Source organism: Streptomyces sp. NPDC086023 (genome assembly GCF_044540325.1).
Taxonomy (GTDB): Bacteria; Actinomycetota; Actinomycetes; order Streptomycetales; family Streptomycetaceae; genus Streptomyces.
Genome location: NZ_JBITRX010000030.1, coordinates 1 through 55,228, shown reverse-complemented (window position 1 = coordinate 55,228; position 55,228 = coordinate 1). Strand labels below are relative to the sequence as shown.

The following is a 55,228-nucleotide window of genomic DNA, read 5'->3' as shown; positions in this document are numbered from 1 at the left end:
GGACCTGCGGGAGCGCACCCGGAAGATCACCAAGTCCGCCGACTCCCTGCGCTGGGCCGCCCGTGACCGGGCCCGCCGGTTCGCCGACGACGACCTGACGAGCCTGACCGGCGAGATCGCCATGGAATCCGACGCCCTCCGCGACTGGTCGCGGGCGCCGTCCGCGTCGCCCTGGGGCGACGACCCGGCCGGTGCCGGGGGTGTGGGGTATCCGGGTGCGGCGGGGACGGGTGCGGGTTCTGGTGCGGCCGGTGCGGGTGCCGGCGGTGGTGGTGCCGGTGCCGGTGCCGGTGCGGGTGGTGGGTCGGAGGGGGCTTCGGCTCCGAAGCCGCTGGACGCTCCGCCTGCGGCGACGCCGTACCCCTGGCAGAAGCAGGCCCGGCCGGAGACCACGGCCTGAGCCGGAGCGCTGTGGGGGCGGCGGAGTGACAGGGGCGTGGGAGACCACCCCTTAGGGGTGCGGGTGCCGTCGGCCAGGGGGTGTGGGCGCCGTCGGTGAGTGCGGCGGCGGCCGTGAGGGTCGCCACGGTGCGGTCCCCTACGGGCCCCGGCTGCCGGGAGGGCACGCGGCCCGGTAACCTCCCGCTCATGTCCCGCCATGTCGCGATCGTCACGGATTCCACGGCCTACCTGCCCCCACCGGCGATGCGGCGCCACAACATCACCGCCGTGCCCCTGACGGTGGTCCTCGGCGACCAGGCCCTGGAGGAGGGCACGGAGATCTCCGCCCGCTCCCTTGCCCTGGCCCTCCAGAAGCGCCGCTCGGTGACGACCTCCCGGCCGAGCCCGGAGGAGTTCGTCCGGACTTATCAGGAGGCCGCCGACGCCGGGGCCACCGCCATCGTCTCGCTCCACCTCTCCGCCGAGTTCTCCGGTACGTACGACGCCGCCGTGCTCGCCGCCAGGACCGCGCCCGTGCCCGTCCGGGTCGTCGACACCGGCATGGTCGCGATGGCACTCGGCTTCTGCGCCCTGGCCGCCGCCGAGGCCACCGAGGCGGGCGGGTCCGTCGACGACGCCGTGGCCGCCGCCGAGAAGCGGGCCGCCGGCATGTCGGCGTTCTTCTACGTCGACACCCTCGACTACCTGCGCCGCGGCGGCCGCATCGGCGCCGCCCAGGCCCTGCTCGGGTCCGCGCTCGCGGTCAAGCCGCTCCTCCAGCTCGACGGCGGCCGCATCGAGATGCTGGAGAAGGTCCGCACCGCGTCCAGGGCCATCGCACGTCTCGAAGAGCTGGCCGTGGAGCGCGCCGGGACCGGCAGGGTGGACGTCGCGGTACACCACCTCGCCGCGCCGGAGCGGGCCGAGAAGCTCGCCGCGCACCTGCGCGATCGCGTTCCCGCCCTCGGGGAGCTGCACGTCAGCGAGGTCGGGGCGGTCATCGGGGCGCACACCGGCCCGGGGCTGCTCGCGGCGGTGATCGCGCCCCGCTGAGGGGGCGCGGTGCCGGCTGCCGGCGTCTCACCCTTGTGGGTGGCGGAGTTGTCCACAAGTGCTGGGATATCCACGGAAGTGCGGGCGTCCGGCCTGCAACTTCCTTTTCTGGCTAACGTCTTGTGGCATGACTCTTCGAACGTCCGTAGCCACCACCGTCTCCCGTTCCACCAGCGGCCCCGGGCGCGCCCGGGGCTCCGACGGCCGCTCCCGGCGGCGCCGGGCCGCTGCCGCCTTCGATGCCGAGGCCGCCCGGCGCCGCGCCGAGGCGCTGTTCGGCGTGCAGGTCGTCCCGGGAGGTGAGGCGGGTTCGTTGCCAGGGGCCTCACCGCCGCCCGAGCCGGAGCAGCCGGAAGGGGCGTGGCCCGAGAGGGGGCGGCCTGTGCCGGGGCAGCCGGAGCCGGTGCCGGAGCAGGGGGCGGGGGTGGTTGAGCCCGTGCCGGCCGGGTCGGTGGCGGTCGGGGCGCGACCGCTGCCGTTGTACGAGCGGGTGCGGGAGCGACTCCCCGTGTGGGTGCAGTTGCGGTGTGGGCTGGAGCCGAGGGCGCTCGCCGCCGTCGCCGTGGTGCTGGTCGGAGCCGTGGGGTTCGCCGCCACGCAGTTGTGGACCGGGCGGCCCGATGCCGTGGCGGCCCCCGAGATCACGGCGGTCGCCCCGCCCGCGCCCCGGCCGGAGCCCTCCCGGGTCGTGGTCGACGTGTCGGGGAAGGTCCGGGTGCCGGGGGTGCGGCGACTGCCCGCCGGAGCGCGGGTCGAGGACGCCCTGGCCGCCGCCGGGGGAGTGCGGCCCGGCGCGGACACCTCCGGGCTCAACCGGGCGCGGGTGCTGGTGGACGGCGAGCAGGTGCTGGTCGGCGTGACCGGGCCACCCCCGGCCCCGGGTGCCGTGGCCCTCCCCGGAGCGGCCGGGCCCGCCGCCCCGGTCAGCCTCAGCACCGCCACCGTGGAGCAGCTCGACGGGCTGCCGGGTGTCGGGCCCGTGCTGGCCCAGCACATCGTCGACTTCCGTACCGCGCGGGGCGGCTTCCGCTCGGTGGAGGACCTCCGCCAGGTGAACGGCATCGGGGATCCTACATGTAGACGCTAACCTATGGACATGAGGCCAACAAGGGCAGTGCTGCTTGTTCGAATCAGCTACCGGAAGCCTGATGAGGACGCTGAGGAGTCCGGGGCTGAGGCGGGCGGGAAGCGCCGCCGCTCCGAGTTCTCGAAGGGCATCGGCCGCCAGGAGGACGACGGCCGCGCGCTCGCCGAGCGGCTCGGCTGGCAGATCGCCGAGGTCATCCCCGAGGACGACACGTCCGCCTTCAAGCGCCGCAAAATCAAGCTGCCCGACGGGACCACGGCGCTCCGTACGGTGCGGCCGGGCTTCCGGCGCGCCTTGGAGATGCTGGCCTCCGGTGAAGCGGACGGCCTGATCGCAGACGACCTTGATCGTGTCGCTCGCGACCCGCGCGACCTCGAAGATCTCATTGACGTCGTTGAGTCCCGCCGGCCGCGGATCCCCGTCGAGTCCGTGACCGGGTCCCTACGCCTCGACAACGACGCCAACATCACCATGGCGCGCGTCATGGTCGCCGTGGCCAACAAGTCCAGCCGAGACACCGCCCGACGCGTCACCCGCAAGCACGAGGAGCTGGCCGCCGAGGGAAAGCCGGGCGGCGGCGGGTTCCGCGGCTACGGCTACACCGCCGACGGACATGAGCCGATCGAGGCGGAGGCCGCGATCCTCCGGGAGATCGCCGCTCGTGTCCTCGGCGAGTGGGACGGCTGGACCGACGAGCAGCGCGCGAAAATCGTGCCCGAGGTGGGGGAGAGCCTGAACTCCATCGCCACCGACCTGACCCGCCGGCAGGTGCCCACGGTGACCGGCAAGCCCTGGGGCGACCGATCGGTCCGTTCCGTCGTCACCAAGCCGTCCGTGGCTGGCCTACGCGGCTACAAGGGCGAGGTGGTCGGCAAGGCCGTGTGGGAGCCCATTCTCTCCGTGGAGACGTGGGAACGCGTCTGCGCCCGCCTGGCTGGCCGCGCAAGGAGCGTCGACCTGACATTGCAGCGGTGGCTGACCGGAGTGCTCCGGTGCTCGCTCTGCCACTTCATGCTCATGGGCTGGCAGGGGACCGGCGGCCTGCGGTACTGGTGCGCCACGCCCGAGGGTGGGTGCGGGAAGATCGCGGTGAAGGCTTCGTTTGCCGAGGACGAAGTCGAGCGCCAGATTCTGGAGCTGCTGAGCAAGCCGGCGATCCTGGAGCAACTTCGGCATGTCGCGGACACGGAAACCACGGCCGACGCGCGGACCGAACTGGCCGAGGACGAGGCTCAGCTGAAGCAGATGGCGGGCATGTGGGCCCGCCGCGAGATGACGTTCGCCGAGTACACCGAGGCTCGTCGGATCGTGGAGGCCCGCGTCAAGGAGTCCCGTGCCCTCATCCACTCCCGGGCCCCGCGGGTCCTCCGGGTGCTTCTGGAGGGCGACGTGCGGGTCGGGTGGAAGCGCCTGACCCCAGCCGAGCGGCGAGACGTTGCGCTCGCGCTTGTGCCCGGCTATGACGTGCTGCCGCATGACCGGAGCAGGGGCAACAAGTTCAACCCAGAGCGGCTGGTGCCGCTCGGCTAGCTGTCCTTGCCGAACCGCTCCCGCGTCTGCTCCGCGTTGGCCTGGAGGAGCCGCGGGCCTGGTTCGGCGCCTTCACGGCCCGCGGCGCCAGGGCCGAGCCACCCGTCCTTGCGGGCCTTCATGACCCAGCCGGACACCGTGGCGTCCGGGCGGCCGAGTGCGGCTGCCAGACGCTTTACTGCGCCTCGGGGCTTCCCGGGGGCCGACTCCGCGATGTACCCCTCCGCCACCGCCTGCATGAGTGCGTCGGGAAGTGCCGCTCGCCCGGGCGTGGACTTCGCAGGGGCGCTGCTGGCGATGATTTCGTCAGCCGTACGGGTAGGCGCCTGGCCGCTGAAGACCGTGCCCGTGATCGGCCCCACGGTTGGCGTGCCCTTCAGCTCGTCCATCGCCAGGATGTACCGCACATCGTCGAGGATGGCTCCGACAGGGACGTCCCGCAGCATGCGGGATGTGATGCTTGCGCCTGCCGGCCCATGAGGCCACACCTCCATGCGCGTGATGACGAGCCCTTGAGGGCCGCGGGACACCTCACCTCGGGCCCGCCAGTCTGCTCCGCCTCGATGGAACTTCTGGACTACGCCTCGCGCTGCTTCCTCAGTGGTGGGGTCCTCGCACGCGGTCATCAGGTCCAGCCCGGAGTCCGGCGGGGCGTCGGTCTGTTGGTGGTTGGTCACCTCCCGAATGTCGCACTTGACGCAACAGCAGGTCAACGGACCACGAGCAAAAAGACTGGATTAGGCTCACCGTGAGATTGAACCCATAGGGTAGGCCCACCTTCTGGACAAACAGATGGGGTAGGCCTACCGTTGGCGACATGACCGATACAGCGGATCGGATCCGCCTTCGGCTGCGAATTCGGCGCTGCCTGCCGCCTCCGCCCGAGCGGCGCGAACTGCGGCAGGCCACCGGACTGACGCAGCAGGAACTGGCCGACGCAGTGGGAGTGACCCGCGCTGCTGTCTCCCACTGGGAGCACGGTGTCCGGACACCTCGCGGCCAGTTGCTCGACCGGTACGTCGACGCGCTCGTCGCAATGAAAGAGGCCGCGTAGATGGCGCGCACTCTCGCAGACCTCTATGCCGAACGGCCGCTCACCGAGCAGCAGGCCCGCCGGATCGTCGCTCTGCTCGGCCTGACCGGCCGGCAGGACCCCGGAAACGACGACGGCGCCGAGGGTGCAACCTCCGCGCCGCCTGTTGAGAGCCGCTACCAGCACGCCAGCTGAAAACGCGAACGGCCGGGGTGCAACCCGGCCGACGCAGAAACGGAGTCTCGCAATGCAGGTTACCTCCGCACTCCCCATGGTCGCGAGTGCTGAACTGGACATCTTCGACGCCGACCAGCGCCGCCGAATCCCCGCCTGCGAGGCCATCGCCCGCATGGCTGCGGCCCCCGTCTCGGCGAGGGAGCACACGTTCACCGCTGACGCTGTGGACCGCGCCGGCGGACCGGCCGCCGACACCCCGGCGCTCACCCCGCGGGCCGCCCGTGTCCTCGCGGGCATCGAGGACGCCAAGCATGGCCAGCCCGACAACGTCTGCACGTTCTGGGACACCGTCGCCCGCCAGATCCGCAAGGCCGGAGACTCCGCCGCCGTCCTCGACCGTGTCAGCGCACTCCTCTCCGGTGCCGAGGAGGAACCTGCCGCAGAGCCCTGCGCCCGCTTCGGCTGGTGCGCCGAGACCGGTGCCCACACGGAGCACCGTTCCGCGTACGTCGAGGCCGCGGAACAGCTCGGCCTGGAGGGCCCGAGCAGCTGTTCCCCGCTGTACGCGGCGATCCTTGCGTACGAGGAGCTGAACGGCGGGGCGCCGATGATCGGGTTCCTGGACCTCGACCTCACCCCCGCCGAGGCCCGCGGCAAGGTCGCCCAGCTGCGCGCCCACCTCGACGCGGTTGAGGCCCTGATCGACACCGCTGAGGCCGGCGAGTGACCACCCGCACCACGCAGGGAAGCTCCGTCACCGCCATGGCGACGGGGCCGTCCCGCGTGCTCGATGAGGCCCTCGCCCTTGCCTCGCTCGGCTGGTACGTGTTCCCGCTCACCCCCCGCGGCGGCACTCCGGCGATCAAGGAGTGGGAGCAGCGCGCGACCGCTGACCTGGATCGCATCACCCGGGCCTGGACGGGCCGCTATCGCGGGTACAACCTCGGCGTGGCCTGCGGCCCGTCCCGGCTCGTGGTCCTCGACCTGGACCGCGACAAGGGCCAGGCGCCGCCCGAGGAGTGGGAGGCGCCCGGGATCGTGGACGGCCTGGACGTCTTCGCCGAGCTGCACGCCCGGCACGGCGAGCGCCTCCCCGCCGGCACCACGCCCACCGTCCTCTCACCTTCGGGCGGCTTGCACCTGTACTACGCGGCGCCCGACGGCCTTGACGTCCGCCTCTCCGCCGGGCGGGTCGGCTGGAAGGTGGACGTCCGCGCACACGGCGGCTACATCACCGCCCCGCCCACCGTCACCAGCAAGGGCCCTTACCAGTGGATCACGGACCCGGGAGAGGCCAAGCCCCAGCACATGCCGCTGTGGCTGATCCGCCGGGCCGCCCCGCCAAAGCCGCCCGCGCCGGCCCTCCCGGCCGTCGTCACGGACTCCACGGGGTACGCAGCCTCCGCCCTCCGCGGGGAGCTGCAAGCCGTCCTTGACGCCGCAGAGGGCACCCGCAACGACACCTTGAACCAGGCCGCGTTCAACCTCGGCACTCTTGTCGGCGCCGGCCGCCTCGACTCCCGCGTCGCTGTCGAGGCGTTGGTGGCCGCGGGTGAGTCGATCGGGCTGGCGCCGCGCGAGGTGCAGAAGACCATCACGTCCGGCGTGAGCGCCGGTCTCAGGAACCCGCGGAGAACAGCTCAGTGACCACCGTTGACGACATCCTCGCCGCCCTCCCGGTCGCTGCCGCGACCCCGGAGGACGGCCAGGAGCGGCCGGGGCACCTCACGGCCGAGTTCTACGCGGCCCGCCCCGTGTTCCAGCACATCCAGCAGGCGGCGCACTCGCAGGGGCGGCCGGCGGACGTCTTGTTCTACAGCACGCTCGCCCGGCTCTCCGGAATGATCTCGCCGTACATCAAGGCCGTGACGGGGATCTCCGGGAAGGCATCCCTGAACGTCTTCGCGGCAGCGGTCGGCCCGTCCGGCTCCGGGAAGTCCACCGGGCAGTCAGGGGCCCGCGAACTGATCCTCCCTGAGGACCCTGAGTTCCGTGACGGCCTGCCCGTGGGCACGGGCGAGGGCATCGCCGAGATGTTCATGGGCACCGTGGACGAGCCCACGGGCGAGATCCACCAGCGGGGCCCGCTGAAGGGCGATCCGGTCACGCGGAAGGTCCGGAAGCAGGTCCGGCACAACGGGTACATCTACATCGATGAGGGTCAGACCATGGCGACCCTGGCCATGCGTCAGGGCTCGACGCTCGCCGAGACCCTCCGCCGCGCGGCCGTCGGCGAGGCCCTCGGGCAGACGAACGCCTCGGAGGAGCGCACGCGGTACGTGGCGCCCGGCTCGTACAGCCTGGGCCTGTTCGTCGGGTTCCAGCCCAGCACTGCCGTGCCGCTGCTGGACGACGCCAGCACCGGCACCCCGCAGCGATTCTTCTGGTGCTGGTCGCTGGACCCGAGCATCCCGGACGACCCCCCGGAGTGGCCCGGGCCGATCACCAAGCACCCGGGGCAGATCCGGACCGCCGAGGACATCGACGTCGTCTTTCCTCCGCGCATCCGCCGGATGCTGTGGGAGGAGCGGACCGCGCGTAACCGCGGCGACGTGGAGGTGGCCGAACTCGACGGGCACGCGGGCCTGATGAAGGTGAAGGCTGCCGCTCTCTTCGCCCTCATGGACGGCTGCCGGTACGAGGTCACCGAAGAGGACTGGGCCCTCGCCGAGACCGTCTGGGCCACCTCGTGCGCCGTCCGCGACTCCCTCGTGGCCCGCGCCCGCCGCGAGGCCGAAGCGCAGCGGCAGGCGACCGAGGACGCCAAGGTCGGCGTCGAGGTCCGAGCGCACCTGGCGAAGAACGAAGCCGACCGGGCGTTGGAGCGCATTGCGCGCCTGGTCGTACGGCACGCCTCGCGCCCAGGTGGCATCACAGGGAGCGAGCTGCACCGGCGGCTCGCAAGCCGGGACCGGAAGGCCCTGCCGGAGGCCGTCGACCTTGCTATCGCCCGGGACTGGGTGTTCGAGGAAGACGACCGAATCTGCGTAAGGACGGGCTGATGGATGTGGACGCGCGCCGTCGATGTGGACATGTGGACGCGCGTCCACACCCCCCTGTCGAGCAAAAGCATGTCACCCCTAGACAGCTACATACACATACAAAAAGGGCGTGAAGTCTCTTTCGCGTTACGCGCGACAGGGGGGTGTGGACGGATGTCCACATGTCCACATCCACATGTCCTCACCCTCACCTCAGGAGCCCTCATGCAGCCCCACCACACGACCCTCATCGCAGGACCCACCGACCTCATCGCCCTCATCGCCGCCAACTACCGCTGCGGCCACTGCCACAGCGAAGCCGAGGCCTGGACCGACCAACACGGAAACCCCCACCTCAACATCCACCACGACAACGGATGCCCCGTCCTGGCCGGCACCCTCCCCGCCGCCCCCGACATGCTCCGCGCCGCCCACCCCACCCCCAACGCCCGCTGACGCGCGCACCCGGTTCCCCGCACCTCGCGCACAACGCGCCCGTACATGTACGAGAGGACACCACCGTGCCGACCACCCCCGACAAGCCCGGTCCCTACCCCGGCCGCGCTGAACTCGACCTCGCGAACGCCCGCTTCCGCCGCTCGGTCACCCGACTCCTGAAAGAGGCCGTACGCCACGACCCCGACCTCATGCCGGCCCTCTCCGGGATCGTGTCTGAGGCCGCCGAGCACCTCTCCCGCTTGGCGGGCGACGCTGAGGCCGCCGAGTCCAGCAGCACCCGGAACCGGCGCGAGCTGGCCGCCGCCGAGGCGAAGCAGCGCAAGCAGTTGCAGGCTGCCGCCCGCCGCGGCAACCCCCGCGCGGCCGCCCTGCTGGCCCGCCTCGACGAGCGGCAGAGGCGCCGCGAGCAGCAGCAGGGCCGGCACGGTGACGGCGCAGCCTGAACCCTTCCGCTCTCTCGTTCGCCCGGACGGATCGGTCCTGGTGCCCGCAGCTGTGGCCGGTGAAGTTCTGCGTGCCCTGGTGCGGGACCTGACTGCGCGCGTGCGGGCCGACGGGGGCGAAGTCTCCCCGACGGTCCGCCGCCTGCTGTACGCGCTCCATGCGGCCGACGAGCAGCACCAGCGGGCCGGTTCCGTCCCCGGAACCCCTCCCGGAGCGCCTGCCACGGTGGAGGTGACCGCGCAGCAGGCGGCCGCGCTCTTGGAGTGCAGCCCCGAGTACGCGCGGCGCCTGGCCCGATCGGGTCGGCTGCGGGCCCGCCGCGCCGGCCCGGTCTGGCTCGTGGATGCCACGTCACTGGACGCCTACCGGAGAGGACAGCGATGGACCCCAGCACGAACGGACGCCCCAGCCTCGGGGAGGCCGTCGGCGCGCGCCTGAAGGCCGATCGGGACGGCGCCGCGCAGTCGGCAGGCGGACGCTTCCTTGCCCGCCTCGACGCGGACGCCGCCCTGTACGGCACCCCGGCATACGACGCATTCCCGCCCGCGTACCGCGACCGCCTCGCAGCCCGAGCCCTTGAAACCGCCCGCACCGCACAGCAGGAGCCAACGTCATGACCGACACTGACACCCCCACCCCGGCCAAGGCGCTGGCCGCCCTGGAGCAGGCCCGTACCGAGACCGGCGAGGCCCGAGCCCTGGCAGAGGCCTTGGCCGAGCGAGTCCGCAGCGGCGACGCTGAGGTCACCCCGCACGAACTCGCCGAGGCGCAGCAGCTGGCCGAGTTCGCAGCCCTGCGGATCACCGCGGCTGAGCGCAAGCACCGAGCCGCGCTCGCCGTGGACCGCGACGCCCGAGGCCATGCAGTGGCCGCCGACGCCCGGGCCCTGGCCGACCGGGACGACGCGCAGGGCGTGGCCGCCGCAGTGCGAGACGTCGCGGAAGCAGTGGCACGGCTGGTGCACCTCGCGGACACCCGGCAGGACCGCGTACGCGCCGTTGGCTCGGCCGTGGAGGCCCTGGCCGTCGAGCTGGCCGCCGAACACCCCGACCGCCGAGCCCTCGGCCGTCACATGCGCGACCGCTACAAGGTCACCGGCGACCCCACCACCGTGACTGTGCACGAGCCGTACGCCCGCATCCGCGCCGTGCATACGGCCGACCTGATCGCCGCTGCCGTCGCCCTCGGCCTGCCGGACCTCTCGCTTCTGCCGGCCGTCCACGAATCCCTTCAGGGAGCCGAGGCGGCCGCCACTCGCGCGATGGACGCAGTGCCCGCCGTCGCGGCCGACTGGCGCCTTACCCCCTCCGACTGGCAGGCCCTCGACCCGGCCGCGCGACACCGCGCCGAACGCCTCGGCCTGGCCCCGGAAGCCGCGTAGTGCACCGCGAGGCGGGGGAGCCCCACCCGGCCGTCATCGCGGCAGGCGGCGTGTTCCTGCCCGCCGAGGTATGCCACCCCCTGTGGCTCGCGCTGCGGGCCCAGCTCAACCGGCACCGTGCCGACGGAGGCGCGGTCCGCGCGGACGTCGCGGCCGCCCTGGACGCTCTCCGCGCGGCTGGCCTCAACCACCTCGTGTCCACCAGTGGACACGACGAGCGGACATCGGCGGACATCCCGGCACCCTTAGAACGTGGCCTGATCACCACCGAGGAGCTTGCCGGCCGCCTCGGGGTGACCGGACGCCACGCCCGGCGCCTGGCCGCGGCCGAAGGAATCACCTCCGCCGGCCGCGGCCTGTGGCACCCCGACGATGTCGAACACCTCGCACGCCGTAGAGAGGCTGCCTGATGACCGTTCCCGAGAACCCGTTCGCGACGCACCCCAACGACGACCCGGACCACCTCGCAGCACGGCAGTCCCGGGCCGCATTCGCCACCCGCGCCGACGAGATCCGCGCCAACCCCCAGTGGTCCGACTCGTACAAGGCCGAGCAGCTGGCCACCGCGTACGGCGAGCACGCCGCCGAGATCGCCGCCGCCTACGAGCGGGTCAACGAGCGCCGTCGGGCTCGGCTCGCCTACCTGGACAGCCTCGTACCGTCCGGCCCTGGCATCCCCGACGACGCCAGCGCCGCCGACCGCGCCGTCCTGATGGCCGCGTTCCGCGGAGCCTTGGAACAGGCTCGTACGGCGTCGCGTGAGCAGCGTCCGCAGCTCCTCGCCGAGGCCGCCCGGTACGGCGACGACTCCATGCAGCGCGCGCTGCTTCAGCACGCTTCCGAGGCCGGGGACGCGCACCTCGTCGACGGCTGGGTAGCCGAGAAGCACGGCTTGCGCGGGTACAGCGACGAGCGCCGCAGCCTGCGGAACGCCCTGGACGGTGGGCGGGGGAGCGGATGGGACTACAAGGACTTCCACACCCCGCAGCTGCCGCCCGAACTGCGTGGCCGCCCCGTCGCCTGACGCGTGCGCAAGGCGTACGCCGCCCGTGCCTAGTCTCCCTGCCGCGGAGATCGGACACGGGCGGCAGGGTCAGAACGGCTCGTCGCCGTTCCCTTCGATCGTGATCTGAAAGACGTTGGGCGGAGACCCCAGCCAGTCGCTGATGTCGGGCCGGACAAAGGCCCCTTCATTCGTGCCCAGACGCACGCGGCCCACCGTGAGAGTGGACAGCTCTGCTGGCCGCTGGCTGATCGGCACGGAGAGCGTGCCACCCCAGCTTGTTCGGAGACCGTTGGGAGCCTTGCGCAGGTGCGCGGTCACCTCGTACTCGCGCCCATCAACCGTGATCAGGATTGCGGGCCCTCGGTAGCTGCTCATGGCCGGGAAGGGTAACCCTCGTGAAGGGCCGGCGGGAGGTGCCATCCGCAGGCGCGCAATCTCCGGCAATCGCCCCCCACGCTATGGCCGAGACAACGATCCTGGAGTACCACCCAGCCAGGACGGAGCCCACCATGACCCTGCGGTTCATCGGCACGACCTCCGAGTACGGCAACTGCCCAACCCTCTACGAGGTCGTGGAGACCGGCGACATCGTCGTCCAGGGCGACCAGCTCACCGACCCCGAGCACCTCGCGCAGCTGCGAGACGTAGGCGAGCACGAGACGTTCGTCGTCATCCCACGCGAGCTGCTGACGCGGTTCGCGCCGAAGGAGTAACCCGTGCTCGTCCCCTTCGAGGAGATCACCCACCTGTTCGCCGAGTTCGAGCACACCGCGTTCCGGCTGGAGACGCGCCGCGGATATGCCTCCGACCGGGCCGGCGCCCGCTTCCAGGCCTTCCTTCGCGGCACCGACCCGGCCCCGGAGCCGGACAACCCCTGGCACGTCAACGTCCGGCAGAAGGCAGAGCAAGGCGCCCGGTTCTCCCGTGTGCGCATCATCGACCAGCCGCCCACGGACGGGCAGCGCTTCCTCATGGCTGCGGCCGCCGCGACACCCGGCGAGGACATCCGCGTCCTGGCCCGCGCCGAGGCCGAGCGGTTGGAGCTGCCGGCCTACGACTTCTGGCTCTTCGACTCCAGGACCCTCGTCCGCTTCGACATCGACCAGACCGACACCACCACCGGCGTGGAGGTCCGCACCGACCCTGCCGAGGTGCTCGCCGCTTGCCGGGCCCGAGACCGCGCCTGGCCCGCCGCCACACCTTCAGCCGAGGTGTGGGCGCAGGTACGTTCGTCCGTGTGACCACGGACTTCCAGAACGCCCGGGTGGCCCTCGGCGCGCGCCTGCGGGAGCTGCGCGCCGAGGCCGGCCTGAACGGGAAGGACTTCGCAGCCCGGATCGGCTGGCAGCGCTCGAAGGTGTCCCGGCTGGAGAACGGCAGGCAGACCGCCACTGAGGCAGACACCGACGCGTGGGCCGCTGCCGCTGGCGTGCCTGAGCAGGCCTCCGACCTCCGAAGCCGCCTGCGCGGCCTGGAGTCGCAGCAGCGTTCCTGGCGCCGCCAGCTGGCAGCTGGGCACCGGCCGGTCCAGGACCGGTACGTCGTGGAGTACCAGCAGACCGCGACGATGCGCGGCTACGAAGCCACCGTCATCCCGGGCCTCTTCCAGACCCCCGACTACGCCCGGCACCTGATCGACGCGAACACGACCCTCATGCAGTCCCCGCGGGACACCGAGGCGGCCGTGGCCGCCCGAATGCGCCGCCAAGAGGTTCTGTATCAGCCGGGCAAGCTGTTCCGGGTCCTGCTGTGGGAAGCCGCGCTGCACGTCCTCGTGTGCCCGCGCGAGGTCATGGCCGGCCAGCTGGACCGCCTGGTCGGGCTGATCGGAATGAGCACGGTGGAACTCGGCGTAGTGCCCCTCGGGGCTCCGCTCCCTCTCACCCCGAAGCACGGCTTCTGGATCTTCGATGAGGAACGCGTCATTGTGGAGACCGTCAACACCGAGCTGTCCTACGACTCTGCCGACGACCTCGCGCTGTACGCGCGCGTCTGGGACGGGCTGCACTCGGCGGCCGTGCACGGGCCGCAGGCACACCGGCTCATCGCCCGCGCCAGGCACGCGATTGCACACGCATGAGCAACCTGCCCCAACCCGCCTGACGGCCCGCGCAATCGCGCGCAATCGGCCGTACTGGCCTCGGTCTGGCTTCCTACGGTGCTCGGCATGGCGAGAGACTCGGGCGCCGTACCCAGCGCCCCGACGCTCGTCTTCACGATGGCTGACGACCGTTAGGGAGCACCGAGGATGGCCGCCGATGCGCTGACCTTCAACCACGTTGACCACCCGCTCCTCAACTCCCGCGTGCTCGACACTCGGTCGCTCCGCGAGGGCGTCCTCGCGGCCGTTCTGGTCGAGGACAACAGGCGGGTGGCGTACATCCGCGGCGACGACTGCCGCGAGTTCGACGCCCCGATCGAGTCCGTGCGGGCCGCGCAGTGAGCGGGTGGCGGAGCCTGGCCCAGATGCAGGCCGAGGCCGCGAACCTTCACGTGACGGGGCTCGGCCTGGAGGTCCGCCCGTCGCTGGCCCACCCGGGGGGCGTCTGCCGCGCCACCAAGGTGCCGTGCCCGCTCTGCCGCCGGCCGGGGAGGCTTGAGCGCCGACTCGGCTCCGACATGGTGTACTGCGCGCCCTGTCAGGGCGGGTTCGGGATCCGGCACGACCCGGTGCGCTGCTGGCAGCAGGTCCGGTAGAGCCGTGCGCATCTGCTGCTACTGCCAGCGCGCGATCCGCGGCGAGGCCCGTGTGAGGACGCCTGACTCGGCGTCCGGCGCGCGCCCGGACGTGTACGCCCACCACAAAGGCGACCCGAAGTGCCGGCCGATCACCGACCAGGACCCGGCCGACGTCCACTGATCTCCGGTCCTCCCGTGACGCCGACCGGGAGGGCCGGGCGACACCCCGCTCCGGCCGCGCATCTGCCAGGACCACGACCGGAGCGGGCCACACCACCACCCCCAACTACTGGAGGAACGATGGCAACCCCCACTATCCCGGAAACGTCCGCCCGACACCTGCTCTCCGACGAGGGCTTCGGCCGAGTCGTCCACCTCGTGATGCGCGACAACGACGGCGTTGATGAACCGCTGGCCGTGCGGATCGTGGACGAGGCGCTCAAGTTCGTCGCGGCCGCCGCGACGACCACGGGCCGGCACCTGCGCCCCTCCAAGACCGTGGACATGGGCTGGCACGCGCTCATCCTCCACACCGCGATGTACCGCTCGCTGTGCGCGTCGCTCGGCCGGTTCGTGGACCACCGGCCCGAGGGGCCCGAGACGCTCCGCCGCGACGCTGACACGCTCGACCTCACCATGTCCGCCATCCGCGACGCCGGATACGAGCCGGACGCCTACCTGTGGGGGCCGCTGGCCGACGCGGAGATCCACGCGGGCGACTGCATGCACAGCGAGTGCACCGAGGGCGGGTCGGGCTGCACTGCGCCGCCGGCCGCGTAGAACGCTGCCGAGGCCAACTCCGCTTCGCTACAGTCGATTGCATTCCGTGAGGGAGGACGTTGCGGTGAGCAATCCCGGAGAGAGCTGGACCGACCCGCGGCTGAGTGCCGTCGTAGCGAGCTGGGCCACGACCCGAGTTGAGCGGCGCCGCGGGAGGAGGCCCCGCCGGGTCTGTCCTCACGGGCTCGGAGTGACCTTCATGGTCGACCCGGTGAACCGGACGCCCATGAACGTCGCGTGCGGAGCGTGCAGCCCGTCTGACGCCTGAGGAGTGAAGCGGCAGCGGCCGGACTGCTCAGGCGGCCGTCGTGGGCGCGAAGTTGAGCGTGGGACGCCAACGGCTCCCGACCCGTGCCAAGCGCGTCGGGAGCCGTTGTGCAACTCGATGCAATGCCGGTCACGTGCCGGGTTGAGACTCCTGCTCTCGCACTGGGTGGTAGGTGCACATAACCCCTTCTGGGGAGTGCACCACTCGCGTCTCACCTGCGGATTCGTCTCCGAAAGGGGTGGCCGCTTCCGGTGGGGGAGTGGCGGACGAATCGGACACGGCCCATGCGGCCGCCAGCCACGCGACCGGGACCGCGTAGATCAAGTGCGGTGCCCGCTCCAGCACCCGCCCGGCGAACGCCAGGCCTCCCACGGGCACGGCCAGACGGACCACCAGGGCGCCCACGGTGGTCACTTCGAACCAGCGGGCGGGCGACTCCAGCAGCAGCCCGGTACCGCGCGCCAGGCGTCGACCGACGTCGCCGAGGCTCGTCACAGCAGGCCCGTCACGGCGTCCCCAGCGGTCGAGACGACCGGCGAGAGGACGTAGCCGGCGATCCCCGCGACGCCGGAAGCCAGGCCGAGGCTGATGCCGGAGAGGATCGCGCGCAGGATCATCCAGTTGAAGCCTCGCCGCTTCGTCCACACCGCGATCAGGACCACGGTGGCGATGATGACGACGGCGTGCCCGCCAGGGCTGAGCACGAGGTGCGAGCTACGGGTGACGTTGGGGGTGTCGCCGCCGACCCCGTAGGCGAGCGCGGCGTCACCGATGGCCGAGGAGCCCCACAGGCTCCAGTCGGCACCCGCGCCGAGCAGACCGCCGGCGGACAGGATGAGCAGCATCCCGTACAGCCACACCAGCAGGAACGGCAGGAGCTTGACCAGGTGCTTGGGCTTGCCGGCCTGCTTGGCGCCGGGCCACCAGCGTGTGATCTCCCAGCCGAGGAGGGACAGGCCGACGGTGACCCCGCCGAGCGACACGATCCCGTAGGTGGGGAAGTCCATGAAGAGTCCTCAGAGGAGGGCCGCGCCGAGCGCGGCGAGCAGCAGGATGAAGGCGCACGAGCCGAGGGCCGGCGTGGCGTACAGATCGCGGGCGCGGGGCGGGCCCGCGAGGATCAACCCCGCGAACCCGCCAACCGCCGCAGCGGCGAACAGAACGGCGGACATCAGGCGGTGGCGGACGGGTAGTAGTCCGCGAACCGTGCGGCGTGCGCCAGCAGCTCTTCGGCCGCGGCGCGCAGCTCGGCGCACCAGCGCTGTGCCGTCGCATCGTCAGCGATCGTGTACGCCGGTTGAGCCGCGGCAACCGCCTGAGCTGCGGCGCCAGCCTGGCGCACCGCCGCTTCGGACTGCGCCACCCGGGCCGCCCGTCGCTCCGCCGGTGTCTGCGGTGGCGCGTCCGGCCTGACGAGGTCCCGGCGGACGGTGTCCTTCGACACGCCGAGCTGCGCCGCGATCTGGCGCGTTGATGCGCCACCTTGCGCCAGGCGGCGCACCTTGGCGCACCGGTCAGCGATTTCGGCCGGGCTCGTCACTGGTCACCGCCGGCGAGCAGGACCGCCAGATCGGCGGCCAAAGTTTGCAGGCGGCTGGCCTGGACCGTGTAGGCGGTGGCCAGCTGCCGCAGGCCGTCCGGGTCGAGGATCCGGGCGAAGTCCTGCTGCTCGACGTACAGCGCCGTGGGGCGGCGCCGGGCCGGCCCGAAGGGGTCGGCGGACAGCATCGCTACCAGCAGAGGGGTCCCGCCGAAGGCGAACCGGTGCTCGGGGCCCGTGTGGGAGATGTCGGCCCGGTGCTCGGGGGTGGTGTGCGGTTCGACGCACCAGGCCGGGCATGTGAGGGTGACCGGGCCGTGGTCGAGGGTGGGCACCACGACGGTGCGGGGAGCGGTCATCCCTCACCGCCGGCGGCGAGGCGGAGGAGACGGGCGTACTGGCCGCGGCTGCTTCCGTCCGGGACGTCGGGCGCGTGGGCGAGTACGTCGGCCTCGGCGCGCTCGGCGCGAGAGGTCCGACCGTGTCGGCGCTCCGCGTACGTGAGGGCGAGCGCGGTGAGGACGTTGCTGCGCATCGGCTCGGTCGGTCGCTCGGCGCTCAGCCGCGCGGCGAGGGCTAGGAGGAGGACGCGGGTGTCCGCGTCGGGCAGACGTGTACGGTCAGCCATGGGTCGTACTCCCTTTATATGGAAGGGGTTCGGCCAAGGCCCCCGGTTGGTGTTGCGAGCACCGGTCCGGGGGCCGTCCTTTGCGATTTTGCTAGATGGGTAACTACGTCTCGGCGAGCGCCGCTTCGCCGATCTGCGGGCCCTGGTGCGGCCGTGAGCGGCGCGGTGGTGCTGCCGGACGCGGAGCTGCGGGGCGGGGCGGGGGAGCCGGAGCGGGAGGGCCCGTTGGACCTCCGGCTGGTCGGGCCCGCCCTCGGGGCCTGGGGCGCGGCGGCCCTCGCGCTCGGGATGCCGGGCGGGTGGACGGCGGCCGGTGTGGTGGCCGCGCTCGTGCTGGGCGGTGTGCTGCTGGCCCGGGGCGCCGGGGGCGGGGCGGTGCGGCGGCTCGGGGGGAGCGCGGTGGCCGGGGTGCTGCTGTGCGGGGCCGCCGGGGGCGCGGTCGCGGGGCTGCGGTCCGCCGAGGCACGGGCGGGTCCGGTGCCGGAGCTGGCCCGCGGACACGTCCGGGTGGTGGCGGAGCTGACGGTCACCTCCGATCCCCGGCGGACCGGGACCGGGCCGCCGTCCGTGCTGCTGGACGCGGAGCTGACCCGGGTGACCGGGCCCGACGGCACGGTGACCGGGACCGGTACGCGGGTGCTGGTCGTGGCCCGGCACGAGGGCTGGACGCGGTTGCTGCCGTCGACCCGGGTGCGGGCCGTGGTGCGGCTGGCGCCCGCGCGGGAGGCCGGGGACCGGGCCGTGGCGGTGGCGCGGGTGGGCACGGGTGCCGCTCCCGAGGTGACCGGGGGACCGAGTCGGCTCCAGCGCGCGGCCGGTGCGCTGCGGTCCGGGCTGCGCGAGGCCACGGACGGGCTGGCGCCGGATGCGCGGGCGCTGCTGCCCGGACTGGTCGTCGGGGACACCTCCCGGGTGCCGCCGGACCTGCACGAGGCGTTCCGGGCCACCGACCTGGTCCACCTGCTCGCCGTGTCCGGCTCCAACCTCACGGTGGTGCTGTTCCTGCTCATCGGGCCGCCGAACCGGGCGCTGCGGGCCGAGCGGGGCGGCCTGGCGCCCCGGCTGGGACTGTCCCTCCGCGGGACCGCGCTCTGCGGTGCGGGGCTGACCCTCGCCTTCGTCGTGGTGTGCCGGCCGGACCCGAGCGTGCTGCGGGCCGCGGCCTGCGGTGCGGTGACGCTGCTCGCGATCGGTACCGGGCGCCGCAGGTCCCTGGTCCCTGCGCTGGCCGCCGCGGTGCTGCTGCTGGTCCTCTGGGACCCGTGGCTGGCGCGCAGCCCGGGGTTCCTGCTGTCCGTGCTGGCCACCGGGGCGCTGCTGGTGCTTGCTCCGCGGTGGAGCGCCGCGCTGCGGCGGCGCGGGGTGCCCGGCAGGCTCGCGGAGGTGCTGGCGGCGGCCGCGGCGGCCCAGGCCGTGTGCGCCCCGGTGGTGGCGGTGCTGGCCGCCCGGGTGAGTCTGGTGGCGGTGCCGTGCAACCTGCTGGCCGAGCTCGCGGCGGGGCCGGCGACCGTGCTGGGGTTCGCGGCGCTGGCGGCGGCTCCCGTGGCCATGCCGGTCGCGGAGGCGCTGGCCTGGTGCGCCGGGGTGCCCGCCGGGTGGATCGCGGGGGTGGCCCGGACGGGTGCGTCGTTGCCGGGTGCGGAGGCCGGATGGCCGGGAGGGGTGGGCGGCGGGCTGCTGCTGGCCCTGGTGACGCCGGTGGCCGTGTGCGTCGCGGGCCGGGCGCGGTGGCGGTGGTGGGCCGGGGTGCCGGTCGCGCTGGTCCTCGTACTGGCGGTGCTGCGGCCGGTGCCGGTGACGCGGGTGCTGACCGGGTGGCCGCCGCCGGACTGGCGGTACGTGCAGTGCCCGGTCGGGCAGGGCGATGCCGGGGTCCTCGCGGCCGGCCCGGGTACGGCCGTGGTGGTGGACGCCGGGCCGGAGCCGGGGCCGGTGGACCGCTGTCTGCGCGAGCTGTCCGTCACCCGGGTCCCGCTGGTGCTGCTGACGCACTTCCACGCCGACCACGTGGGCGGGCTGGCCGGGGTGCTGCGGGGCCGGGCCGTCGGCGTCGTGCGGACCACGGCGTACGAGGAGCCGCGGGAGCAGGCCGCGTTCGTGCGGCGGACCGCCGCCGCTGCGGGGGTGCCGGTGGCCCGGGTGTGGGCGGGGGAGCGTGCGGGCGTGGGGGCGGTGCGGTGGGAGGTGTTGTGGCCGCCCGAGGGTGATCCGCCGTCGGGGAGCCCCAACGACGCGAGCGTGGTGCTGCTGGTGCGGGCCGGCGGGGTCAGCCTGCTGCTCCCGGGCGACCTCGAACCGGCCGCCCAGAGCGCGCTGCTGACCGCCCGTCCGGAGCTGGGGCCGGTGGACGTGCTCAAGGTCGCCCACCACGGCTCGGCGCACCAGGACCCCGCTCTGCTGGAGCGGCTGCGCCCGCGCCTGGCACTGGTCCCGGTGGGGGAGAACCGCTACGGCCACCCCGCCCCCGGCACGATGGCGGCCCTGCGGAGATCCGGGGCGGCGGTCCTGCGGACGGACGAGGACGGGGCGGTGGCGGTGCTCGGGACGGGGCCGCGGCTCCGGGCGGTGGTCTCCGGGAACCGATGGGGCGTCAGGAGGCGTCCGCTACGGATGCGTGACAGCGGGTCGGGGAACAGCAGCCCGTCACCGCGCCCTTACAAGGGGCGTCGGGTACGGGCGATGCCATACCGGGCGGCATCATTCTGTTTGCCCCACACCCGACAGCATGATCGAATGCCTCTTCGCCAGAAGGGCGTCAATCCATACAGCACGGGGGTGCTCCACACATGTTCGGTCGCCGACGGGGGCTTGAGACGGCCGGAAGTTCCAGTTCGACCCAGCTCGCGACGCTGGAGGTGCCGCCGTCCGCGGGGGTGCTCAGCGTCCGGGTGCTCGACCCGGGCCAACAGCCGGTACGGCAGGCCGCTTTCGAGGTCACCGACCCGATAGGACGCCGTGTCGTGACGGGCGAGAGCGATCCGTACGGCGGCTTCGTCGCCACCGTGCCGGAGGGCGAGTACCGGATCGCCGTCACCGCGGAGGGCTATGCGCCGTACCACGCGTCGACGCTGCTGGTGGCCGGCGGCCGGCCGGGGCCCGGCGACATCGTGCTGGAGCCGGTGGACCCGCCGCTCCTCCCGGAGCCCGGGCACTGGGAGCTCGACCCCGGCCACTCGGCGGTCTGCTTCACGGCGGGGCACCTCGGGCTGGCCAGGATCCGGGGCCGGTTCAACACGTTCGCGGGGGCGGTGCGCATCGCCGACCGCATGGAGAACTCCTCCATGCACGTGATCATCGACGCGGCGGGCATCGACACCGGGGTCCGCATGCGGGACGACCACCTGCGCTCGGCGGACTTCCTCGACGCGGCGCGCCATCCGACCATCGAGTTCTACAGCGAGCGGTTCATCCACCGGGGCGGCAGCCGCTGGGCGGTGGCGGGGGCGCTGACCCTGCACGGCGTGAGCCGTTCGGTGACCCTCGACACGGAGTACCTCGGCGTGGGCACGGGCATGGAGGGCGAGACCAGGGCCGCCTGCCGGGCGACGACCGAACTCCACCGCGAGGACTTCACGCTGACCTGGCAGTCGATGCTGGCCCGCGGGATAGCGGCGGTCGGCTCCAGCGTCGCCGTGGACCTCGACGTCCAGATCGTCCGCAAGAACTGACCCCGGCCGTGGGGGGGGGGGGGGGGGGGGGCCCCCCCCCCCCGCCCGGGCCCCCCCCCCCCCCCCCCCCCCCCCCCCCCCCCCCCCCCCCCCCGCGGGGCGGGGGGGGGGCCCGCCCCCCCCCCCCCCCACGGCTCAGGGGGCCTCCAGCCAGCCTTCGTACGCGGCGGCGAGCTCGTCCAGGGCCGCCGGGTCGAGGCGGGCGTCGGGGTCCTCCAGGACGACCAGCCACTGGGCGTCCTCGGCGTCGTCCTCACCGGCCAGGGCGTCGCGGACCAGCTGGGGTTCCTCACCGATGCCGAAGCGGTCGGCGACTTCCTCGGCCACCTCCTCCGCCGCGTCGCGGTCGGGCAGCACCAGTACATGTCGAGCGTTCACCGGACCATTCTCGGGCACGGCGTCCGGACGTCCGGCGGGGAGTCCCGCCGGGCGGGGACCGGGTGTCAGCGGGGCGTGGGATGCTGGACGGCGATGGCCACCAGGAAGAACTCCACCGACGATCCCCTCGCCCCGCTCACCCTCGCGGTGGGGCAGGAGGACCTGCTGCTCGACCGTGCCGTGCGGGAGGTGGTGGCGGCCGCCCGGGCCGCCGACCCCGACACCGACGTGCGCGACCTCACCCCGGACCAGCTCCAGCCGGGCACCCTGGCCGAGCTGACCAGTCCGTCCCTGTTCTCCGAGCGCAAGGTCGTGGTCGTGCGCAACGCGCAGGACCTGTCCGCCGACTCGGTCAAGGACGTCAAGGCGTACCTCGGCATGCCGGCGGAGGAGATCATCCTCGTGCTGCTGCACGCGGGCGGGGCCAAGGGCAAGGCCCTGCTGGACGCCGCCCGGAAGGCCGGTGCCCGCGAGGTGCAGTGCCCCAAGATGACGAAGCCGGCGGACCGGCTTGCCTTCGTACGGGGAGAGTTCCGGGGTCTGGGCCGCTCGGCCACGCCGGGGGCGACGGAGGCCCTGGTCGACGCCATCGGCAGCGACCTGCGGGAGCTGGCCAGTGCGGTCACCCAGCTGTGCGCGGACGTCGAGGGCACCGTCGACGAGGCCGTGGTCGGCCGCTACTACACCGGCCGGGCCGAGGCCTCCAGCTTCACGGTGGCCGACCGGGCGGTGGAGGGGCGCGCGGCGGAGGCCCTGGAGGCCCTGCGCTGGTCGCTGTCCACGGGCGTGGCCCCGGTGCTGATCACCAGCGCGCTGGCCCAGGGCGTACGGTCCATCGGCAAGCTCGCCTCCGCCCCGCGCGGCGCCCGCCCGGCCGACCTGGCCCGGGACCTGGGCATGCCGCCGTGGAAGATCGACCGGGTCCGGCAGCAGATGCGGGGCTGGTCGGCGGACGGCGTGGCGACCGCGCTGCGCGCGATCGCCGAGGCCGACGCCGGCGTGAAGGGCGGGGGCGACGACCCGGAGTACGCCCTGGAGAAGGCGGTGGTGGCCGTCGCCCGCGCCGCCCGCCCCGGCCGCTCCTGACCCCGGCCGGCCCGCCGCGACCGGCGCTACGGCGCGGCGGCCGACCGCCTCCGTGACGGGCCGGCCTTCTCCAGTCCCGTCGCGAGCCAGCGCCGCAGCCGCAGGCCCAGCGGCCGTTCGACGAAGCGGTGCACCGCCCAGGACGCGGCCAGCAGCGTGGTGATCAGCCCGGTGAGCAGCGCCAGGGGCGGCACCGTGCCGTGCAGCCGCTGGATGGCGAACCAGCCCAGGCGCTCGTGCAGCAGGTAGAGCGGATAGGTGAGCGCGCCGGCGGGCACCAGCCAGGCCCGGTTGAAGAAGTTCAGCCGGCCCAGCGCGGCCGCGAGCACCACGCCGTAGAAGGCCGTCACCAGGACCAGCGAGGCGGTCCAGGACACCTGGACCCGGCTCCACGCCTCGGCTCCCCGCACGAGGGTGAGCAACTGGTGCTGGGCCATCAGCCAGGACCCGCCGAGCATCAGCCAGAGCAGCGGCGACGTGCCGAAGCGGTACATGAGGAAGATCAGGACGCCGCCGATGAAGAAGGGGGCGTACTGCGGCTGGAACATCACCACGAGCAGCGGGATCCCGGAGACCGGGGCGAGGACCGAGCCCAGCATCCAGATCCCGCAGAAGGCCATCACCCGCCGGTACGTGAGCCCCCAGACCAGCAGTCCGCCGAAGAGCACGTAGAAGCGCAACTCGGCCCAGAGCGACCAGTACGACGGGTCGACGTGCGGGACCTTGAGCGGCTCGTGGAGCATCGTGAGGTTGGTCAGCACCCGCGAGGCGGTCATCCCGGTGTCCCCGGACAGCCGCATCGCCACGGCCGTCGCCAGCACGCAGAACCAGAACGCCGGGAAGAGCCGCACCACCCGCGAGACGGCGAAGTCCCGCACGCTCCGGCCCCAGCAGGACATGCAGATCACGAAACCGCTGATGAGGAAGAACAGCTCGACCCCGAGCCAGCCGTACTGCGCGAAGCGGTGCAGCAGCGGGAAGACGTCCTCGGTGCTCGCGGCCCACACCCCCGCCACGCCGTAACGGTCGTAGCCGGCCAGGTGGTACAGGACCACCGCCAGCGCGGCGAGGAGCCGCAGCCCGTCGAGCGCGTACAGCCGGGAGGGCCGTCGCGCCGGAATGATCTTCGCGCTGCCCGGCGGCGAGCCGGCCCGGCCTGCCGCCGGTTTGAGATCGGGAACGGTCGATGTCGTCACGTGTGCGGGATCCCCCCCCGTTTGGTTACTTGGCGGTAGTGATCCTATTCAGCCCGTTTGCGCAGCTGGGCAGGCCCGCCGTGGGGAGGGGCCCGGACGCGGCCGGTCCGCATACGGTGCCGAGGGGTGCGCTGCGGCCCCTCATCGGGACCGCTGAGACCGCGGCTCTCCGGTGGGGCTGCGGTGGTTCAGCAGGTTCCGCGCCGCAGCGACCGTCTCCGCGGATGCGTGCTGCTTCCTTCCTCGGCGGTCGTGGTCCCGCCCCGGGGCCGGACATGCCGAAGGCCCCGGGCCGTCCTGGGGAAGGACGGGCACCGGGGCCTTCGGTTCGAGATGAGTGCGCCGCACCCGCGTGGCGAACGCAGGCCGCGTGCGGCGCGGGGTTGCCGGTCAGGAGCGGATGAGAGGGCCCGCTTGGTCCCTTCCGGCGATCACATCAGAGTGCTCAGCCCTGGAGGGAGGCAACCTTGGTGGCCAGCGCCGACTTCTTGTTGGCGGCGGCGTTCTTGTGGATGACACCCTTCGAGACAGCCTTGTCCAGCTTCCGCGACGCGGCACGGGCGGCAGCGGTGGCCTTCTCGGCGTCGCCGGCGACGACGGCCTCGTTGGCCTTGCGGATGTAGGTGCGCAGCTCGGACTTGACGGACTTGTTGCGCAGGCGCGCCTTCTCGTTCGTCTTGTTCCGCTTGATCTGGGACTTGATGTTCGCCACGAAAGAGCCTTTTCAGGTTCAGAGTTTCTTCGGAAGCGTCCCGCCGCTGAGAGGGCAGACGAGACACAGCTGTCCACGGTATCAGCTGCCGTTCGGGCGGCCCAAACCGAGCGCACTCGCGCGGGCGTGGGACCATGGGTACCTGCGTATCGATCCGACTTCCACCCGAGAATCAGGACACTAGGTGCCCGCGACCCCCAGCAACGTGCCCGAGCCGAGCCGTACCGACCCGGCGCTGATCCGCAATTTCTGCATCATCGCGCACATCGACCACGGCAAGTCGACCCTCGCCGACCGGATGCTCCAGCTGACCGGTGTCGTCGACCAGCGGCAGATGCGCGCCCAGTACCTCGACCGCATGGACATCGAGCGTGAGCGCGGCATCACCATCAAGTCCCAGGCCGTCCGTCTGCCGTGGGCACCGACGGCGGGTGAGGGTGCGGGGAAGACGCACATCCTGAACATGATCGACACCCCGGGGCACGTGGACTTCACGTACGAGGTGTCCCGTTCCCTCGCGGCCTGCGAGGGCACGATCCTGCTCGTGGACGCGGCGCAGGGCATCGAGGCCCAGACCCTCGCCAACCTGTACCTGGCGATGGAGAACGACCTCGCGATCGTCCCGGTCCTCAACAAGATCGATCTGCCGGCCGCCCAGCCGGAGAAGTTCGCCGAGGAGCTGGCGAACCTGGTCGGCTGTGACCCCAGCGACGTCCTGCGGGTCTCCGCTAAGACCGGCGTCGGCGTGGACACCCTGCTCGACCGCGTCGTGCAGACCGTCCCGGCGCCCGTCGGCGTGGCCGACGCGCCCGCCCGCGCGATGATCTTCGACTCCGTCTACGACTCGTACCGCGGTGTCGTCACCTACGTCCGTGTCGTCGACGGCAAGCTCAACAAGCGCGAGCGCATCCGGATGATGTCCACCGGCGCCACGCACGAGCTGCTGGAGATCGGCACGAACTCGCCCGAGATGCTGGCCGCCGACGGCCTCGGCGTCGGCGAGGTGGGCTACCTGATCACCGGTGTGAAGGACGTCCGCCAGTCCAAGGTCGGTGACACGATCACCCAGATGACGGGCGGCGCCACCGAGGCCCTCGGCGGCTACAAGGACCCGAAGCCCATGGTCTTCTCGGGCCTGTACCCGCTGGACGGCTCGGACTACCCGGACCTCCGCGAGGCCCTCGACAAGCTCCAGCTCAACGACGCCGCCCTGGTGTACGAGCCGGAGACCTCCGCCGCGCTCGGCTTCGGCTTCCGCGTCGGCTTCCTCGGCCTGCTCCACCTCGACGTGATCCGCGAGCGCCTGGAGCGCGAGTTCGGCCTCGACCTGATCGCCACCGCGCCGAACGTGGTCTACCGGGTCGTCCTGGAGGACGGCAAGGAGGTCACGGTCACCAACCCGAGCGAGTTCCCCGAGGGCAAGATCTCCGAGGTCTACGAGCCGGTCGTGCGCGCCACGATCCTCGCGCCCACCGAGTTCATCGGCTCGATCATGGAGCTGTGCCAGACCCGCCGCGGCACCCTCCTCGGCATGGACTACCTCTCCGAGGACCGCGTCGAGATCCGCTACACCCTCCCGCTCGCCGAGATCGTCTTCGACTTCTTCGACCAGCTGAAGTCCAAGACCCGCGGGTACGCCTCCCTCGACTACGAGCCCACCGGCGAGCAGGCCTCCAGCCTGGTCAAGGTCGACATCCTGCTGCACGGCGACAAGGTCGACGCCTTCTCCGCGATCACCCACAAGGACGCGGCCTACGCGTACGGCGTGCGCCTGGTCGCCAAGCTGCGCGAGCTCATCCCGCGGCAGGCGTTCGAGGTGCCCGTCCAGGCCGCCATCGGCTCCCGGGTCATCGCCCGCGAGACGATCCGCGCCATCCGCAAGGACGTCCTCGCCAAGTGCTACGGCGGTGACATCTCCCGCAAGCGGAAGCTGCTGGAGAAGCAGAAGGAAGGCAAGAAGCGGATGAAGATGGTCGGCTCCGTGGAGGTCCCGCAGGAGGCCTTCATCGCGGTGCTGTCCAGCGACGAGTCCGGCGCGAAGAAGAAGTAACCACGTTGTCCGAAAACGGGCCCCCACGCAGACGCGCGGGGGCCCGTTTCGTTATGAACCGGCCGCACTCTGGCTCTTACGCCCCGGCCGGGCGGCCTCTACTCTGATCACTGCTCGATGGTTACTCGCCAGTTACAAAAACCCGCCAGTCCCCACGCTCCCACGCAACTCCGCGTGGACCGGTCCGGAGGATGTCGTGAGCGACACAAAGTCCTTGATCGAGAATCGCCCGCCCACCGTGGCGTCCGTCTTCCTTGAGCGCGTTGCCGCCACGCCCGACGGCGAGGCCTACCGCTATCCCGTCCCGGCGGCCTCGGGCCAGGGGCCGGACGAGTGGAAGTCGCTCAGCTGGGGACAGGCGGCCGACCGGGTCTTCGCCATCGCCGCCGGTCTCATCGCCCTCGGCGTCGAGCCGGTCCAGCGCGTCGCCCTCGCCTCCAACACCCGCGTCGAGTGGATCCTCGCCGACCTCGGCGTGATGTGCGCCGGCGCCGCGACCACCACGATCTACCCGAGCACCAACGCCGAGGAGTCGGCGTTCATCCTCTCGGACTCCGACAGCCGGGTGCTCATCGCCGAGGACGCCGCCCAGCTGGCCAAGGCCCGTGAGCACCGCAAGGACCTGCCCGGCCTGCACCACGTCGTGGTCCTGAACGCCGACGACGCCGTCCCGGCCGAGGGCGACCCCGAGGGCTGGGTGCTCTCCCTCGCCGAGCTGGAGGAGCGCGGCAACGCCCACCTGGCCGAGCACCCCGAGGCCATCAAGGAGCGGATCGCGGCGATCACCGCCGACCAGCTCGCCACCCTGATCTACACCTCCGGCACCACCGGCCGCCCCAAGGGCGTCCGGCTGCCGCACGACAACTGGTCGTACATGGCCAAGGCCACGGTCGCCACCGGCCTGATCACCGCCGACGACGTCCAGTACCTGTGGCTGCCGCTGGCCCACGTGTTCGGCAAGGTCCTCACCTCGGGCCAGATCGAGGTCGGCCACGTCACCGCCGTCGACGGCCGAATCGACAAGATCATCGAGAACCTGCCGGTCGTGCAGCCGACCTACATGGCGGCCGTGCCGCGCATCTTCGAGAAGGTCTACAACGGCGTCGCCGCCAAGGCCCGCGCCGCCGGCGGCGCCAAGTACAAGATCTTCCTGTGGGCCGCCGAGGTCGCCCGCGAATACGCGAAGGTCACCCAGGACAACTTCCGCCGCACCGGCAAGGCGACCGCGCCCTTCGGCCTCTCCGCCAAGCACGCCATCGCCGACAAGCTCGTCTACGGCAAGCTCCGCGAGGCCTTCGGCGGCAACCTGCGCGCCTGCGTCTCCGGCTCCGCCGCCCTCGCCCCCGAGATCGGCTACTTCTTCGCCGGCGCGGGCATCCACATCCTGGAGGGCTACGGCCTGACGGAGTCCAGCGCGGCGTCCTTCGTCAACCCCGGCGAGGCCTACCGCACCGGCACCGTCGGCAAGCCCCTCCCCGGCACCGAGGTCCGCATCGCCGACGACGGCGAGATCCTGCTGCGCGGCCCGGGCATCATGGAGGGCTACCACGGGCTGCCCGAGAAGACCGCCGAGGTCCTGGAGGCCGACGGCTGGTTCCACACCGGCGACATCGGCGAGCTCTCGCCCGACGGCTACCTGCGGATCACCGACCGCAAGAAGGACCTGATCAAGACCTCCGGCGGCAAGTACGTCGCCCCGGCCGAGGTCGAGGGCCAGTTCAAGGCGATCTGCCCCTACGTCTCCAACATCGTCGTCCACGGCGCCGACCGGAACTACTGCACCGCCCTCATCGCCCTCGACGAGGCCGCCATCCTCGGCTGGGCCGCCGAGCACGGCATGGAGGGCAAGCCGTACGCCGAGGTCGTGGCCGCGCCCGAGACGAACCGCCTGGTCGAGACGTACGTCCAGACCCTCAACGAGGGCCTCCAGCGCTGGCAGACGATCAAGAAGTTCCGGCTGCTGCCCCGCGACCTGGACGTCGAGCACGGCGACCTCACGCCCAGCCTCAAGCTGAAGCGGCCGGTCGTCGAGCGCGAGTTCAAGCACCTCATCGACGAGATGTACGAGGGCTCCCGCGAGGCCTGACCCGGACCCGCGCCCCGGCAGCGGGACGCGACCGGCATCACGTCCGACACCGTCGGGCGGTACGGGACAATGGGCCCATGCCTTCCGTACTGCCCGATGGTGAGCCCGTGCCCGACGACGGGGCGCTGCCTCCGCATGCCCTGGAAGGCGCCGACGACCGCCCGCTCGGCTTCTACCTGCACGTTCCGTACTGCGCCACGCGCTGCGGCTACTGCGACTTCAACACCTACACCGCCACCGAGCTGCGCGGCACCGGCGGCGTGCTCGCCTCCCGCGAGAACTACGCCGACACCCTGACGGACGAGATCCGGCTGGCCCGCAAGGTCCTCGGCGGCGACCCCCGCGAGGTGCGCACCGTCTTCGTCGGCGGCGGCACGCCCACCCTGCTGCCCGCCGCCGACCTCGTCCGCATGCTCGCGGCGATCCGGGACGAGTTCGGCCTGGCCCCCGACGCCGAGGTCACCACCGAGGCCAACCCGGAGTCCGTCGGCCCCGAGTACCTCGCCGAGCTGCGCGAGGGCGGCTTCAACCGCATCTCCTTCGGCATGCAGAGCGCCCGGCAGCACGTCCTGAAGGTGCTCGACCGCACGCACACCCCCGGCCGCCCCGAGGCCTGCGTGGCCGAGGCGCGCGCCGCCGGCTTCGAGCACGTCAACCTCGACCTCATCTACGGCACCCCGGGCGAGTCCGACGACGACTGGCGGGCCTCCCTGGACGCCGCGCTCGGCGCCGGCCCCGACCACGTCAGCGCGTACGCCCTGATCGTCGAGGAGGGCACCCAGCTGGCCCGCCGGATCCGCCGCGGCGAGGTCCCGATGACCGACGACGACGTGCACGCCGACCGGTACCTCATCGCCGAGGAGGTCCTCTCCGGCGCCGGCTACCACTGGTACGAGGTGTCGAACTGGGCCACCTCCGAGGCCGGCCGGTGCCTGCACAACGAGCTGTACTGGCGCGGCGCCGACTGGTGGGGCGCGGGCCCCGGCGCTCACAGCCACGTCGGCGGCGTCCGCTGGTGGAACGTGAAGCACCCCGGCGCCTACGCCGCCGCCCTCGCCGCCGGCCGCAGCCCCGGCGCCGGGCGCGAGCTGCTGTCCGCCGAGGACCGGCGCGTCGAGCGGGTCCTGCTGGAGCTCCGGCTGGCCGACGGCTGCCCGCTGGACCTGCTGGCCCCGGCCGGGCTCGCGGCCGCCGGCCGGGCGCTCGCCGACGGCCTGCTGGAGCCCGGCCCGTACGCCGAGGGCCGCGCGGTCCTCACCCTGCGCGGCCGCCTCCTCGCGGACGCGGTGGTCCGCGACCTGGTGGACTGACGGAGCCGCCGGCTCGGCTCGCAGCGACGGCAGCGTTCACCCACCGGGGTGAACCCACGCGGAACCCCCGGGACGCTGCCTAACCTGTCCATAGCCTGGCGCCGTAGCTCACGGCGGCAGAAGTGGAGGCACGGAGATGACCGCTGTGGACGATCGCCGGATGACCGAGTTCTTCGAGAGTCTCCAGGCTCCCGAGGGCATCAAGGTCGAGCTCCTCAGGGGGGAAATCGTGATGATGGCCGGGCCGGACCTGGTCCACAACCTGATCGTGGAAGCGATCCAGGACTCGATTCCCCGCGATCGCTGGCTCCGGCTGCAGACCCAGGACGTCGACCTGCTGAGGGAGTCGAGCGAGCCGCAACCGGATCTCGTCGTCGTGCCCAGGGAGGCCGCGCCCGGGTCCGGACGTCTCATGCCCGTCGAGGTCGTCACGCTCCTCGTCGAGGTGGTGTCCAAGACGAGCAGGCTCCGGGACTACGTGACCAAGCGTTCCCTCTACGCGGCCGGCGGCGTGCCCGCGTACCTGATCGTGGACCCCTTCGAGGCCAAGTGCACGATGCTCACCGAGCCCTTCGGTTCCGGGGAGCAGGCCGGGTACCGGGCGGAACGGACCAGCAAGTTCGGGGAGCCGGTTCCGCTGGCGGGCCTGGGCCTGGTCCTGGGCACCGAGGAGTTCGGCACCCTGCCGTAGGTCACGCGGGCGCCGTCACGAAGTCGATCAGTTCTTCCACGCGGCCCAGCAGGGACGGCTCCAGGTCCTGGTACGAGCGGACGCGGGACAGGATGTGCTGCCAGGCCGCGCCCGTGTTCTGCGGCCAGCCGAGGGCGCGGCAGACGCCGGTCTTCCAGTCCTGGCCGCGCGGCACCTCCGGCCAGGCGGCGATGCCCAGGGAGGACGGCTTCACCGCCTGCCAGACGTCGACGTACGGGTGGCCCACCACCAGCACGTCCGCCCCGGTCACCGCGGCCGCGATGCGGGACTCCTTCGAGCCGGGGACCAGGTGGTCCACCAGCACGCCCAGGCGGGCGTCCGGGGCGGGGGCGAACTCGGCGACGATGGCCGGGAGGTCGTCGACGCCCTCCAGGTACTCGACCACCACGCCCTCGATGCGCAGGTCGTCGCCCCACACCCGCTCGACCAGCTCCGCGTCGTGGCGCCCCTCCACGTAGATGCGGCCGGCCCGGGCCACCCGCGCCCGGGCCCCGGGGACCGCCACAGAGCCCGAGGCCGTCCGGCCGGGGCCCGCGGCCGCCGGGCGCGCGGAGGGCCGTACGAGGGTCACCACGGCCCCCTCCAGCAGGAAGCCGCGCGGCTCCAGGGGGAACGCGCGGCGCTTGCCGAAGCGGTCCTCCAGCGTCACCGTGCCGCCCTCGCAGGCGACCACCGCACCGCACCACCCGGTGGCCACCTCCTCGACCACCAGATCGTGGTCCGCCGGCACCTCGGGCGCGGGCCGGGACTTCTTCCAGGGCGGGGTCAGGTCGGGACCGTACTGTCGCATTCGCACGACAGTAGGAACGGCGTCACCCTCACGCGCGCGACACGCCGAAACGACGGGCCAGTGTGTCGCGCTGCTCATGGACGAACCGGGCATCCACCACCGAACCGTGCCCCGGCACGTACAGCGCGTCCTCCCCGCCCAGCGCCAGCAGCCGGTCCAGCGCCGCCGGCCACCGGCCGGGCACCGCGTCCGGCCCGGCCTGGGGCTCCCCGGACTCCTCCACCAGGTCCCCGCAGAACACGACCTCCCGCTCGCCGGGCACCAGCACGGCCAGGTCGTGGCCGGTGTGCCCCGGCCCCACGTTCGCCAGCAGCACCTGCACCCCGCCCAGGTCCAGCGTCCACTCGCCCGAGACGTGGTGCCGGGGCGGCACCAGCAGCTCCGCGGCCTCCGCCGCCTCCTCCGCCGCGAGCCCGTGCCGCACCGCGGACTCGCGCAGCTCCTCACGCTCCGCCACGAGCAGCGCGTCCAGGCCGACCGCGCCGAACACCTCGGGCCCCGAGAACGCCGCGGCACCCAGAACATGATCGAAATGGCCGTGCGTGAATGCGAGGTGCGTCACTCTCCGGCCGGTCAGCAGCTCCGCCTGAGCCCGCAGCTCGGCGCCCTCCCGCACGCACGAACCGGGGTCGACCATGAGCACCGAACGGTCCCCCACCACCAGTCCCACCGTGCAGTCCCACACCGGGAGCCGCCGCCGGCCGGTGCGCCCGGTCAGCCGTTCCCACCCCGCCTCTTCCCAAGCCACGTCCATACCGCGACGCTACCGTGACGGGCCGCCCTTGCTAGGGGCGTACCCCGCCGCCGTACACTGACCGGGGGATCTCTGGCACTCACACGCATCGAGTGCCAAGCCAGTGAAACGAACCGGGCATCACAGCTGGAGGTGTGCGCGATGCTCAGCGAACGCAGACTCGAGGTGCTGCGCGCCATCGTCCAGGACTACGTCGGGACGGAGGAGCCGGTCGGCTCCAAGGCACTCACGGAGCGCCACAAGCTCGGCGTCTCGCCGGCCACCGTGCGCAACGACATGGCGGTGCTGGAGGACGAGGGCTACATCGCCCAGCCGCACACCAGCGCCGGCCGCATCCCGACCGACAAGGGCTACCGCCTCTTCGTCGACCGGCTCGCGGGCGTCAAGCCGCTGTCGAGCCCGGAGCGCCGGGCCATCCAGAACTTCCTGGACGGCGCGGTCGACCTCGACGACGTCGTCGGCCGCACGGTCCGGCTGCTCGCGCAGCTGACCCGGCAGGTCGCCGTCGTGCAGTACCCGAGCCTCACCCGCTCCACGGTGCGCCACGTCGAGCTGCTCTCCCTCGCGCCGGCCCGGCTGATGCTCGTACTGATCACCGACACCGGCCGGGTCGAGCAGCGCATGGTCGACTGCCCGGCGCCGTTCGGCGAGACCTCGCTGGCGGATCTGCGGGCCCGGCTGAACAGCCGGGTCGTCGGCCGCCGGTTCGCGGACGTGCCGCAGCTGGTGCAGGACCTGGCGGAATCCTTCGAGACCGACGACCGGGGCACCGTCCAGGTCGTGCTCTCCACGCTGCTGGAGACACTGGTCGAGGAGACCGAGGAGCGGTTGATGATCGGCGGCACCGCCAACCTCACCCGCTTCGGACACGACTTCCCCCTCACGATCAGGCCGGTGCTGGAGGCGCTTGAGGAGCAGGTCGTGCTCCTCAAGCTGCTCGGCGAGGCCAAGGAACCGGGCGTGACGGTACGCATCGGGCACGAGAACGCCCACGAAGGGCTGAACTCCACGTCCGTCGTGTCGGTCGGCTACGGTTCGGGCGGCGAGGCAGTCGCCAAACTCGGCGTGGTCGGACCGACCCGCATGGACTACCCCGGAACGATGGGAGCGGTACGCGCAGTGGCACGTTACGTCGGACAGATCCTGGCGGAGTCGTAAGTGGCCACCGACTACTACGCCGTACTCGGCGTACGCCGCGACGCGTCCCAGGACGAGATCAAGAAGGCCTTCCGCCGCCTGGCGCGCGAACTCCACCCGGACGTCAACCCGGACCCGAAGACGCAGGAGCGCTTCAAGGAGATCAACGCCGCCTACGAGGTGCTGTCGGACCCGCAGAAGAAGCAGGTCTACGACCTCGGCGGCGACCCGCTGTCCGCCTCGGGCGGCGGCGGTGCGGGCGGCTTCGGCGCCGGTGGCTTCGGCAACTTCTCGGACATCATGGACGCCTTCTTCGGTACGGCGTCCCAGCGCGGCCCGCGCTCGCGCACCCGGCGCGGCCAGGACGCGATGATCCGTCTTGAGCTGGAGCTCGACGAGGCGGCCTTCGGCACGACCAAGGACATCCAGGTCGACACCGCCGTGGTCTGCACGACCTGCTCCGGCGAGGGCGCCGCACCCGGCACCTCCGCCCAGACCTGTGACATGTGCCGCGGCCGCGGCGAGGTCTCCCAGGTCACCCGGTCCTTCCTGGGCCAGGTCATGACCTCGCGCCCCTGCCCGCAGTGCCAGGGCTTCGGCACCGTCGTCCCGACCCCGTGCCCCGAGTGCGCGGGTGACGGCCGGGTCCGCTCCCGCCGCACCCTCACGGTCAAGATCCCGGCCGGTGTGGAGAACGGCACGCGGATCCAGCTCGCGGGCGAGGGCGAGGTCGGCCCCGGCGGCGGCCCCGCCGGCGACCTGTACGTCGAGATCCACGAGCTGCCGCACCCGGTCTTCCAGCGGCGCGGCGACGACCTGCACTGCACGGTCACCATCCCCATGACGGCGGCGGCCCTGGGCACGAAGTGCCCGCTGGAGACGCTGGACGGCATGGAGGAGGTCGACATCAGGCCCGGCACCCAGTCCGGCCAGTCGATCCCGCTGCACGGGCGCGGCGTCACGCACCTGCGCGGCGGCGGCCGCGGCGACCTGATCGTCCACGTCGAGGTGCAGACCCCGGCGAAGCTGGACCCGCAGCAGGAGGAACTGCTGCGCCAGCTGGCGAAGCTGCGCGGCGAGGAACGCCCGACGGGCCAGTTCCAGCCCGGGCAGCAGGGGCTGTTCTCGCGACTGAAGGACGCTTTCAACGGCCGCTGACGGCGGTGGCCCCCGGCGGCGGGGGCCTTGCCGGGGGTCCGGGGGTGGCCCCCGGGCGGACACGGTCAGCCCGGGCAGCAGGGGCTGTTCTCGCGGCTGAAGGACGCTTTCAACGGCCGCTGACCGTGCGCGGAGCGTGCTCCGGCGGCCGCTGGGCGAACGCCCAACGGCCGCCCGGAGAACCGCCGGTGCACCGGCTCCGGGCGGACTATGCCAGGCGAATGCCCTGATTCGGCACCGTGCGGGGGACATGGCACGATGCAGGTCATGTCCTCCGCGCTGAGCGATCTCCACCCGCACCCGATCGTGCAGGCCCCCATGGCGGGCGGCGCCTCCGGCCCGCAGCTCGCCGCAGCCGTGTCCGACGCGGGCGGACTGGGCTTCCTGGCCGGCGGCTACAAAACCGCCGACGGCATGTACCAGGAGATCAAGCGGATGCGCGCGCTCACCCGCGCGCCGTTCGGCGTGAACCTCTTCATGCCCCAGCCCGGCCACGCCGACCCCGCCGAGATAGCGGCCTACCGGGGCCAGCTCGCGGGCGAGGCCGCCTGGTACGACGCGCCGCTGCCCGAGGACGTCGACGACCGCACCGACGACGGGTACGACGCCAAGCTCGCGATCCTGCTCGACGACCCCGTCCCGCTCGTCTCCTTCACCTTCGGCTGCCCCGCCCCCGAGCTGCTGGCCGCCTTCGCCGCCGTGGGAACCCGTACCGTCGTCACCGTGACCTCCGCGGAGGAGGCCCGTACCGTCCAGGCCGCGGGCGCCGACGCCGTGTGCGTCCAGGGCATCGAGGCCGGCGGCCACCAGGGCACCCACCGCGACGATCCCGAGACGGACTGCGCCGGCTTCGGACTGCTCCCGCTGGTGGCGCAGGTACGCGAGGCCGTGGCCCTCCCGATCATTGCAGCCGGCGGGCTGATGCGCGGCGCCCAGATCGCCGCCGTACTGGCCGCCGGGGCGGAGGCCGCCCAGCTCGGCACCGCCTTCCTGGTCTGCCCCGAGTCGGGCGCCAGCCCCCTGCACAAGCGGGCCCTGACCGACCCGCTGTTCTCCCGCACCGAACTCACCCGGGCCTTCTCGGGCCGCCCCGCCCGGGGCCTGGTCAACCGCTTCATGCGCGAGCACGGCCCCTACGCGCCGGCCGCCTACCCGCAGGTCCACCACCTGACCAGCGGGCTGCGCAAGGCCGCGGCCGAGGCCGGCGACCCGCAGGGGATGGCCCTGTGGGCGGGGCAGGGGCACCGGCTGGCCCGGACGCTGCCGGCCGCGGAGCTGGTGGAAGTCCTCGTGGCCGAACTGGCAGAGGCGCAGAGCGCGTTGACAAGGAGTGCGTCATGACAGCCCCCGTATTCGTGGTCGAGAAGGTGCCCGCCGGGCCCGAGTTCGTCCTGGACGGCCCGGAGGGGCGGCACGCGGTCTCCGTCAAGCGGCTGGAGCCGGGCGAGGACGTCGTGCTCACCGACGGCCGCGGCCAGTGGGCCGAGGGCGTCGTGAAGGCCGCCGAGGGCAAGGACCGGCTGGTCGTCACGGACCTGCACGAGGTGCTGACCGAGCCGGACCCGCGGCCGCACATCACGGTGGTCCAGGCGCTGCCCAAGGGCGACCGCGGGGAGCTTGCCGTCGAGACCATGACCGAGACCGGCGTCGACGCGATCGTGCCGTGGCAGGCCTCCCGCTGCATCACCCAGTGGCGGGCCGAGCGCGGGGCGAAGTCGCTGGCCAAGTGGCGCAACACGGCCCGCGAGGCCGGCAAGCAGTCACGCCGGGTGCGGTTCCCCGAGGTGGCGGAGGCGATGTCCACCCGGCAGGTCGCGCAGCTGCTGGCCGGCGCCGACCTGGGCGTGGTGCTGCACGAGGACCGGGACCACCCCTCCGAGGCGCTGGCCACGGCCGCCCTGCCGGAGACCGGTTCGATCGTGGTCGTGGTGGGCCCCGAGGGCGGGGTCTCGCCGGAGGAGCTGGCCGTCTTCGCGGAGGCGGGGGCGCGGCCGTACCGGCTCGGGCGCTCGGTGCTGCGCACCTCGACGGCGGGCACGGCCGCGGTGGCCGTCCTGCTGGCCCGCACCGGCCGCTGGTCGTGACACCGGGGCCCGGCCGGGAAACGGGGACGCCCGCGCGGCAGGGGGCCGATACGATGCGCCCGTACCGATCAAGGAGCCGCGAGGAGGCCGCACATGGCTGGCGAGGCACAGCCCGACTGCCTGTTCTGCAAGATCGTCACCGGTGATGTCCCGGCCACGATCGTGCGGGAGACCGAGACCACCGTCGCCTTCCGCGACATCAACCCCCAGGCACCGACGCACGTCCTGGTGATCCCCAAGGCGCACTACCCGGACGCGGCCTCCCTGGCCGCGGCCGAGCCGGCGCTGGCCGCCGACGTGCTGCGCGAGGCCGGGGCGGTGGCCGCGGACGAGAAGGCCGACGGCACCGGCTACCGCGTGGTGTTCAACACCGGCGCGGGCGCCGGCCAGACCGTCTTCCACGCGCACGCCCACGTCCTCGGCGGCCGCGGCCTCGAATGGCCCCCCGGATAAGCCGTGTCCGTACGGGAATTCGTGGTGCTGGGCACGGCGAGCCAGGTGCCCACCCGCCACCGCAACCACAACGGCTACCTCCTCCGCTGGGACGGCGAGGGCTTCCTCTTCGACCCGGGCGAGGGCACGCAGCGGCAGATGCTGCGGGCCGGCGTGGCCGCGCACGACATCGACCGGATCTGCATCACGCACTTCCACGGCGACCACTCGCTCGGCCTGGCCGGGGTGATCCAGCGGATCAACCTCGACCAGGTGCCGCACCCGGTCACCGCGCACTACCCGGCCAGCGGCCAGGTCTTCTTCGACCGGCTCCGGTACGCCACGGCGTACCGCGAGACGGTGCGCATCGACGAGGCCCCGGTCGCGGCGGACGGAGTGCTGGCCAAGGGTGACGCGTACACCCTGGAGGCACGCAGGCTCTCCCACCCGGTGGAGTCCTTCGGCTACCGGATCACCGAGCCCGACGGGCGGCGCATCCGGCCCGAGCTGCTGGCCCGGCACGGGATCAGCGGCCCCGACGTGGGCCGCATCCAGCGCGACGGCGTCCTGGACGGCGTCACGCTCGACCAGGTCAGCGAGCACCGGCCGGGCCAGAGCTTCGCCTTCGTCATGGACACCCGGCTGTGCGAGGGCGTGCACGCCCTCGCCGAGGGCTGCGACATGCTGGTGATCGAGTCCACCTTCCTCGACGAGGACGTGCGGCTGGCCACCGAGCACGGCCACCTGACCGCCGGGCAGGCGGCCACGGTCGCGCTGGAGGCGGGGGTGAAGCACCTCGTGCTGACCCACTTCTCCCAGCGGTACACCGACCCGGAAGCCTTCGAGCGGCAGGCGCGGGCGGCGGGCTTCCAGGGCGAGCTCACGGTCGCCCAGGACCTCCTGCGCGTCCCGCTCCCGAAGCGCCGGTAGCGGGGGCGGGCGGGTCGGGGCCGGACACGACCCGCTCCCGCCCGCCCGGCCCCCCGCCCGGCGCCCCCGCCCCGCCCGCCCCTCCCCGGCGCCCCGGCGCCCCGGCGCGGCCCCGTGCGGAGCGTGCAGAGTCGAGCCCTGCTGTAGTGATCTGGGACACACTGGGTTTGAGCCGACTGCCGGCGGGCAGGGCTGCACACTTTCTCGCGTACGGACCCGGGGAGCACGCCATGGCCAGCAGGAACGGACAGCACCGCCGGGGCGCCCTGGACCCGCTCAGAGAGGTCCGCGCCCCGCAGGACCCCGGCTGCGACGTCTTCCTGACCGGCACGGTCTTCCTCGACATCATCTTCACCGGCCTCGACTCGGCCCCCGTGCGCGGTACGGAGTCCTGGGCGCGCGGCATGGGACAGAGCCCCGGCGGCGTCGCGAACATGGCCACCGCCCTCGCCCGCCTCGGGCTGCGCACCAGCCTGGCCGCGGCCTTCGGCGACGACTTCTACGGCGAGTACTGCTGGGACGCGCTGGAGCAGGGCGAGGGCATCGACCTGTCCCAGTCCCGCACGGTGCCCGGCTGGCACTCGCCGGTGACGGTCTCCATGGCCTACGAGGGCGAGCGCACGATGGTCTCCCACGGCCACGAGGCGCCCCCTCCGGCCGGTCCGGGGCCCTTCCCGGACTGCCCGCCCCGGGCCCGGGCCGCGGTGGCCTCCCTGGAGCCGGGCAGGCCGGAGGAGTGGATCGCGGCCGCGGCCGGCCGGGGGGCCCGGATCTTCGCCGACGTGGGCTGGGACGAGACCGGCCGGTGGGACCTGGACGGGCTGGCCGGCCTGGCGCACTGCGAGGCCTTCCTGCCCAATGCGGGGGAGGCCATGCGGTACACCGGCGAGGACGACCCGCGGGCGGCGGCCCGGAAGCTGGCCGAGCGGGTGCCGATCGCCGTGGTCACGATGGGCGAGCGGGGCTCGTACGCGGTGGACGGGCGCACCGGGGAGACCGCCGAGGTACCCGCGATCGCCGTGGAGGCCCTCGACCCCACGGGCGCGGGCGACGTGTTCGTGGCGGGCTTCCTGACCGGCACCCTCGCCGAGTGGCCGCTCGCGGACCGGCTGGCCTTCGCGGGGCTGACCGCCGCCCTGTCCGTGCAGGAGTTCGGCGGCTCCCTCTCGGCGCCCGGCTGGCCCGAGGTCGCGGCCTGGTGGCGCGGAGTGCGCTCGCTGCCCGGCGGGGTGCCCGAGGGGTTGCGGCACTACGGGTTCCTGGACGGACTGCTGCCGGGCGACGCGCCCTCCCCGGAGCCGGCGGGGGCCCGGCGGCGGGCCGTGCCGACGATCGGCTTCCGCAACACCGCGTGAGCGGCGGGCTGCACGCCGTCCACGGTCCGGAAAACCCCCTCGGATCACCGCGAGCGGCGTCGTACGCTTGGAAGTCCAGGAGGCCGCGACCGGCGGGGCCTCACTACGGGAGGTATGCGCAGGCCACAGTGCCAGCCCATGACTCAGACACCCACAGCCAGCAGCCGCCCCCAGCGCCCCGAAGGCGCGGGTGACGCCCTTCTGCCGGGCCAGGCGCGAGCCCATTTCACCGTTCCCGCGAAGCACCCCATGGTGATGGTGCTCGGCTCGGGTGACGCCCTGTTGCGCGTGATCGAGAGGGCCTTCCCCGCCGCCGACATCCACGTGCGCGGCAACCAGATCAGCGCGGTCGGTGACGCGCGTGAAGTCGCTGTGATACAGCGGCTCTTCGACGAGATGATGCTGGTGCTCCGCACCGGTCAGCCGATGACGGAGGACGCAGTGGAACGCTCGATCGCCATGCTCACGGCGAGCGAGAACGGCAACGGGCCCGACGAGACGCCGCACGAGGTGCTCACCCAGAACATCCTCTCAAGCCGCGGCCGCACGATCCGCCCCAAGACCCTCAACCAGAAGCGGTACGTCGACGCGATCGACAAGCACACGATCGTCTTCGGCATCGGCCCGGCCGGTACCGGCAAGACCTACCTCGCCATGGCGAAGGCGGTCCAGGCCCTGCAGTCCAAGCAGATCAGCCGGATCATCCTGACCCGGCCCGCCGTCGAGGCGGGCGAGCGGCTCGGCTTCCTGCCGGGCACGCTCTACGAGAAGATCGACCCGTACCTGCGGCCGCTGTACGACGCGCTGCACGACATGCTCGACCCAGATTCCATCCCGCGCCTGATGGCCGCGGGCACGATCGAGGTCGCGCCGCTGGCCTATATGCGTGGCCGCGCCCATCCGACCTTCACGAAGGTCCTGACGCCCGACGGCTGGCGCCCGATCGGCGACCTCCAGGTCGGTGACCTGGTGGTCGGGTCGAACGGCGAGCCGACCCCGGTCCTCGGCGTCTACCCGCAGGGCGAGAAGGACATCTACCGCGTCACCGCCCAGGACGGCGCGTCCGTGCTCTGCTGCGGGGAGCACCTGTGGACGGTGCGCACGGCTGCAGACCAGCGTCGTGGCAAACCGTGGCGAGTGCTGGAGACCCAGGAGATGATCGGCAGCCTCCGCGCGGGTCACGCGCGCCGCTACGAGCTGCCGCTCCTCACCGCCCCCGTCGAGTTCCCGGCGCGGGAGGTCCCGATGGACCCTTACGCCTTGGGCCTGCTGCTGGGCGACGGGTGTCTCACCGGCTCCACCACGCCTTCCTTCGCCACGGAAGACGAGGAACTGGTCCGTGCCCTGGAGGCGGCGCTCCCCGGCGTCGTCGCGCGGCACCGGGGAGCGCCCGACTACGTCCTCAACCGGGTGAAGTCGCCGGGCGACGTGGTCACCCTGGAGAATCCGGTCACCCGGATGGTGCGCGAGCTGGACCTGATCGGTACCCGCTCCCACTCCAAGTTCGTGCCGGACGACTACCTGTTCAACACGGCAGAGGTCCGTCTCGCGGTGCTGCAGGGCCTGTTGGATGCCGACGGCGGTCCGGTCGTGCAGCAGGACCGCACCTGCAGGGTGCAGTACTCGACGGCGTCGATCCTCCTGCGCGACGACGTGATCGCGCTGGTCCAGTCACTCGGCGGCGTCGCGTACACGCGGCGGCGCCCTGCGGAGGGACGCCACCAGGGCAACGCCGTGGCCGCTCATCGGTACGACTCCCACGTGGTCGACATCAGGCTCCCCGAAGGGATCGAGCCCTTCCGCCTCACCCGCAAGGTCGAGAAGTACCACGCGGCAGGCGGTGGCGGCCGTCCGATGCGCTTCATCGACTCCATCGAGCCGGCGGGGCGGGAGGAGGCGGTGTGCATTCAGGTGGGCGCAGAGGACTCGCTGTACGTCACGGAGGACTACCTGCTGACGCACAACACCCTGAACGACGCCTTCATCATCCTCGACGAGGCGCAGAACACGAATCCCGAGCAGATGAAGATGTTCCTGACGAGGCTCGGCTTCGACTCGAAGATCGTCATCACGGGCGACGTGACCCAGGTCGACCTGCCGGGCGGCACGAAGTCGGGGCTGCGGCAGGTCCAGGAGATCCTCGACGGCGTCCCCGATGTGCACTTCTCCCGGCTCACGTCGCAGGATGTCGTACGGCACAAGCTCGTCGGCCGTATCGTCGACGCGTACGAGCAGTACGACAGCCGCAACGGTTCCCAGGGGAAGTAGTCCAACAGCACCATGTCGATCGACGTCAACAACGAGTCCGGTACCGAGGTCGACGAGCAGGCGATCCTCGACATCGCCCGCTACGCCCTCACCCGGATGCGGATCCACCCGCTGTCCGAGCTGTCCGTGATCGTCGTCGACGCCGACGCCATGGAGCAGCTGCACATCCAGTGGATGGACCTGCCCGGACCGACCGACGTCATGTCCTTCCCGATGGACGAGCTGCGTCCGCCGGCGAAGGACGACGAGGAGCCCCCGCAGGGGCTCCTCGGTGACATCGTGCTCTGCCCCGAGGTCGCCAAGAAGCAGGGCGAGGACGCCCCGACGCAGCACTCCATGGACGAGGAACTCCAGCTCCTGACCGTCCACGGAGTGCTGCACCTGCTCGGCTACGACCACGAGGAGCCTGACGAGAAGGCCGAGATGTTCGGCCTCCAGGCCGCCATCGTGGACGGCTGGCGCGCCGAGCACGGTCTGACCGGCCCGTCTCCCGCCCCGACCGTCTCGTGAGCCTCCCGCAGCTGATCACCGGGGCGGTCCTGCTGGTCATCGTGGCCTGGCTGGCCGCCTGCGCGGAGGCCGGCATCGCCCGCGTCTCCAGCTTCCGGGCGGAGGAGGCGGTCCGGTCCGGGCGGCGCGGCAGCGCCAAGCTCGCCCAGGTCGCCGCGGATCCCACGCGCTACCTCAACGTCGCGCTGCTGGTCCGGGTGGTCTGCGAGATGGCCGCCGCCGTGCTGGTCACCTACGCCTGTCTCGACGCCTTCGGCGAGACCTGGAAGGCCCTGCTGGTCGCGATCGCCGTGATGGTCCTCGTCTCGTACGTGGCCGTCGGCGTCTCCCCGCGGACCATCGGCCGCCAGCACCCGCTGAACACCGCGACGGCCGCGGCGTACGTCCTGCTGCCGCTGGCCCGGATCATGGGTCCGATCCCGCAGCTGCTGATCCTCATCGGCAACGCGCTCACGCCCGGCAAGGGCTTCCGCAAGGGCCCGTTCGCCTCGGAGGCGGAGCTGCGCGCCCTGGTGGACCTCGCCGAGAAGGAGTCGCTGATCGAGGACGAGGAGCGCCGGATGGTGCACTCGGTCTTCGAACTCGGTGACACCCTGGTGCGCGAGGTGATGGTGCCGCGCACCGACCTGATCTGCATCGAGCGGTACAAGACGGTCCGTCAGGCCACCACGCTGGCGCTGCGCTCCGGTTTCTCGCGGATCCCGGTCACGGGCGAGAACGAGGACGACATCGTCGGGATCGTGTACCTCAAGGACCTGGTCCGCAAGACGCACATCAACCGCGACGCGGAGGCGGACCTGGTGTCCACGGCCATGCGTCCGGCGGTGTTCGTCCCGGACACCAAGAACGCGGGCGACCTGCTGCGGGAGATGCAGCAGGTCCGCAACCACGTCGCGGTGGTCATCGACGAGTACGGCGGCACGGCCGGCATCGTGACCATCGAGGACATCCTGGAGGAGATCGTCGGTGAGATCACCGACGAGTACGACCGCGAACTCCCGCCCGTGGAGGAGCTGGGGGACGACCGCTACCGTGTCACCGCCCGCCTCGACATCACGGACCTCGGCGAGCTCTTCGGCCTGGAGGCCTTCGACGACGAGGACGTGGAGACGGTCGGTGGCCTGCTGGCCAAGGCCCTGGGCCGGGTGCCCATCGCCGGCGCCACGGCAGTGGTGGACCTGCCGGACGGGCGGGTGCTGCGGCTGACCGCCGAGTCCCCGGCCGGCCGCCGGAACAAGATCGTCACCGTGCTGGTGGAACCCGTCGTGGCCGAGGAGGCCGCGGAGTGACCCCCGGGGAGTTGCGCGCGTTCTGCCTGTCCTTCAACGCCGCCGTCGAGGAGTTCCCCTTCACCCCCGAGACCTCGGTGTTCAAGGTGCTGGGCAAGGTGTTCGCGCTGAGCGCGCTGGACGCCTCGCCCCTGAAGGTGAACCTCAAGTGCGAGCCGGAGCAGGCCGTGCGGCTGCGGGCGGAGCACGAGGCGATCGTGCCGGGCTGGCACATGAACAAGCGGCACTGGAACACCGTGAGCGTGGCCGGGGTGCCGGACGCGCTGCTCCGGGAGCTGGTCGAGGACTCGTACGACCTGGTCGTGGCCGGTCTCCCGAGGGCCGAGCGGCTCCGGCTGGACCGGCCGTAGCGGCGGCGCGGTGACGGCGTGGCGACGGCCCGGCCCCGGGGCGGGTTCCGTCCAGGGGCCGTGACGTAGCTAACGCGGTCCCCAGGTCACGATTCGGAACCCCGTCCGGATCCGTGGATCTCCCTGCCTTAGCCTGTCTTTGCTTGTGCCAAGATCCCCTTGCTCAGGCTTCGGAGGGGAGAGCGCCTCGGCGGTCCGTCCACCGGACCGCCGAGGCGCTCCTTTTCCCCGCTCCTTATGCTGATCGGCATGACCGACACCACGGAGCAGACGCCCGCCCTCGACCCCGAGGACCGCAAGATCATCACGCTGGCGCGCAGCGCCCGGGCCCGCAACGGCGTGGCCGAAGGCGCGGCGGTCCGGGACGAGACCGGCCGTACGTACGTCGCGGGCACCGTGGACCTCGCCTCCCTGAAGCTCAGCGCGCTCCAGACCGCCGTCGCCATGGCCGTGGCCAGCGGCGCGCAGTCCCTGGAGGCGGCGGCCGTGGTCACCGCCGCCGAGGAGCCGGCCGAGGCCGACCGCGCCGCGGTCCGCGACCTGGGCGGCCCCGAGACGCCCGTGCTGCTCGCCGGCCCCGACGGCACCGTCAGGCTGACGGTGCAGGCAGGCTGAGCCCCGTCCCGTCCTTGCGGCGGATGACCATCGCCATCAGGGCGGCCGCGGCGCACAGCGCGCCCGAGGCGTACCAGACCAGGTCGTACGAGCCGAAGGCGTCGCGCGCCACGCCGCCCAGGAAGGCGACCAGGGCCGCGCCCACCTGGTGCGAGGCGAGGACCCAGCCGAAGACGATGGCGCTGTCCTCGCCGTACTGCTCGCGGCACAGGGCGATGGTGGGCGGCACGGTGGCCACCCAGTCCAGGCCGTAGAAGACGATGAAGAACAGCATCGGCGGATGGACCGACGGGGCCAGCAGCGCCGGCAGGAACAGCAGGGAGACCCCGCGCAGGGCGTAGTACACGGCCAGCAGGCGGCGGGGCTCGAACCGGTCGGTGAAGCAGCCCGAGGCCACCGTGCCCACCACGTCGAAGACGCCGATCACCGCGAGCAGGGAAGCGGCCGCCGTGATCGGCATGCCGTGGTCGTGGGCGGCGGGCACGAAGTGCGTCTTGACCAGGCCGTTCGTCGAGGCGCCGCAGATCGCGAAGGTGCCGGCCAGCAGCCAGAACGGCCCGGTCCTGGCCGCCCGGAACAGCACCGCCACCGCCCGCCGGGCTGCGCCCGGCACGGGCGCCGGCTTGGCCACCGGCTCGGTGGACCCGTACGGGGCGAGCCCCACGTCGGCGGGGTGGTCGCGCAGCAGCAGCCACACGAAGGGCACGACCGCCAGGGCCGAGAGGGCCACGGTCACGGCGGCCGGACGCCAGCCGTGGTGCTGGACCAGCCAGGACAGCAGCGGCAGGAAGACCAGCTGGCCCGAGGCGCCGGCGGCGGTCAGGATGCCGGTGACCAGGCCGCGCCGGGCGGTGAACCAGCGGTTCGTGACGGTGGCGGCGAAGGCCAGGGCCATCGAGCCGCTGCCCAGGCCGACCAGGATCCCCCAGTACAGGACCAGCTGCCAGGACGCCGTCATCCGGACGGTCAGCAGCGATCCGACCGCGATCACGGTCAGGGCCACCGCCACCACGCGGCGGATCCCGAAGCGGTCCATCAGCGCGGCGGCGAACGGCGCGGTGAGCCCGTAGAGCGCGAGGTTCACCGAGACGGCGAAGCCGATCGTGCCGCGGGGCCAGTCGAACTCCTCGTGCAGCGGCTCGATCAGCAGGCCGGGCAGGGAGGCGAAGGCCGCCGCGCCGATGATCGTCACGAAGGTCACCGCCGCGACGGACCAGGCGCGGTGGACGCGGCCCGGCGGGCGCACGGGCGTCGGGGTCGGGGCCGCCGTCTGCGGCTGGATCGTCGTCACCCCCACAGCATCCGTGGCCTGATCCTGGTGATCGAGTGGCCCGATGGTCAGCATTCGCTACGATCGGGCCATGGCCCATCGCGTCGTCGTGCTCGCCCTCGACGGGCTGCTGCCCTTCGAGCTCGGCATCCCGCACCGGATCTTCGGCCGCGCCAAGGACGCCGGCGGACGGCCGCTCTACGAGATCCTCACCTGTGGCCTCGCTCCCGGCACGGTCCGCACGGACGCCGACTTCGCCGTGGCCGTCGAGCACGGACCCGAACTGCTGGCCACCGCCGACACCGTGGTCGTCCCCGCCTCGTACGAGCTCGGCCCGGTCTTCGAGGAGGGCAGGCTGACTCCGGAGCTGGCCGCCGCCCTGGCCCGCATCCGGCCCGGCACCCGGCTCGTCTCCATCTGCACCGGCGGGTACGTGCTGGCCGCGGCCGGCCACCTCGACGGTCGCCGCGCCACCACGCACTGGGCCTCAGCCGAGCACTTCCAGCGGCTCTTCCCGGCCGTCCGGGTCGACGCGGACGTGCTGTACGTCGAGGACGGGCCGGTGCTCACCTCGGCGGGGGTCGCCGCGGGCATCGACCTGTGCCTGCACATCGTCCGCCGCGACCACGGCTCCGCCGTGGCCAACGAGGTGGCCAGGCGGACCGTCGTGCCGCCCCACCGGGACGGCGGCCAGGCGCAGTTCATCGACCGGCCGGTGCCCGCCGCCGGGGCCGTCAGCACCGCCGCGGCCCGGGACTGGGTGCTGGAGCGGCTGGACGAGCCGCTGCGGCTGAGCGACATGGCACGCCGGGAGGCCGTGTCCGTACGCACCTTCACGCGGCGGTTCCGTGAGGAGTCCGGCCTGAGCCCCGGGCAGTGGCTGGTCGGGCAGCGGGTGGAGCGGGCGCGGCACCTGCTGGAGTCCACCGACCTGCCGATGGAACGGGTGGCCCGCGAGGCCGGGTTCGGCACCGCCCAGTCCATGCGCAAGCACCTCCAGGCGGCGCTGGGTGTGACGCCCACCGCCTACCGGAGGACCTTCCGCGCGGAGCGCCCGGCCGGGAGCGGAGGGGCGCCGGGCGCGGCGGATCCCGAGGCGGCGGATCCCGCCAATACCTGATGGGCCATCAGTCGATGGCCAGCGCCGCCATTGACTTCTGCCGCCCCCCGCTCGTGAATGGCCGTCAGCGCGACGGGGGTCCGACCACAGGGGGACGAAATGACGGCACGCAGTCGCCGGCTCGCGGCAGCCCTGGGCGTCCTCACGCTCGCCGCCCTCGGCGTCCCCGCCAACGCGGCGAGCCCGGTGGACCCGGGGGAGACCAGCGGCGCGGTGGAGTTCCCCACCCACTGCATCCCGCCCCAGGAGGCGGGCCTGCCGCCCGCCGACGGCCCGACCACCGCCCGCGTCACCGTCGACAACCCGGCACCCGAGGTCGGCGACACGGTCACCGTCACCTACCAGGTGACCAGGACCGCCGCCGCCAACCCCCTCGAAGCGGAACTCCCGGCGGACGTCCTCACCCCGACCGGCAAGGTGGTCCTCGGCGGCGCGCAGACCGGCGAGGTCACCGTCACCGGACCCAAGAGGAACGGACCGGTGCCCGGCCACGGCGCCTTCCCCGCCTTCACCATGACCGGCACCTTCACCGTCACCGAACCCGGCGAGATCACCCTCGCCCCGGGCGGCTACACCCTCCACACCAGCCACCTCATGGAGCTGGACACGCCCTGCACCACCGACCCCGCCGACCCGCCTCCCGTGGCCGAGCGCCTCACCGCCACCGCCGTCCCCGGTGCCAACACCCGCGCCCTCTCCCTCGCGGCGGCCGCCGGAAAACCCGGCGCGAAGGCACGCGTCACCGGCGCGGGCTTCACCCCGGGCGCCGCCGTCACCGTGGCCGGCCGCGCGGGCGCCGCCGAGACCGCCGACAAGGTCACCGCCCTCGCCGACGGGCTCGGCGTGGTCCGCGCCGAGCTGCCGGTCACCGACCGGGCCACGACCGCCGTGGTCGCGTACGAGGGGCCCGCCTGGACCGCGGACCGGGGCACCGGCCCGGCCACGTACGCCGTCATCGAGGCCGCCCCGCTGCCGCCCGGCACTCAGAAGATCGGCCTGACCGTCGAGCCCGGCGCCCTCTCCATGACCCAGGCCGGGGAGGAGATCACCCTCACGGCCGTCCCCTACGGCCAGGGCGGCACCGCGGAGGGCCGGATCCACACCGTCACCGTCAGGGACCAGCGCGGCGGCCCGGCCGGCTGGGCCCTCACCGGAAAGCTCACCGACTTCACCGGCCCCGGCGGCGTACGCATCGACGGAGCAGGCCTCACCTGGACCCCCGTCTGCGCCACCAGGCAGGGCAGCCCCAGCACCTGCGTCCCCGGCACCCCCGGGCCCGTGGGAGCCGAGGGCGCCACCCTCGCCAGCACCCCGGACGCCTCGCTCGCCGGCGGCGAGTTCACGGTGGACGCGCAGGTCGCGCTGACCGTCCCGCCCTACACCGCCCCGGGCTCGTACGCGGCCGTGCTGACCCTCACCCTCTCGTGACGGGCGCCTCCCGGACGGTCAGGCTGCTCGCGGCGTCCGCGCTCGCCCTGCTCGGGCTCCTCGCCCCGGGCGCGGCCGGACCGGCGTCGGCGGCCGACAACGGCCAGTGGTCCGTCGTGCCCGCCGCCGGCCGGATCGCCCAGCGCCCCTACTTCTTCCTCGCCGCCGACCCCGGCGGCCGGGTCGACGACCGGGTCACGGTGACCAACCGCACCGCCGCGCCGCTCACCTTCCGCCTGTACGCCGCCGACGCCTACAACACCGCCCGCGACGGCGGCTTCGCCGTCCGCGGCGCCGACGAGCCCCGCACCGGCGTCGGCGCCTGGACCCGCCTCTCCCGGGAGCGGGTGACCGTACCGCCCCGCTCCGCGGTCACCGTGCCCTTCTCCCTGACCCTGCCGGACCGGGCGGAGCCGGGGGACCACCCGGGCGCGATCGTGGCCCTGGACGAGCGGACCGTGCCGGGGGGCCGGGGCCTGGGGGTGCGGCAGGCCGTCGCCGCCCGGGTCCACCTCCGGGTCAGCGGCCCCACCGAGCCGGCCCTCGCCGTGGAGGGGCTCGGCGTACGGCAGGACGGGGACACGGCCGAGGTCTCGTACACCCTCCGCAACCTGGGCAACGTCACCCTGCACCCCAGGGCCCGGCTCGTCGCCCGCGGCGTGCTGAGCGGCCGGCTGGTGGACCGCAGGATCACCGCGCTCCCCGCCGACCTGCTGCCGGGGCAGTCCGTACGGCTCACCGAGCGGTGGACCGGGCTGCCGTGGTTCGACCGGGTCCGGCTGCGCGTGGCGGCCGGGGACCGCGCCGCGGCGGACCTGGCGACCACGTCGTTCCAGGCCGGACGCTGGGGTCTGGCCCCCGTGGTCCCGGCCTTCGCGCTGCTCGGGGGCGTCCTCTGGTACCGCTTCCGGCGCCCCCGGACCCGCACTGGTCGGCGGTCCCGGCCCGATCGGGGAGAATGGCTCGCATGAGCGATCGTTCCTCCTCCGCGCACCGCGCTGGCTTCGCGTGCTTCGTCGGCCGCCCCAACGCCGGCAAGTCCACCCTGACCAATGCACTCGTGGGCACGAAGGTCGCGATCACCTCCAACCGGCCGCAGACCACGCGCCACACCGTCCGGGGCATCGTGCACCGCGAGGACGCCCAGCTCGTCCTGGTCGACACCCCCGGACTGCACAAGCCGCGCACCCTGCTGGGCGAGCGGCTGAACGACGTGGTCCGCACCACCTGGGCCGAGGTCGACGTCATCGGCTTCTGCCTGCCCGCCGACCAGAAGATCGGCCCCGGCGACAAGTTCATCGCCAAGGAACTCGCGGGGATCAAGAAGACCCCGAAGATCGCCATCGTCACCAAGACCGACCTGGTCGACTCCAAGGCGCTCGCCGAGCAGCTGATCGCCATCCAGCAGCTCGGCGCCGAGCTGGGCATCGAATGGGCCGAGATCGTCCCGGTCTCCGCCGTCGGCGACCAGCAGGTCCAGCTCCTCGCGGACCTGATCGCCCCGCTGCTCCCGGAGAGCCCGCCACTCTACCCCGAGGGCGACCTCACCGACGAGCCCGAGATGGTCATGGTCGCGGAGCTCATCCGCGAGGCCGCGCTGGAAGGCGTACGCGACGAGCTGCCGCACTCCATCGCGGTCGTCGTGGAGGAGATGCTGCCGCGCGAGAACCGCCCGGCCGACAAGCCGCTCCTCGACATCCACGCGAACGTCTACATCGAGCGGCCCAGCCAGAAGGGCATCATCATCGGCCCGAAGGGCTCCCGCCTGAAGGAGGTGGGCATGAAGTCGCGCAAGCACATCGAGGCGCTGCTCGGCACGCCCGTCTTCCTCGACCTGCACGTCAAGGTGGCCAAGGACTGGCAGCGGGACCCGAAGCAGCTGCGGAAGCTGGGGTTCTGACGCCCTCGCGCACCACGCGGAAGGCCGCCGCCGGCGGGGCGATCACGCCCGCCGGCGGCGGCCTTTTCCGTCACGTGCGGGGGAGGGCTACTCCGCCGCGCGCCGCTGCGCGAACTCCCAGGCGTCGGAGACGATCCCGGCCAGGTCCGGGCGGCGCGGCGTCCAGCCGAGCCGCCGGTGCGCCGTTTCGGCCGAGGCGACCAGCACGGCCGGGTCGCCGGCCCGGCGGTCCGCCATCACCTCGGGGATCGGGTGACCGGTGACCTTGCGGACGGTCTCGATGACCTCGCGCACCGAGAAGCCGTTCCCGTTGCCCAGGTTGCAGATCAGGTGCTCGCCGGCGGTCGCGGCCGTCAGGGCGGCCAGGTGCGCCTCGGCGAGGTCGGCGACGTGGATGTAGTCGCGCACGCAGGTGCCGTCCGGCGTCGGGTAGTCGTCGCCGAACACCGAGATGGCCTCGCGGCGGCCCTGGGCGACCTGGAGCACCAGCGGGATCAGGTGGCTCTCCGGGTCGTGCCGCTCGCCGCACTCGCCGTAGGCGCCCGCCACGTTGAAGTACCGCAGCGAGACGGCGGCCAGGCCGTGTGCCGCGCACTCGCCCGCGATCATGTGGTCGACGGCCAGCTTGGAGGCGCCGTACGGGTTGGTCGGCGCGGTCGGCATCGACTCGGTGATGGGCGTCGACTCCGGCTCGCCGTACGTGGCGGCGGTGGACGAGAACACCAGTTTCCGCACACCGGCCCCACGCATCGCGGCGAGCAGCGCCATGGTGCCGCCGACGTTGTTCTCCCAGTACTTGGCCGGGTTCACCACGGACTCGCCGACCTGTGAGAACGCGGCGAAGTGCAGCACCGCCTCGAAGGAGTCGTCGAGGTGCGCGGCCGCGTCGCGGATGTCGGCCTCGACGAAGGAGGCGCCGGCCGGGACGCCCTCGCGGAAGCCGGTGGAGAGGTTGTCGAGTACGACGACCTCGTGGCCGGCCTCCAGCAGGTGGGCGGCGACGACGCTGCCGACGTAGCCGGCCCCGCCGGTGACCAGGTACTTGCTCACTCGCCCGCTCCCTCGTGCAGCTCCTCGGTGACGTAACCGCGCAGCCAGGCGCGGAACTCGGGGCCGAGGTCCTCGCGCTCGCTGGCGAGGCGGACGATGGCCTTGAGGTAGTCGCCGCGGTCGCCGGTGTCGTATCGGCGGCCCTTGAAGACCACGCCGTGCACCGGGCCGCCCACGGTTTCGTCGGCGGCGAGCTGCTGGAGCGCGTCGGTCAGCTGGATCTCCCCGCCGCGGCCCGGCTCGGTCTCGCGGAGCACGTCGAAGACCGCGGGGTTCAGGACGTAGCGCCCGATGATCGCGTAGTTCGACGGCGCCTCGCTCGGCTCCGGCTTCTCCACCAGGCCCGTGATGTGGACGACGTCCTCGTCCTCGGTGGCCTCGACCGCCGCGCAGCCGTAGAGGTGGATCTGGGCGGGCTCGACCTCCATGAGGGCGATGACGGAGCCGCCGGTGCGGTGCTGGACCTCGACCATCTTGGCGAGCAGGGGGTCGCGGGGGTCGATGAGGTCGTCGCCGAGGAGGACGGCGAAGGGCTGGTCGCCGACGTGCGGGGCGGCGCACAGGACGGCGTGGCCCAGGCCGCGGGGGTCGCCCTGGCGGACGTAGTGCATGGTGGCCAGGTCGCTGGACTCCTGGACCTTCTTCAGCCGGTCGTCGTCGCCCTTGGCCACGAGCGCGGACTCCAGCTCGTAGTTGCGGTCGAAGTGGTCCTCCAGCGGCCGCTTGTTACGGCCCGTGATCATCAGCACGTCGCTCAGACCCGCCGCGACGGCCTCCTCCACCACGTACTGGATCGCCGGCTTGTCGACGACGGGCAGCATCTCCTTCGGAGTGGCCTTGGTCGCCGGGAGGAACCGGGTGCCGAGTCCGGCCGCCGGGATGACGGCCTTCGTGACCGCCTGCTGCGCATTGCTCATGCCCATGAATCCACCAACTTGTCGCACATGAAAGAAACCGGCCCGTCCGTCAACGGTCGAGGAAGGAGAAGAGCGCTTCCCAGCGGGCCACGATCTTCTCGGGGGCGTACCGCTGTATTCGCTCGCGGGCCAGCTCGCCCATGGAGTCCCGGAGTTCCTTGTCCGAGATGAGGGTGCTCAGGGTGCGGGCCAGGCCGCTGGTGTTGCCCAGCGCGGCCAGCAGGCCGTCCTCGCCGTCCTTGATGATCTCCCGGACGCCGGGGGCGCAGTCGAACGCGGCACACGGCACACCGGCCGCCATGGCCTCCATCAGGGCGAGCGGGAAGCCCTCGCCGCGGGAGGACTGCACGAAGATCGAGCCGCCGCGGAGGGCGCCCGCCACATCACTGGTACGGCCCATCCACTGCACCGACGCGTCCAGGCCGAGTTCGGTGCACTGCTTCTTCAGCATCTCCTCGTCCTCGCCGGAACCGAAGATCTGCAGCGTCCAGTCGGGGTGCTTCGGCGCGACCTCCGCCCAGGTGTCCAGGAGCATGTCGATGCCCTTCTGGTCGGACAGGCGGCCGATGCTGGTGACCACCTTCTCCGTGCGCGGCGAGGGCACGTCCGGGATGAAGGGCAGCGGGTTGGGCATGAACGACGCGTTGTTCAGGCCCTGGCGGATCCAGAGGTCGGAGTCCTCCTGGGTCAGCACCAGCATCCGGTCGACGTCCTTGTAGAACTTCTGCACCCGGCCGAAGCGCGAACAGGCCTTGCTGTACTCGAAGGACTCGTGGCTCATGCCGATGACGGTCAGCCCGGAGGTGTCCGCGAGCGCGACCCACTCCATGGCCCACACCTGCGTGACGATGACGACCGCGCCCGGCTTCGCCGCGGCGAACAGCGCGGTCAGCTTGGCCGCCTGCTCCTGCATGCCCTCGTCGCGCCGGGCCTTCACGCGGTGCCGGGCGACGTTGAACTTGTGCACGCCCCTGGTGCTGGGCACCTTCGGCGGGTGCTCGCCGTACAGCACGGTCGTCGGGTACGGCAGTTCGCCGCCCAGGTCCTGGACCACCTCGGGCTCGGTGATGCCGATGACGTGGACGTTGTGCCCGCGGCCGGTGAACAGCCGTGCCATCTGGTGCGTCCAGGTGGTCACACCGCCCAGCTCGTCGACCTGGTTTCCGACGAAGAAGATGTCGCGCCGGGGATCGGCGAACTCGGTCATCCATTCCTCCTGTGGGAGAAGAACTCGTCGACGATGCGACGGGCGGAAGAACCCGTGTCGTACTCGCCGAATTCGGCAACAAAACGCTTGCGGTCGGCGGCGTGCTCACGCGCCGAGGACTCCAGCGAAACTATTCCCTCGAACAGCTCGCCGGCGGTGCGCACCACCGGGCCCGGGGCGTTCTGGAAGATGTCCCAGTAGGCCCCGCGCTCCTCGACGTACTCCTCGTAGTCGTACGCGAAGAGGAAGACGGGCCGGTCGAGCAGCGCGTAGTCGAACATGATCGACGAATAGTCGGTGATCAGCGCGTCGGCCAGCTCCAGCACCGGCGTCACGTCGGGCACCGACGAGGACACGTCGACGACCTTCCCGCGCACCGACGGCGGCAGCGTCACGTGGTTCAGGTAGTGCGAACGCACCAGGAGCACGTACCGGTCGCCGAAGCGCTCCGCGAACTCCTCCACGTCGAAGGGCAGCTCGAAGGCCTTGCTGCCGTTGCCGCGCTGCCGGAAGGTCGGCGCGTACAGCAGCACCTGCTTGTCCGCGGGGATGCCGAGCTGCTCCGCGAGCGGGCCGCGCTCCCGGGTGCCGGTGGCGTCCTCCCGCTCCTTGGCGCGCACGAGCGCGTCGTTGCGCGGGTAGCCGGTGCGCAGCAGCACCGACTCCTTCAGCCGGAAGGCGCGGGCGAGGGTGCGGACGTCGTGCTCCGTGCGGACCAGGAACCGGTCGAAGCGGTCGAGGGTGCGCTGGAGCTCGTCCTGCTGGGGCTTGGACTTCAGCTTCCAGGCCGCCTCGTCGAAGCCCATGCGCTTGAGCGCGGAGCCGTGCCAGGTCTGGATGTAGGTGGTCTCGGGGCGCTTGGTGAGCTTGAGGGGGAAGCCCTGGTTGTCCACCCAGAACTCCGCCTGCGCCAGCGCCTTGAGGTAGGGCAGCGACCAGCGGCGCACGAGGGCGGCGTCCTTCGGGAAGCCCTTGGGCTTGCCCTCGTACGACCAGACGGCCTCGAAGTCCACGCCCTGGCGGCGCATCTCCTCATAGATGGCCTTGGGGCTGTCGCTGTACTGCTTGCCGAGGTGGCTCTCGAAGACGACCAGGCCCTTCTTGACCGGCAGCTTCGAGAAGACCTCGTGGTACAGGCGCAGCTTCGTCTCGGTCGAGGCGAGCTTGCCGCGGACCTTCTTGGCCTTGCGGACGCCCGTCTTGGCGAGCTGCCCGGGGGCGCCCTGCACGCGGCGGTCGATGAAGGCCTGCAGGGCCTCGCTGCGCCGGTCGTGCGAGACCAGGCAGAAGGCCAGGTGCCCCTTGGGGGAGACCTCGGGCTCCAGGTGGTCGGCGACCATGCGGGTCAGCCGCGGCCGCACCGGCAGCGCGCCCTCGACCAGGTCCGGGTCGACCACGGACAGGCGGGTCGTGGTCCGAACGCCGTCCACGTCGAGGTGCAGCCGTACGTCCCACACGGCGTCCACCACGCCGACGGGGCGCAGCTGCGCGGCGAGGTCGGCGGTGGCGGACCAAGCGATGGTCCGGCCCTCGTGCGTCACGGACGCGACGGGGAAGGAGACCGGCTTCACGCCGACCTTGCGGCGGGCCCGGAACTCCAGTTCGGCGCCGAGCTTCGCGCCGGGCCTGATGCGGCCCAGCGGGTTCACCACGGCGCCGCTCAGGGAGACCGCGCCGTCGCGGACCTCGTACGAGGTCAGGGCGTTGCGCAGGAACATCCTGTCGATCGGCTTGGCGTGCAGGCCGAGGTCGGTGACGTCGAGCACCTTGCGGCCGAACTCGTCGTCGAGGTGCTCGTCGCACCAGTAGATCCGGCCGTCGTGCTCCACCAGCGGGGCCGAGATCTTGTCCTTGTTCGCCAGCGAGTCCACGGCCGGCAGCAGGTTGTCCCAGTCCTCGCGCGTCAGCAGGTACGCGCAGATCGCCTGCAGCGGGTTGACCTGCTCGTAGGCGTCGGGGTGGATGGTGTCGAGGTAGCCGTTGGCGAGTTGGGCGAATTCGTGGCGGTAGTCGTCGTCGAGGAGGGGGAGGTCGCGGAG

The 55,228-nt window shown here is 72.6% G+C and carries 62 protein-coding genes (1 of these 62 cut by a window edge); 45 read left to right on the top strand and 17 right to left on the bottom strand.

Annotated features, from left to right (window positions below; genetic code table 11):
* The 4 genes from ACIF6F_RS35040 to ACIF6F_RS35025 all read left to right on the top strand — a co-directional run.
* Positions 1-400: the 3' portion of a hypothetical protein gene (locus ACIF6F_RS35040; RefSeq protein WP_399956913.1), read on the top strand. Its footprint begins 392 nt before the window's first position; only the last 400 of its 792 coding nucleotides appear in the window; its start codon lies beyond the left edge, outside the window; the stop codon is at positions 398-400.
* A gap of 188 nt (positions 401-588) precedes the next feature.
* The gene (locus tag ACIF6F_RS35035) at positions 589-1,434 is read left to right on the top strand and encodes a DegV family protein (RefSeq protein ID WP_399956910.1); all 846 of its coding nucleotides are present in this window, start codon (positions 589-591) and stop codon (positions 1,432-1,434) included.
* A 424-nt stretch (positions 1,435-1,858) separates the two neighbouring features.
* Positions 1,859-2,521: a helix-hairpin-helix domain-containing protein gene (locus ACIF6F_RS35030; RefSeq protein WP_399956907.1), complete on the top strand. Its 663-nt coding sequence runs from the start codon at positions 1,859-1,861 to the stop codon at positions 2,519-2,521.
* A 9-nt stretch (positions 2,522-2,530) separates the two neighbouring features.
* Positions 2,531-4,051: a recombinase family protein gene (locus ACIF6F_RS35025; RefSeq protein WP_399956902.1), complete on the top strand. Its 1,521-nt coding sequence runs from the start codon at positions 2,531-2,533 to the stop codon at positions 4,049-4,051.
* On the opposite strand, the gene ACIF6F_RS35020 is transcribed toward ACIF6F_RS35025, so the two are convergent.
* The gene (locus ACIF6F_RS35020; protein WP_399956899.1) at positions 4,048-4,497 is read right to left on the bottom strand and encodes a hypothetical protein; all 450 of its coding nucleotides are present in this window, start codon (positions 4,495-4,497) and stop codon (positions 4,048-4,050) included. The genes ACIF6F_RS35025 and ACIF6F_RS35020 overlap by 4 nt on opposite strands.
* 371 nt (positions 4,498-4,868) lie before the next feature.
* Here ACIF6F_RS35020 and ACIF6F_RS35015 point away from each other — a divergent pair, with 371 nt between their 5' ends.
* The 12 genes from ACIF6F_RS35015 to ACIF6F_RS34960 all read left to right on the top strand — a co-directional run bounded on the left by ACIF6F_RS35015 (position 4,869) and on the right by ACIF6F_RS34960 (position 11,550).
* Positions 4,869-5,105 (top strand): helix-turn-helix domain-containing protein, encoded by a 237-nt coding sequence (locus ACIF6F_RS35015; protein ID WP_399956896.1) that lies wholly within the window; start codon positions 4,869-4,871, stop codon positions 5,103-5,105.
* Positions 5,106-5,279 (top strand): hypothetical protein, encoded by a 174-nt coding sequence (locus ACIF6F_RS35010; protein WP_399956893.1) that lies wholly within the window; start codon positions 5,106-5,108, stop codon positions 5,277-5,279.
* Between the two features lie 52 nt (positions 5,280-5,331).
* Positions 5,332-5,988: a hypothetical protein gene (locus tag ACIF6F_RS35005; protein WP_399956890.1), complete on the top strand. Its 657-nt coding sequence runs from the start codon at positions 5,332-5,334 to the stop codon at positions 5,986-5,988.
* Positions 5,985-6,908, top strand: a complete 924-nt coding sequence (locus ACIF6F_RS35000) for a bifunctional DNA primase/polymerase (protein ID WP_399956887.1) — start codon at positions 5,985-5,987, stop codon at positions 6,906-6,908. Before ACIF6F_RS35005 ends, ACIF6F_RS35000 begins: the two co-directional genes overlap by 4 nt.
* Complete coding sequence (locus tag ACIF6F_RS34995; protein ID WP_399956884.1) at positions 6,905-8,263, top strand: hypothetical protein; 1,359 nt, start codon at positions 6,905-6,907, stop codon at positions 8,261-8,263. The genes ACIF6F_RS35000 and ACIF6F_RS34995 overlap by 4 nt, the downstream gene beginning before the upstream one ends.
* 204 nt (positions 8,264-8,467) lie before the next feature.
* A complete protein-coding gene (locus ACIF6F_RS34990; protein ID WP_399956880.1) occupies positions 8,468-8,698 on the top strand; it encodes a hypothetical protein in 231 nt (76 codons plus the stop codon).
* 65 nt (positions 8,699-8,763) lie between these two features.
* A complete protein-coding gene (locus tag ACIF6F_RS34985) occupies positions 8,764-9,144 on the top strand; it encodes a hypothetical protein (RefSeq protein WP_399956877.1) in 381 nt (126 codons plus the stop codon).
* On the top strand, positions 9,128-9,583 hold the full coding sequence (locus tag ACIF6F_RS34980) for a helix-turn-helix domain-containing protein (RefSeq protein WP_399956874.1): 456 nt from the start codon (positions 9,128-9,130) through the stop codon (positions 9,581-9,583). Before ACIF6F_RS34985 ends, ACIF6F_RS34980 begins: the two co-directional genes overlap by 17 nt.
* On the top strand, positions 9,526-9,762 hold the full coding sequence (locus ACIF6F_RS34975) for a hypothetical protein (protein WP_399956965.1): 237 nt from the start codon (positions 9,526-9,528) through the stop codon (positions 9,760-9,762). The genes ACIF6F_RS34980 and ACIF6F_RS34975 overlap by 58 nt, the downstream gene beginning before the upstream one ends.
* Positions 9,759-10,526, top strand: coding sequence for a hypothetical protein (locus ACIF6F_RS34970; protein WP_399956871.1), 768 nt, complete (start codon positions 9,759-9,761; stop codon positions 10,524-10,526). The genes ACIF6F_RS34975 and ACIF6F_RS34970 overlap by 4 nt, the downstream gene beginning before the upstream one ends.
* The gene (locus ACIF6F_RS34965; protein WP_399956868.1) at positions 10,526-10,936 is read left to right on the top strand and encodes a hypothetical protein; all 411 of its coding nucleotides are present in this window, start codon (positions 10,526-10,528) and stop codon (positions 10,934-10,936) included. The genes ACIF6F_RS34970 and ACIF6F_RS34965 overlap by 1 nt, the downstream gene beginning before the upstream one ends.
* Positions 10,936-11,550 carry a hypothetical protein gene (locus ACIF6F_RS34960; RefSeq protein ID WP_399956866.1) on the top strand — a complete coding sequence of 205 codons (615 nt, stop codon included), beginning with the start codon at positions 10,936-10,938 and terminating at the stop codon, positions 11,548-11,550. The genes ACIF6F_RS34965 and ACIF6F_RS34960 overlap by 1 nt, the downstream gene beginning before the upstream one ends.
* Before the next feature lie 69 nt (positions 11,551-11,619).
* Here ACIF6F_RS34960 and ACIF6F_RS34955 read toward each other — a convergent pair whose 3' ends face one another.
* The gene (locus ACIF6F_RS34955; protein ID WP_399956863.1) at positions 11,620-11,907 is read right to left on the bottom strand and encodes a hypothetical protein; all 288 of its coding nucleotides are present in this window, start codon (positions 11,905-11,907) and stop codon (positions 11,620-11,622) included.
* A 134-nt stretch (positions 11,908-12,041) separates the two neighbouring features.
* Between ACIF6F_RS34955 and ACIF6F_RS34950 the strand changes: the two genes are divergently transcribed.
* The 6 genes from ACIF6F_RS34950 (at position 12,042) to ACIF6F_RS34925 (ending at position 14,991) form a co-directional block, all read left to right on the top strand.
* The gene (locus ACIF6F_RS34950; protein ID WP_369778047.1) at positions 12,042-12,245 is read left to right on the top strand and encodes a hypothetical protein; all 204 of its coding nucleotides are present in this window, start codon (positions 12,042-12,044) and stop codon (positions 12,243-12,245) included.
* Between the two features lie 3 nt (positions 12,246-12,248).
* A complete protein-coding gene (locus ACIF6F_RS34945; protein ID WP_399956860.1) occupies positions 12,249-12,773 on the top strand; it encodes a DUF6879 family protein in 525 nt (174 codons plus the stop codon).
* Positions 12,770-13,612 (top strand): helix-turn-helix domain-containing protein, encoded by an 843-nt coding sequence (locus ACIF6F_RS34940; protein ID WP_399956857.1) that lies wholly within the window; start codon positions 12,770-12,772, stop codon positions 13,610-13,612. The genes ACIF6F_RS34945 and ACIF6F_RS34940 overlap by 4 nt, the downstream gene beginning before the upstream one ends.
* Positions 13,613-13,780: 168 nt before the next feature.
* Positions 13,781-13,975: a hypothetical protein gene (locus tag ACIF6F_RS34935; protein WP_399956854.1), complete on the top strand. Its 195-nt coding sequence runs from the start codon at positions 13,781-13,783 to the stop codon at positions 13,973-13,975.
* A gap of 23 nt (positions 13,976-13,998) precedes the next feature.
* Entirely contained in the window at positions 13,999-14,229 is a 231-nt protein-coding gene (locus ACIF6F_RS34930) for a hypothetical protein (protein ID WP_399956851.1), read from the top strand.
* 282 nt (positions 14,230-14,511) lie between these two features.
* Positions 14,512-14,991: a hypothetical protein gene (locus tag ACIF6F_RS34925; RefSeq protein ID WP_399956848.1), complete on the top strand. Its 480-nt coding sequence runs from the start codon at positions 14,512-14,514 to the stop codon at positions 14,989-14,991.
* A gap of 759 nt (positions 14,992-15,750) precedes the next feature.
* On the opposite strand, the gene ACIF6F_RS34920 is transcribed toward ACIF6F_RS34925, so the two are convergent.
* Genes ACIF6F_RS34920 through ACIF6F_RS34900 form a run of 5 tightly spaced genes read right to left on the bottom strand, consistent with a single transcriptional unit; the run spans position 15,751 to position 17,427 of the window.
* Positions 15,751-16,266 carry a hypothetical protein gene (locus ACIF6F_RS34920; RefSeq protein WP_399956844.1) on the bottom strand — a complete coding sequence of 172 codons (516 nt, stop codon included), beginning with the start codon at positions 16,264-16,266 and terminating at the stop codon, positions 15,751-15,753.
* A gap of 9 nt (positions 16,267-16,275) precedes the next feature.
* Positions 16,276-16,431, bottom strand: coding sequence for a hypothetical protein (locus ACIF6F_RS34915; protein ID WP_399956841.1), 156 nt, complete (start codon positions 16,429-16,431; stop codon positions 16,276-16,278).
* Positions 16,431-16,799 carry a helix-turn-helix domain-containing protein gene (locus ACIF6F_RS34910; RefSeq protein ID WP_399956838.1) on the bottom strand — a complete coding sequence of 123 codons (369 nt, stop codon included), beginning with the start codon at positions 16,797-16,799 and terminating at the stop codon, positions 16,431-16,433. The genes ACIF6F_RS34915 and ACIF6F_RS34910 overlap by 1 nt, the downstream gene beginning before the upstream one ends.
* Positions 16,796-17,158 (bottom strand): DUF6907 domain-containing protein, encoded by a 363-nt coding sequence (locus ACIF6F_RS34905; RefSeq protein WP_399956835.1) that lies wholly within the window; start codon positions 17,156-17,158, stop codon positions 16,796-16,798. Before ACIF6F_RS34905 ends, ACIF6F_RS34910 begins: the two co-directional genes overlap by 4 nt.
* Positions 17,155-17,427, bottom strand: coding sequence for a hypothetical protein (locus tag ACIF6F_RS34900; RefSeq protein ID WP_399956831.1), 273 nt, complete (start codon positions 17,425-17,427; stop codon positions 17,155-17,157). The genes ACIF6F_RS34905 and ACIF6F_RS34900 overlap by 4 nt, the downstream gene beginning before the upstream one ends.
* Positions 17,428-17,580: 153 nt before the next feature.
* Here ACIF6F_RS34900 and ACIF6F_RS34895 point away from each other — a divergent pair, with 153 nt between their 5' ends.
* Both ACIF6F_RS34895 and ACIF6F_RS34890 read left to right on the top strand, forming a co-directional pair.
* Complete coding sequence (locus tag ACIF6F_RS34895; RefSeq protein WP_399956828.1) at positions 17,581-20,376, top strand: ComEC/Rec2 family competence protein; 2,796 nt, start codon at positions 17,581-17,583, stop codon at positions 20,374-20,376.
* Positions 20,283-21,095 carry a YceI family protein gene (locus ACIF6F_RS34890; RefSeq protein ID WP_399956825.1) on the top strand — a complete coding sequence of 271 codons (813 nt, stop codon included), beginning with the start codon at positions 20,283-20,285 and terminating at the stop codon, positions 21,093-21,095. The genes ACIF6F_RS34895 and ACIF6F_RS34890 overlap by 94 nt, the downstream gene beginning before the upstream one ends.
* A 135-nt stretch (positions 21,096-21,230) precedes the next feature.
* Here the strand turns inward: ACIF6F_RS34890 and ACIF6F_RS34885 are convergent, their stop codons facing one another.
* On the bottom strand, positions 21,231-21,473 hold the full coding sequence (locus ACIF6F_RS34885) for a hypothetical protein (protein WP_399956822.1): 243 nt from the start codon (positions 21,471-21,473) through the stop codon (positions 21,231-21,233).
* Positions 21,474-21,566: 93 nt separating this feature from the next.
* Here ACIF6F_RS34885 and holA point away from each other — a divergent pair, with 93 nt between their 5' ends.
* Positions 21,567-22,559, top strand: a complete 993-nt coding sequence (holA, locus tag ACIF6F_RS34880; protein WP_399956819.1) for a DNA polymerase III subunit delta — start codon at positions 21,567-21,569, stop codon at positions 22,557-22,559.
* 26 nt (positions 22,560-22,585) lie between these two features.
* Here holA and ACIF6F_RS34875 read toward each other — a convergent pair whose 3' ends face one another.
* Together ACIF6F_RS34875 and rpsT are read right to left on the bottom strand one after the other, a co-directional pair.
* Positions 22,586-23,755: an acyltransferase family protein gene (locus tag ACIF6F_RS34875; RefSeq protein ID WP_399956816.1), complete on the bottom strand. Its 1,170-nt coding sequence runs from the start codon at positions 23,753-23,755 to the stop codon at positions 22,586-22,588.
* Positions 23,756-24,200: 445 nt separating this feature from the next.
* Positions 24,201-24,467 (bottom strand): 30S ribosomal protein S20, encoded by a 267-nt coding sequence (gene rpsT, locus ACIF6F_RS34870; RefSeq protein ID WP_399956813.1) that lies wholly within the window; start codon positions 24,465-24,467, stop codon positions 24,201-24,203.
* Positions 24,468-24,651: 184 nt separating this feature from the next.
* On the opposite strand from rpsT, the gene lepA reads away from it, so the two are divergent.
* The 4 genes from lepA (at position 24,652) to ACIF6F_RS34850 (ending at position 30,604) form a co-directional block, all read left to right on the top strand.
* A complete protein-coding gene (gene lepA, locus ACIF6F_RS34865) occupies positions 24,652-26,517 on the top strand; it encodes a translation elongation factor 4 (protein WP_399956810.1) in 1,866 nt (621 codons plus the stop codon).
* A gap of 196 nt (positions 26,518-26,713) precedes the next feature.
* Positions 26,714-28,603, top strand: coding sequence for an AMP-dependent synthetase/ligase (locus ACIF6F_RS34860; protein WP_399956806.1), 1,890 nt, complete (start codon positions 26,714-26,716; stop codon positions 28,601-28,603).
* A gap of 77 nt (positions 28,604-28,680) precedes the next feature.
* Positions 28,681-29,913, top strand: coding sequence for a radical SAM family heme chaperone HemW (gene hemW / locus ACIF6F_RS34855; RefSeq protein WP_399956804.1), 1,233 nt, complete (start codon positions 28,681-28,683; stop codon positions 29,911-29,913).
* 136 nt (positions 29,914-30,049) lie between these two features.
* Entirely contained in the window at positions 30,050-30,604 is a 555-nt protein-coding gene (locus ACIF6F_RS34850; protein WP_399956801.1) for a Uma2 family endonuclease, read from the top strand.
* Between the two features lies 1 nt (position 30,605).
* Here the strand turns inward: ACIF6F_RS34850 and ACIF6F_RS34845 are convergent, their stop codons facing one another.
* Complete coding sequence (locus tag ACIF6F_RS34845) at positions 30,606-31,415, bottom strand: DUF3097 domain-containing protein (RefSeq protein WP_399956798.1); 810 nt, start codon at positions 31,413-31,415, stop codon at positions 30,606-30,608.
* A 28-nt stretch (positions 31,416-31,443) separates the two neighbouring features.
* Complete coding sequence (locus ACIF6F_RS34840) at positions 31,444-32,169, bottom strand: MBL fold metallo-hydrolase (protein ID WP_399956795.1); 726 nt, start codon at positions 32,167-32,169, stop codon at positions 31,444-31,446.
* 141 nt (positions 32,170-32,310) lie between these two features.
* Here ACIF6F_RS34840 and hrcA point away from each other — a divergent pair, with 141 nt between their 5' ends.
* From hrcA to ACIF6F_RS34780, 12 genes are all read left to right on the top strand, one after another.
* Positions 32,311-33,327, top strand: a complete 1,017-nt coding sequence (hrcA, locus tag ACIF6F_RS34835; RefSeq protein WP_399956791.1) for a heat-inducible transcriptional repressor HrcA — start codon at positions 32,311-32,313, stop codon at positions 33,325-33,327.
* On the top strand, positions 33,328-34,464 hold the full coding sequence (gene dnaJ, locus ACIF6F_RS34830) for a molecular chaperone DnaJ (protein ID WP_399956788.1): 1,137 nt from the start codon (positions 33,328-33,330) through the stop codon (positions 34,462-34,464). It begins immediately after the preceding gene.
* A gap of 267 nt (positions 34,465-34,731) precedes the next feature.
* A complete protein-coding gene (locus ACIF6F_RS34825; protein WP_399956785.1) occupies positions 34,732-35,805 on the top strand; it encodes a nitronate monooxygenase in 1,074 nt (357 codons plus the stop codon).
* Positions 35,802-36,548, top strand: a complete 747-nt coding sequence (locus ACIF6F_RS34820) for a 16S rRNA (uracil(1498)-N(3))-methyltransferase (protein ID WP_399956780.1) — start codon at positions 35,802-35,804, stop codon at positions 36,546-36,548. Before ACIF6F_RS34825 ends, ACIF6F_RS34820 begins: the two co-directional genes overlap by 4 nt.
* A gap of 93 nt (positions 36,549-36,641) precedes the next feature.
* Complete coding sequence (locus tag ACIF6F_RS34815) at positions 36,642-37,001, top strand: histidine triad nucleotide-binding protein (protein WP_399956777.1); 360 nt, start codon at positions 36,642-36,644, stop codon at positions 36,999-37,001.
* A gap of 3 nt (positions 37,002-37,004) precedes the next feature.
* Positions 37,005-37,910 (top strand): ribonuclease Z, encoded by a 906-nt coding sequence (locus tag ACIF6F_RS34810; RefSeq protein ID WP_399956774.1) that lies wholly within the window; start codon positions 37,005-37,007, stop codon positions 37,908-37,910.
* A gap of 230 nt (positions 37,911-38,140) precedes the next feature.
* Complete coding sequence (locus ACIF6F_RS34805; RefSeq protein WP_399956770.1) at positions 38,141-39,265, top strand: carbohydrate kinase family protein; 1,125 nt, start codon at positions 38,141-38,143, stop codon at positions 39,263-39,265.
* A 138-nt stretch (positions 39,266-39,403) separates the two neighbouring features.
* A complete protein-coding gene (locus tag ACIF6F_RS34800; RefSeq protein ID WP_399956767.1) occupies positions 39,404-41,533 on the top strand; it encodes a PhoH family protein in 2,130 nt (709 codons plus the stop codon).
* Between the two features lie 12 nt (positions 41,534-41,545).
* Entirely contained in the window at positions 41,546-42,043 is a 498-nt protein-coding gene (gene ybeY / locus ACIF6F_RS34795) for an rRNA maturation RNase YbeY (protein WP_399956764.1), read from the top strand.
* The gene (locus tag ACIF6F_RS34790; RefSeq protein ID WP_399956760.1) at positions 42,040-43,332 is read left to right on the top strand and encodes a hemolysin family protein; all 1,293 of its coding nucleotides are present in this window, start codon (positions 42,040-42,042) and stop codon (positions 43,330-43,332) included. The genes ybeY and ACIF6F_RS34790 overlap by 4 nt, the downstream gene beginning before the upstream one ends.
* Positions 43,329-43,682 (top strand): MmcQ/YjbR family DNA-binding protein, encoded by a 354-nt coding sequence (locus ACIF6F_RS34785; RefSeq protein WP_399956757.1) that lies wholly within the window; start codon positions 43,329-43,331, stop codon positions 43,680-43,682. The genes ACIF6F_RS34790 and ACIF6F_RS34785 overlap by 4 nt, the downstream gene beginning before the upstream one ends.
* 249 nt (positions 43,683-43,931) lie before the next feature.
* Complete coding sequence (locus ACIF6F_RS34780; RefSeq protein ID WP_399956754.1) at positions 43,932-44,297, top strand: cytidine deaminase; 366 nt, start codon at positions 43,932-43,934, stop codon at positions 44,295-44,297.
* Here ACIF6F_RS34780 and ACIF6F_RS34775 read toward each other — a convergent pair.
* Entirely contained in the window at positions 44,272-45,588 is a 1,317-nt protein-coding gene (locus ACIF6F_RS34775) for an MFS transporter (RefSeq protein ID WP_399956751.1), read from the bottom strand. The two genes, ACIF6F_RS34780 and ACIF6F_RS34775, sit on opposite strands and share 26 nt — an antisense overlap.
* 70 nt (positions 45,589-45,658) lie before the next feature.
* On the opposite strand from ACIF6F_RS34775, the gene ACIF6F_RS34770 reads away from it, so the two are divergent.
* The 4 genes from ACIF6F_RS34770 (at position 45,659) to era (ending at position 50,015) form a co-directional block, all read left to right on the top strand.
* A complete protein-coding gene (locus ACIF6F_RS34770; protein ID WP_399956748.1) occupies positions 45,659-46,687 on the top strand; it encodes a GlxA family transcriptional regulator in 1,029 nt (342 codons plus the stop codon).
* Positions 46,688-46,786: 99 nt separating this feature from the next.
* Positions 46,787-48,115: a beta-xylosidase gene (locus ACIF6F_RS34765; RefSeq protein ID WP_399956745.1), complete on the top strand. Its 1,329-nt coding sequence runs from the start codon at positions 46,787-46,789 to the stop codon at positions 48,113-48,115.
* Positions 48,112-49,086, top strand: a complete 975-nt coding sequence (locus ACIF6F_RS34760; RefSeq protein ID WP_399956742.1) for a DUF916 domain-containing protein — start codon at positions 48,112-48,114, stop codon at positions 49,084-49,086. Before ACIF6F_RS34765 ends, ACIF6F_RS34760 begins: the two co-directional genes overlap by 4 nt.
* Positions 49,074-50,015, top strand: coding sequence for a GTPase Era (era, locus tag ACIF6F_RS34755; RefSeq protein WP_399956739.1), 942 nt, complete (start codon positions 49,074-49,076; stop codon positions 50,013-50,015). Before ACIF6F_RS34760 ends, era begins: the two co-directional genes overlap by 13 nt.
* A gap of 87 nt (positions 50,016-50,102) precedes the next feature.
* On the opposite strand, the gene galE is transcribed toward era, so the two are convergent.
* The 4 genes from galE to ACIF6F_RS34735 form a co-directional block, all read right to left on the bottom strand.
* Positions 50,103-51,065, bottom strand: coding sequence for a UDP-glucose 4-epimerase GalE (gene galE / locus ACIF6F_RS34750; RefSeq protein ID WP_399956736.1), 963 nt, complete (start codon positions 51,063-51,065; stop codon positions 50,103-50,105).
* Positions 51,062-51,982 carry a UTP--glucose-1-phosphate uridylyltransferase GalU gene (gene galU / locus ACIF6F_RS34745; RefSeq protein ID WP_399956733.1) on the bottom strand — a complete coding sequence of 307 codons (921 nt, stop codon included), beginning with the start codon at positions 51,980-51,982 and terminating at the stop codon, positions 51,062-51,064. Before galU ends, galE begins: the two co-directional genes overlap by 4 nt.
* A gap of 49 nt (positions 51,983-52,031) precedes the next feature.
* Positions 52,032-53,189 carry a glycosyltransferase gene (locus ACIF6F_RS34740; RefSeq protein WP_399956730.1) on the bottom strand — a complete coding sequence of 386 codons (1,158 nt, stop codon included), beginning with the start codon at positions 53,187-53,189 and terminating at the stop codon, positions 52,032-52,034.
* A partial coding sequence (locus ACIF6F_RS34735; protein WP_399956726.1) for a CDP-glycerol glycerophosphotransferase family protein occupies positions 53,186-55,228 on the bottom strand: 2,043 nt, incomplete at its 5' end. The genes ACIF6F_RS34735 and ACIF6F_RS34740, both read right to left, overlap by 4 nt.

Coding starts and splice junctions, on each gene's coding strand:
- ACIF6F_RS35035 (WP_399956910.1), top strand. CDS start 589: ATGTCCCGCCATGTCGCGATCGTCACGGATTCCACGGCCTACCTGCCC.
- ACIF6F_RS35025 (WP_399956902.1), top strand. CDS start 2,531: ATGAGGCCAACAAGGGCAGTGCTGCTTGTTCGAATCAGCTACCGGAAG.
- ACIF6F_RS35020 (WP_399956899.1), bottom strand. CDS start 4,497: ATGCTGCGGGACGTCCCTGTCGGAGCCATCCTCGACGATGTGCGGTAC.
- ACIF6F_RS35015 (WP_399956896.1), top strand. CDS start 4,869: ATGACCGATACAGCGGATCGGATCCGCCTTCGGCTGCGAATTCGGCGC.
- ACIF6F_RS35010 (WP_399956893.1), top strand. CDS start 5,106: ATGGCGCGCACTCTCGCAGACCTCTATGCCGAACGGCCGCTCACCGAG.
- ACIF6F_RS35005 (WP_399956890.1), top strand. CDS start 5,332: ATGCAGGTTACCTCCGCACTCCCCATGGTCGCGAGTGCTGAACTGGAC.
- ACIF6F_RS34990 (WP_399956880.1), top strand. CDS start 8,468: ATGCAGCCCCACCACACGACCCTCATCGCAGGACCCACCGACCTCATC.
- ACIF6F_RS34975 (WP_399956965.1), top strand. CDS start 9,526: ATGGACCCCAGCACGAACGGACGCCCCAGCCTCGGGGAGGCCGTCGGC.
- ACIF6F_RS34970 (WP_399956871.1), top strand. CDS start 9,759: ATGACCGACACTGACACCCCCACCCCGGCCAAGGCGCTGGCCGCCCTG.
- ACIF6F_RS34960 (WP_399956866.1), top strand. CDS start 10,936: ATGACCGTTCCCGAGAACCCGTTCGCGACGCACCCCAACGACGACCCG.
- ACIF6F_RS34955 (WP_399956863.1), bottom strand. CDS start 11,907: ATGAGCAGCTACCGAGGGCCCGCAATCCTGATCACGGTTGATGGGCGC.
- ACIF6F_RS34950 (WP_369778047.1), top strand. CDS start 12,042: ATGACCCTGCGGTTCATCGGCACGACCTCCGAGTACGGCAACTGCCCA.
- ACIF6F_RS34935 (WP_399956854.1), top strand. CDS start 13,781: ATGGCCGCCGATGCGCTGACCTTCAACCACGTTGACCACCCGCTCCTC.
- ACIF6F_RS34930 (WP_399956851.1), top strand. CDS start 13,999: ATGCAGGCCGAGGCCGCGAACCTTCACGTGACGGGGCTCGGCCTGGAG.
- ACIF6F_RS34925 (WP_399956848.1), top strand. CDS start 14,512: ATGGCAACCCCCACTATCCCGGAAACGTCCGCCCGACACCTGCTCTCC.
- ACIF6F_RS34920 (WP_399956844.1), bottom strand. CDS start 16,266: ATGGACTTCCCCACCTACGGGATCGTGTCGCTCGGCGGGGTCACCGTC.
- ACIF6F_RS34915 (WP_399956841.1), bottom strand. CDS start 16,431: ATGTCCGCCGTTCTGTTCGCCGCTGCGGCGGTTGGCGGGTTCGCGGGG.
- ACIF6F_RS34905 (WP_399956835.1), bottom strand. CDS start 17,158: ATGACCGCTCCCCGCACCGTCGTGGTGCCCACCCTCGACCACGGCCCG.
- ACIF6F_RS34900 (WP_399956831.1), bottom strand. CDS start 17,427: ATGGCTGACCGTACACGTCTGCCCGACGCGGACACCCGCGTCCTCCTC.
- holA (WP_399956819.1), top strand. CDS start 21,567: ATGGCCACCAGGAAGAACTCCACCGACGATCCCCTCGCCCCGCTCACC.
- hemW (WP_399956804.1), top strand. CDS start 28,681: ATGCCTTCCGTACTGCCCGATGGTGAGCCCGTGCCCGACGACGGGGCG.
- ACIF6F_RS34850 (WP_399956801.1), top strand. CDS start 30,050: ATGACCGCTGTGGACGATCGCCGGATGACCGAGTTCTTCGAGAGTCTC.
- ACIF6F_RS34845 (WP_399956798.1), bottom strand. CDS start 31,415: ATGCGACAGTACGGTCCCGACCTGACCCCGCCCTGGAAGAAGTCCCGG.
- ACIF6F_RS34840 (WP_399956795.1), bottom strand. CDS start 32,169: ATGGACGTGGCTTGGGAAGAGGCGGGGTGGGAACGGCTGACCGGGCGC.
- hrcA (WP_399956791.1), top strand. CDS start 32,311: ATGCTCAGCGAACGCAGACTCGAGGTGCTGCGCGCCATCGTCCAGGAC.
- ACIF6F_RS34825 (WP_399956785.1), top strand. CDS start 34,732: ATGTCCTCCGCGCTGAGCGATCTCCACCCGCACCCGATCGTGCAGGCC.
- ACIF6F_RS34820 (WP_399956780.1), top strand. CDS start 35,802: ATGACAGCCCCCGTATTCGTGGTCGAGAAGGTGCCCGCCGGGCCCGAG.
- ACIF6F_RS34815 (WP_399956777.1), top strand. CDS start 36,642: ATGGCTGGCGAGGCACAGCCCGACTGCCTGTTCTGCAAGATCGTCACC.
- ACIF6F_RS34805 (WP_399956770.1), top strand. CDS start 38,141: ATGGCCAGCAGGAACGGACAGCACCGCCGGGGCGCCCTGGACCCGCTC.
- ACIF6F_RS34800 (WP_399956767.1), top strand. CDS start 39,404: ATGACTCAGACACCCACAGCCAGCAGCCGCCCCCAGCGCCCCGAAGGC.
- ybeY (WP_399956764.1), top strand. CDS start 41,546: ATGTCGATCGACGTCAACAACGAGTCCGGTACCGAGGTCGACGAGCAG.
- ACIF6F_RS34780 (WP_399956754.1), top strand. CDS start 43,932: ATGACCGACACCACGGAGCAGACGCCCGCCCTCGACCCCGAGGACCGC.
- ACIF6F_RS34770 (WP_399956748.1), top strand. CDS start 45,659: ATGGCCCATCGCGTCGTCGTGCTCGCCCTCGACGGGCTGCTGCCCTTC.
- ACIF6F_RS34765 (WP_399956745.1), top strand. CDS start 46,787: ATGACGGCACGCAGTCGCCGGCTCGCGGCAGCCCTGGGCGTCCTCACG.
- era (WP_399956739.1), top strand. CDS start 49,074: ATGGCTCGCATGAGCGATCGTTCCTCCTCCGCGCACCGCGCTGGCTTC.
- galU (WP_399956733.1), bottom strand. CDS start 51,982: ATGAGCAATGCGCAGCAGGCGGTCACGAAGGCCGTCATCCCGGCGGCC.
- ACIF6F_RS34740 (WP_399956730.1), bottom strand. CDS start 53,189: ATGACCGAGTTCGCCGATCCCCGGCGCGACATCTTCTTCGTCGGAAAC.